General features: G+C 67.2%; 47 protein-coding genes (1 of these 47 running past the window's edge). 20 read left to right on the top strand and 27 right to left on the bottom strand.

Annotated elements, in window-relative coordinates; translation table 11 throughout:
* Positions 1-113: 113 nt before the first annotated feature.
* The 5 genes from xpsF to xerD all read right to left on the bottom strand — a co-directional run bounded on the left by xpsF (position 114) and on the right by xerD (position 9,301).
* Positions 114-1,331, bottom strand: a complete 1,218-nt coding sequence (gene xpsF / locus IE066_RS13710) for a type II secretion system protein XpsF (protein WP_189450873.1) — start codon at positions 1,329-1,331, stop codon at positions 114-116.
* A 7-nt stretch (positions 1,332-1,338) separates the two neighbouring features.
* Complete coding sequence (gspE, locus tag IE066_RS13705) at positions 1,339-3,042, bottom strand: type II secretion system ATPase GspE (RefSeq protein ID WP_484484273.1); 1,704 nt, start codon at positions 3,040-3,042, stop codon at positions 1,339-1,341.
* Positions 3,043-3,165: 123 nt separating this feature from the next.
* Entirely contained in the window at positions 3,166-7,083 is a 3,918-nt protein-coding gene (gene purL / locus IE066_RS13700) for a phosphoribosylformylglycinamidine synthase (RefSeq protein WP_189450869.1), read from the bottom strand.
* A 64-nt stretch (positions 7,084-7,147) separates the two neighbouring features.
* Positions 7,148-7,984 carry a DsbC family protein gene (locus IE066_RS13695; RefSeq protein ID WP_189450868.1) on the bottom strand — a complete coding sequence of 279 codons (837 nt, stop codon included), beginning with the start codon at positions 7,982-7,984 and terminating at the stop codon, positions 7,148-7,150.
* A 342-nt stretch (positions 7,985-8,326) separates the two neighbouring features.
* A complete protein-coding gene (gene xerD / locus IE066_RS13690; RefSeq protein ID WP_189450865.1) occupies positions 8,327-9,301 on the bottom strand; it encodes a site-specific tyrosine recombinase XerD in 975 nt (324 codons plus the stop codon).
* Positions 9,302-9,331: 30 nt separating this feature from the next.
* Here xerD and IE066_RS13685 point away from each other — a divergent pair, with 30 nt between their 5' ends.
* Positions 9,332-9,787, top strand: coding sequence for an RDD family protein (locus IE066_RS13685; protein WP_189450863.1), 456 nt, complete (start codon positions 9,332-9,334; stop codon positions 9,785-9,787).
* Between the two features lie 350 nt (positions 9,788-10,137).
* On the opposite strand, the gene lptG is transcribed toward IE066_RS13685, so the two are convergent.
* Both lptG and lptF read right to left on the bottom strand, forming a co-directional pair.
* The gene (gene lptG, locus IE066_RS13680) at positions 10,138-11,238 is read right to left on the bottom strand and encodes an LPS export ABC transporter permease LptG (RefSeq protein ID WP_189450861.1); all 1,101 of its coding nucleotides are present in this window, start codon (positions 11,236-11,238) and stop codon (positions 10,138-10,140) included.
* Positions 11,235-12,326: an LPS export ABC transporter permease LptF gene (lptF, locus tag IE066_RS13675; RefSeq protein ID WP_189450859.1), complete on the bottom strand. Its 1,092-nt coding sequence runs from the start codon at positions 12,324-12,326 to the stop codon at positions 11,235-11,237. The genes lptG and lptF overlap by 4 nt, the downstream gene beginning before the upstream one ends.
* Positions 12,327-12,478: 152 nt before the next feature.
* Between lptF and IE066_RS13670 the strand changes: the two genes are divergently transcribed.
* The 3 genes from IE066_RS13670 to IE066_RS13660 all read left to right on the top strand — a co-directional run bounded on the left by IE066_RS13670 (position 12,479) and on the right by IE066_RS13660 (position 17,434).
* Positions 12,479-13,963, top strand: a complete 1,485-nt coding sequence (locus IE066_RS13670; RefSeq protein ID WP_189450857.1) for a leucyl aminopeptidase — start codon at positions 12,479-12,481, stop codon at positions 13,961-13,963.
* A gap of 19 nt (positions 13,964-13,982) precedes the next feature.
* Positions 13,983-14,408 carry a DNA polymerase III subunit chi gene (locus IE066_RS13665; protein WP_189450855.1) on the top strand — a complete coding sequence of 142 codons (426 nt, stop codon included), beginning with the start codon at positions 13,983-13,985 and terminating at the stop codon, positions 14,406-14,408.
* Positions 14,409-14,581: 173 nt separating this feature from the next.
* Positions 14,582-17,434, top strand: a complete 2,853-nt coding sequence (locus tag IE066_RS13660) for a valine--tRNA ligase (RefSeq protein ID WP_189450853.1) — start codon at positions 14,582-14,584, stop codon at positions 17,432-17,434.
* A 4-nt stretch (positions 17,435-17,438) separates the two neighbouring features.
* On the opposite strand, the gene IE066_RS13655 is transcribed toward IE066_RS13660, so the two are convergent.
* The 4 genes from IE066_RS13655 to pssA are packed head-to-tail and all read right to left on the bottom strand — an operon-like array spanning position 17,439 to position 19,445.
* On the bottom strand, positions 17,439-17,885 hold the full coding sequence (locus IE066_RS13655) for a hypothetical protein (RefSeq protein ID WP_189450845.1): 447 nt from the start codon (positions 17,883-17,885) through the stop codon (positions 17,439-17,441).
* A gap of 32 nt (positions 17,886-17,917) precedes the next feature.
* Positions 17,918-18,397, bottom strand: a complete 480-nt coding sequence (gene rimI / locus IE066_RS13650) for a ribosomal protein S18-alanine N-acetyltransferase (RefSeq protein WP_189450844.1) — start codon at positions 18,395-18,397, stop codon at positions 17,918-17,920.
* Positions 18,394-18,672 (bottom strand): hypothetical protein, encoded by a 279-nt coding sequence (locus IE066_RS13645; protein WP_189450843.1) that lies wholly within the window; start codon positions 18,670-18,672, stop codon positions 18,394-18,396. The genes rimI and IE066_RS13645 overlap by 4 nt, the downstream gene beginning before the upstream one ends.
* Entirely contained in the window at positions 18,669-19,445 is a 777-nt protein-coding gene (pssA, locus tag IE066_RS13640; RefSeq protein ID WP_189450840.1) for a CDP-diacylglycerol--serine O-phosphatidyltransferase, read from the bottom strand. The genes IE066_RS13645 and pssA overlap by 4 nt, the downstream gene beginning before the upstream one ends.
* Positions 19,446-19,518: 73 nt before the next feature.
* Between pssA and IE066_RS13635 the strand changes: the two genes are divergently transcribed.
* The 3 genes from IE066_RS13635 to IE066_RS13625 all read left to right on the top strand — a co-directional run bounded on the left by IE066_RS13635 (position 19,519) and on the right by IE066_RS13625 (position 22,216).
* Entirely contained in the window at positions 19,519-19,926 is a 408-nt protein-coding gene (locus IE066_RS13635; protein ID WP_189450838.1) for a DUF4124 domain-containing protein, read from the top strand.
* A gap of 97 nt (positions 19,927-20,023) precedes the next feature.
* Positions 20,024-21,739, top strand: a complete 1,716-nt coding sequence (locus tag IE066_RS13630) for a proline--tRNA ligase (protein ID WP_189450836.1) — start codon at positions 20,024-20,026, stop codon at positions 21,737-21,739.
* 96 nt (positions 21,740-21,835) lie between these two features.
* Positions 21,836-22,216 carry an H-NS histone family protein gene (locus IE066_RS13625; protein WP_189450835.1) on the top strand — a complete coding sequence of 127 codons (381 nt, stop codon included), beginning with the start codon at positions 21,836-21,838 and terminating at the stop codon, positions 22,214-22,216.
* Positions 22,217-22,274: 58 nt separating this feature from the next.
* Here IE066_RS13625 and IE066_RS13620 read toward each other — a convergent pair whose 3' ends face one another.
* Positions 22,275-23,507, bottom strand: coding sequence for a threonine/serine exporter family protein (locus IE066_RS13620; RefSeq protein ID WP_229790822.1), 1,233 nt, complete (start codon positions 23,505-23,507; stop codon positions 22,275-22,277).
* A 68-nt stretch (positions 23,508-23,575) separates the two neighbouring features.
* Between IE066_RS13620 and IE066_RS13615 the strand changes: the two genes are divergently transcribed.
* The 4 genes from IE066_RS13615 to IE066_RS13600 are packed head-to-tail and all read left to right on the top strand — an operon-like array spanning position 23,576 to position 27,148.
* On the top strand, positions 23,576-24,688 hold the full coding sequence (locus IE066_RS13615) for an ABC transporter permease (protein WP_189450831.1): 1,113 nt from the start codon (positions 23,576-23,578) through the stop codon (positions 24,686-24,688).
* Positions 24,688-25,500: an ABC transporter ATP-binding protein gene (locus IE066_RS13610; RefSeq protein WP_189450829.1), complete on the top strand. Its 813-nt coding sequence runs from the start codon at positions 24,688-24,690 to the stop codon at positions 25,498-25,500. Before IE066_RS13615 ends, IE066_RS13610 begins: the two co-directional genes overlap by 1 nt.
* 32 nt (positions 25,501-25,532) lie before the next feature.
* Positions 25,533-26,459 carry an MlaD family protein gene (locus tag IE066_RS13605; RefSeq protein ID WP_189450827.1) on the top strand — a complete coding sequence of 309 codons (927 nt, stop codon included), beginning with the start codon at positions 25,533-25,535 and terminating at the stop codon, positions 26,457-26,459.
* Between the two features lie 8 nt (positions 26,460-26,467).
* Positions 26,468-27,148 (top strand): ABC-type transport auxiliary lipoprotein family protein, encoded by a 681-nt coding sequence (locus IE066_RS13600; protein ID WP_189450825.1) that lies wholly within the window; start codon positions 26,468-26,470, stop codon positions 27,146-27,148.
* Between the two features lie 35 nt (positions 27,149-27,183).
* On the opposite strand, the gene IE066_RS13595 is transcribed toward IE066_RS13600, so the two are convergent.
* Positions 27,184-27,768: an alpha-ketoglutarate-dependent dioxygenase AlkB family protein gene (locus IE066_RS13595; RefSeq protein ID WP_189450912.1), complete on the bottom strand. Its 585-nt coding sequence runs from the start codon at positions 27,766-27,768 to the stop codon at positions 27,184-27,186.
* Positions 27,769-27,854: 86 nt separating this feature from the next.
* Between IE066_RS13595 and IE066_RS13590 the strand changes: the two genes are divergently transcribed.
* Positions 27,855-29,471 (top strand): electron transfer flavoprotein-ubiquinone oxidoreductase, encoded by a 1,617-nt coding sequence (locus IE066_RS13590; RefSeq protein WP_189450823.1) that lies wholly within the window; start codon positions 27,855-27,857, stop codon positions 29,469-29,471.
* A gap of 56 nt (positions 29,472-29,527) precedes the next feature.
* Here the strand turns inward: IE066_RS13590 and IE066_RS13585 are convergent, their stop codons facing one another.
* The 3 genes from IE066_RS13585 to IE066_RS13575 all read right to left on the bottom strand — a co-directional run bounded on the left by IE066_RS13585 (position 29,528) and on the right by IE066_RS13575 (position 33,116).
* Complete coding sequence (locus IE066_RS13585) at positions 29,528-31,498, bottom strand: reprolysin-like metallopeptidase (RefSeq protein ID WP_189450821.1); 1,971 nt, start codon at positions 31,496-31,498, stop codon at positions 29,528-29,530.
* A gap of 272 nt (positions 31,499-31,770) precedes the next feature.
* Positions 31,771-32,400: a CoA transferase subunit B gene (locus IE066_RS13580; RefSeq protein ID WP_189450819.1), complete on the bottom strand. Its 630-nt coding sequence runs from the start codon at positions 32,398-32,400 to the stop codon at positions 31,771-31,773.
* A gap of 11 nt (positions 32,401-32,411) precedes the next feature.
* Positions 32,412-33,116, bottom strand: coding sequence for a CoA transferase subunit A (locus IE066_RS13575; protein WP_189450817.1), 705 nt, complete (start codon positions 33,114-33,116; stop codon positions 32,412-32,414).
* 134 nt (positions 33,117-33,250) lie between these two features.
* Between IE066_RS13575 and IE066_RS13570 the strand changes: the two genes are divergently transcribed.
* The 5 genes from IE066_RS13570 to rffA are packed head-to-tail and all read left to right on the top strand — an operon-like array spanning position 33,251 to position 37,004.
* On the top strand, positions 33,251-34,216 hold the full coding sequence (locus tag IE066_RS13570; RefSeq protein WP_189450815.1) for a glycosyltransferase family 2 protein: 966 nt from the start codon (positions 33,251-33,253) through the stop codon (positions 34,214-34,216).
* Positions 34,213-34,785, top strand: coding sequence for a PglD-related sugar-binding protein (locus IE066_RS13565; protein WP_189450813.1), 573 nt, complete (start codon positions 34,213-34,215; stop codon positions 34,783-34,785). Before IE066_RS13570 ends, IE066_RS13565 begins: the two co-directional genes overlap by 4 nt.
* Positions 34,782-35,486 (top strand): WbqC family protein, encoded by a 705-nt coding sequence (locus tag IE066_RS13560; protein ID WP_189450811.1) that lies wholly within the window; start codon positions 34,782-34,784, stop codon positions 35,484-35,486. The genes IE066_RS13565 and IE066_RS13560 overlap by 4 nt, the downstream gene beginning before the upstream one ends.
* Complete coding sequence (locus IE066_RS13555; RefSeq protein ID WP_484484272.1) at positions 35,446-35,859, top strand: EamA family transporter; 414 nt, start codon at positions 35,446-35,448, stop codon at positions 35,857-35,859. Before IE066_RS13560 ends, IE066_RS13555 begins: the two co-directional genes overlap by 41 nt.
* A complete protein-coding gene (gene rffA / locus IE066_RS13550; RefSeq protein ID WP_189450807.1) occupies positions 35,856-37,004 on the top strand; it encodes a dTDP-4-amino-4,6-dideoxygalactose transaminase in 1,149 nt (382 codons plus the stop codon). Before IE066_RS13555 ends, rffA begins: the two co-directional genes overlap by 4 nt.
* Here rffA and IE066_RS13545 read toward each other — a convergent pair.
* On the bottom strand, positions 36,999-38,411 hold the full coding sequence (locus IE066_RS13545) for a mannose-1-phosphate guanylyltransferase/mannose-6-phosphate isomerase (RefSeq protein ID WP_189450805.1): 1,413 nt from the start codon (positions 38,409-38,411) through the stop codon (positions 36,999-37,001). The genes rffA and IE066_RS13545 overlap by 6 nt on opposite strands.
* Before the next feature lie 137 nt (positions 38,412-38,548).
* On the opposite strand from IE066_RS13545, the gene IE066_RS13540 reads away from it, so the two are divergent.
* From IE066_RS13540 to IE066_RS13530, 3 genes are all read left to right on the top strand, one after another.
* Positions 38,549-39,301 (top strand): electron transfer flavoprotein subunit beta/FixA family protein, encoded by a 753-nt coding sequence (locus tag IE066_RS13540; protein ID WP_189450803.1) that lies wholly within the window; start codon positions 38,549-38,551, stop codon positions 39,299-39,301.
* Positions 39,302-39,385: 84 nt separating this feature from the next.
* Positions 39,386-40,324: an electron transfer flavoprotein subunit alpha/FixB family protein gene (locus IE066_RS13535; RefSeq protein ID WP_189450801.1), complete on the top strand. Its 939-nt coding sequence runs from the start codon at positions 39,386-39,388 to the stop codon at positions 40,322-40,324.
* 34 nt (positions 40,325-40,358) lie between these two features.
* Positions 40,359-40,802: a hypothetical protein gene (locus tag IE066_RS13530; protein ID WP_189450799.1), complete on the top strand. Its 444-nt coding sequence runs from the start codon at positions 40,359-40,361 to the stop codon at positions 40,800-40,802.
* Between the two features lie 526 nt (positions 40,803-41,328).
* On the opposite strand, the gene IE066_RS13525 is transcribed toward IE066_RS13530, so the two are convergent.
* From IE066_RS13525 to IE066_RS13480, 10 genes are all read right to left on the bottom strand, one after another.
* Positions 41,329-42,513, bottom strand: coding sequence for a hypothetical protein (locus IE066_RS13525; protein WP_189450797.1), 1,185 nt, complete (start codon positions 42,511-42,513; stop codon positions 41,329-41,331).
* On the bottom strand, positions 42,510-43,490 hold the full coding sequence (locus IE066_RS13520) for a class I SAM-dependent methyltransferase (protein WP_189450795.1): 981 nt from the start codon (positions 43,488-43,490) through the stop codon (positions 42,510-42,512). Before IE066_RS13520 ends, IE066_RS13525 begins: the two co-directional genes overlap by 4 nt.
* Before the next feature lie 24 nt (positions 43,491-43,514).
* Positions 43,515-43,997: an HAD family hydrolase gene (locus tag IE066_RS13515; protein WP_189450794.1), complete on the bottom strand. Its 483-nt coding sequence runs from the start codon at positions 43,995-43,997 to the stop codon at positions 43,515-43,517.
* A gap of 83 nt (positions 43,998-44,080) precedes the next feature.
* Entirely contained in the window at positions 44,081-44,776 is a 696-nt protein-coding gene (locus tag IE066_RS13510) for a nucleotidyltransferase family protein (RefSeq protein ID WP_189450792.1), read from the bottom strand.
* A complete protein-coding gene (locus IE066_RS13505; RefSeq protein ID WP_308427455.1) occupies positions 44,766-45,353 on the bottom strand; it encodes a D-sedoheptulose-7-phosphate isomerase in 588 nt (195 codons plus the stop codon). The genes IE066_RS13510 and IE066_RS13505 overlap by 11 nt, the downstream gene beginning before the upstream one ends.
* The gene (locus IE066_RS13500) at positions 45,350-46,381 is read right to left on the bottom strand and encodes a GHMP family kinase ATP-binding protein (RefSeq protein ID WP_189450789.1); all 1,032 of its coding nucleotides are present in this window, start codon (positions 46,379-46,381) and stop codon (positions 45,350-45,352) included. The genes IE066_RS13505 and IE066_RS13500 overlap by 4 nt, the downstream gene beginning before the upstream one ends.
* The gene (locus tag IE066_RS14850; RefSeq protein ID WP_229790820.1) at positions 46,378-49,758 is read right to left on the bottom strand and encodes a glycosyltransferase; all 3,381 of its coding nucleotides are present in this window, start codon (positions 49,756-49,758) and stop codon (positions 46,378-46,380) included. Before IE066_RS14850 ends, IE066_RS13500 begins: the two co-directional genes overlap by 4 nt.
* Positions 49,759-50,043: 285 nt before the next feature.
* A complete protein-coding gene (locus IE066_RS13490) occupies positions 50,044-52,230 on the bottom strand; it encodes a secretin N-terminal domain-containing protein (protein WP_189450787.1) in 2,187 nt (728 codons plus the stop codon).
* A 12-nt stretch (positions 52,231-52,242) separates the two neighbouring features.
* Positions 52,243-52,722 carry a hypothetical protein gene (locus IE066_RS13485; RefSeq protein ID WP_189450785.1) on the bottom strand — a complete coding sequence of 160 codons (480 nt, stop codon included), beginning with the start codon at positions 52,720-52,722 and terminating at the stop codon, positions 52,243-52,245.
* A protein-coding gene (locus tag IE066_RS13480) for a hypothetical protein (RefSeq protein ID WP_189450783.1) crosses the window boundary here: on the bottom strand, positions 52,706-53,081 show its 3' portion. It continues 215 nt past the right edge of the window; 376 of the gene's 591 nt are visible here — the last part of the coding sequence; its start codon lies off the right edge, out of view; it ends in the stop codon at positions 52,706-52,708. The genes IE066_RS13485 and IE066_RS13480 overlap by 17 nt, the downstream gene beginning before the upstream one ends.

Here is a 53,081-nt window from a genome sequence, read left to right as displayed (position 1 = left end):
ATGCGCGCCTGCGGATGTTGCTCCATCGCGAGCTGCGAGTTCGCTTCCGGCCCGGCGCAGCGCGCCGGGCGTTCGCGATGCCTACGCGGCGATGCCGCGTAAGCAGGCATCGCTCACCCAATCTGCCCCGTCAGGTCGTACATGGGAACGAGGATGCCGAGGATCACCGTGCCGATGACGAAGGCCAGCACCATCGTCACGATCGGCACCAGCGCGGCGAGCATGCGATCGAGCGCGAGGCCGGTTTCGTGCTCGAAGGTCTCGGCGGTGCGGATCAGCATCGCATCGAGCGCGCCCGATTCCTCGCCCACCTGGATCATCTGCAGCGCGAGGCGCGGGAAGCGCTTGCCGCGGCCGAGCGCGGTGGACAGCGCGACGCCGTTCTTCACTTCGTCCGCCGCCTTGTCGACGTCGTCCGCAAGCATGCGATTACCCAGCACGTTGCGGCCGATGCCGAGCGCGGTGATCAGCGGCACGCCGTTGCGTACCAGCGTGCCGAGCGTGCGCGCGAGACGCGCGACTTCGATGCGCGCGACCAGCAGGCCCGCGAACTTGCGCCGCAACAACCATGCGTCGAAGGCGAGGCGGAACGCGGGGTCGCGGCGCTTGCGCTCGATCCACCAGATCGCAAGCGCCGGCGCGGCGACGATCAGGATCCAGAAATCGCGCACGAACTCGCCGACGCCGAGGATGATCTTGGTGAACAGCGGCAGCTCGGCGCCGAGGCTCTCGTACATCTGCGCGAACTGCGGCACCACGTAGCCGAGCAGGAACAGCAGGCTCAGCGTGACCATCACCAGCAGGATCGCCGGGTAGATCAGCGCATTGATGACGCGACCCTGCAGCGCGCGTGCGCGCTCGAGGTAATCCGCCAGCCGCGCGAGCGTTTCGTGCAGCGTGCCGCCCGCCTCGCCCGCACGCACCATGTTGACGTACAGGCGCGAGAACGTGCCGTGCTGGCGGTCGAGTGCGGTCGAAAGCGCCGCGCCGCCACGCACGGCCTCGCGGATGTCGGCGATCGTGCGACGCGCGGCCTCGTCGTCCGGCAACTCCAACAGGATCGACAGCGCGCGGTCCAGCGGCTGCCCCGCGCCGAGCAGCGTCGCCAGCTGCTGGGTGAACTGCACGAGCCGCGCGCCTCCGAACGGCTTCTGCTTGAACAGGCCTTTCCAGATCGCCGGCCCGCCGCCTTCGCTCGCGGGTCGCGCCTCGACCGGCAGATGCCCCTGCCCCTGCAGCCGTTGCACGACCTCCTCGACGCTCGCGGCCTCCATCTGGCCGTCGAGCATCTCGCCGCGCGGATTCAATGCCTTGTAGCGATAGAGCGCCATGCGCGGCCTACGACTCTTCCGTCACGCGCAGCACTTCCTCGATGGTCGTAAGACCGGCGAGCGCCTTGGCGATGCCGTCCTCGTACATCGTGCGCATGCCGGCGGCACGCGCGATCTCCTCGATCTCGCCCATGCCGGCGTGGCGCATCACCGCGCGGCGCAGCTCGTCGTTCATGACGAGGAACTCCATGATCGTCGTACGCCCGTGGTAACCGGACGGCGCCAGCGGCGAGCCCTTCGGCCGGAACAGGAAGATGTCGCCTTCCGGCTGCAGGCGCCGCAGGCCGAACTTCTCGATCTCTTCGGGCGACGCGCGGTAGCGCTCGGCATGCGTGGGCTCGAGCCGGCGCACCAGGCGCTGCGCGAGGATGCCGTTGATCGTCGACGTGAGCAGGTAGTCCTCGACGCCCATGTCGAGCAGGCGCGTGATGCCGCCCGCGGCATTGTTGGTATGCAGCGTCGACAGCACCAGGTGGCCGGTGAGCGCGGACTGGATCGCGATGCGCGCGGTCTCCAGGTCGCGCATCTCGCCGATCATGATGACGTCCGGGTCCTGGCGCACGATCGAGCGCAGCGCATGCGCGAAATCCAGCCCGATCGCAGGCTTCGCCTGGATCTGGTTGATGCCCTCGATCTGGTACTCGATCGGGTCCTCGACGGTGATGATCTTGACGTCCGGCGTGTTGAGCTTGGAGAGCGCCGTGTACAGCGTCGTCGTCTTGCCCGAGCCGGTGGGACCGGTGACCAGCAGGATGCCGTGCGGCAGGTCCAGCACCTTCTGGAACTGCGGCAGGAACTCGTTGGTGAAGCCGAGCTTCTCGAAACTCAGCACCACCGACTCGCGATCGAGCAGTCGCATCACCACGCTTTCGCCGTGCGCGGTGGGCACCGTGCTCACGCGCAGGTCGAGCTCACGGCCCTGTACGCGCATCTGGATGCGGCCGTCCTGCGGTAGCCGGCGCTCGGCGATGTTGAGCCGCGCCATGATCTTGATGCGGCTGATCACCGCGGCGGTGAGATTGGTCGGCGGGCTCTCGCCCTCGTGCAGCACGCCGTCGACGCGATAGCGCACCTTCAGCGCCGTCTCGAACGGCTCGATGTGGATGTCCGACGCGCGCAACTCGACCGCGCGCTGGATGATCAGATTGACCAGCCGGATGACCGGCGCTTCGGAGGCGAGGTCGCGCAGGTGCTCGACATCGTCCATGTCGCCGCCCTCGCCGTCGGCGGTGTCGACGATCGCGCCCATCGCGCTGCGGCCTTGGCCGTGCCAGCGCTCGATCAGCGCATCGATCTCCGAACGCACGCCCACCAGCGGATTGAGCGGACGCGGCACCGCGAGGCGCAGCGCGTCGAGCTGGTAGGCGTCCTGCGGATCGGCCATCAGCACTTCGATGGCGGCGTCGGTTTCGCGGATCGGACAGAGATGGAACTGCCGCATGAACTTCGGCGACAGCGCGACGTTCTCAGGCGGCAGGTCGGGCAGGTCCTTGGTCGACACCAACGGCAGGTCCAGCACGGTCGCGACGGCCTCGGCATGGTCGCGCTCGGAAACCAGCCCCAGGCGCCCGACGAGCTCGAGCAGCGATCCGCCGGTCTCGGCTTCGAGGCGGCGGGCGCGTGCGAGATCGGCGTCCTTGAGGCGGCCGCGCTCGATCAGCAGCGCGAGGATGCGCGCCTGTACCGGGTCACCGCCGATGGGCTCTTCCATGTTGTTGACGACCGCGTTCATTTCGACCTCCGTGGCGACCGCCGGACTGTAGCAGGCCGCCACCGCGCGGGAGGCGCGCATACGGGCCGTCCATTGCCCGTCGATTCAACGCGATGAACGCGCTCAGCCCACCCACGCCCGCGCGTTGCGGAACATCCGCAGCCATGGCGAATCGGCCGGCCAGTCGGCCGGGGCCCAGCTGAGGTTGGCGGTGCGCAGCGTGCGCTCGGGGTGCGGCATCAGCAGGGTCACGCGGCCGTCGCGGCTGGTGAAGCCGGCGATGGCGTCGCTGGAGCCGTTCGGATTGAGCGGGTACTGCATGGCCGGCTCGCCGCGACCATCGACATAACGCGCCACGACGTCGATAGCCATGCGCGCGGCCGGGTCGTCGAAATGCACGCGGCCCTCGCCGTGCGCCACGGCAACGGGGATGCGCGAGCCTTCCATGCCCGCGAGCAGGATCGACGGCGACTCGGTGATCTGCAGCAGCCCCAGGCGCGCCTCGAACTGCTCGCTGCGGTTGCGCAGCAGGCGCGGGAAGTGCTCTGCACCCGGGATCGCCGGCGCCATCGCAGCCATCATCTGGCAGCCGTTGCAGACGCCCAGCGCGAACGTGTCGTCGCGACGGAAGAACGCCTCGAAGGCCTCGCGCACCGGCAGCCGCTCGAGCGCGCTCGTGGCCCAGCCGCGGCCTGCGCCCAGCACGTCGCCGTAGCTGAAGCCGCCGCAGGCGGCGAGGCCCGCGAACTCGCGCAGGTCGACGCGGCCGGCGATCAGGTCGCTCATGTGCACGTCGACGGCGGTGAAGCCCGACCGGTCGAAGCCCCAGGCCATCTCCACCTGCCCGTTGACGCCCTGCTCGCGCAGGATCGCCACCTTCGGGCGCGCCGTGTTCACGTACGGCGCCGCGATATCGTCGGCCGGATCGAACATGAGTTTCGGGACGATGCCCGGCGCGTTGAAGTCGCGCGCGACGTGGCGCTCCTCGTCCGCGCAGGCGGGGTTGTCGCGCAGGCGCTGCATGGCGTGGCTGACCGACCACCACGCATCGAACAGCTCCTGCCAGCTCCACTCGGCGAGCGTCTCGCCGTCCAGGCGCACGCGCACCTGCGGCGCGGACGTCGGCACCGCGATTCGCTGCGCGCAGTCGATCAGGCCGTGACGCGCGACGAGGTCGGCGAATTCGGCGCGGTCCTCGGTGGCGACCTGCACGATCGCGCCGAGTTCCTCGTTGAACAGGCAGCGGAACGGATCCTCGCCCCAGGCATCGAGCGAGATGTCGAGGCCGGTGCGCGAGCAGAACGCCATCTCGGTCAGCGCCGCGAAGGCGCCGCCGTCGGAGCGGTCGTGGTAGGCGCGCACCAGGCCCGCACTGCGCGCATCGCGCATCAGGTCGAAGAACTCGCACAGGCGCTGCGGATCGTCGACGTCCGGCACGCCGAAGCCGTCGCGCTCGCCCGCGGCGGCGAACGCCGGGAACGACGCGTCACCGCCCGCTTCCGGATGGCACTGCGCGAGCACAGAGCCGCCCAGGCGCTGCTTGCCCCCGCCGAGGCCGATCAGCCACAGCTCGCTGTCCACGCTGCGATCGAGCAGCGGGGTGAGCTGCGTGCGCACGTCCGGCACCGGCGCGAACGCGGTAATCACCAGCGACACCGGCGACACCGACTTCTGCTGCGTGCCGTCGGCCTGCCACTGCGCCTGCATCGACAGCGAGTCCTTGCCGACCGGGATCGCGAGCTGCAGCGATGGGCACAGCTCCATCGCGATCGCCTTGACCGCGTCGAACAGCAGCGCGTCCTCGCCCGGATGCCCGCAGGCGGCCATCCAGTTGGCGGAGAGCTTCACGCGATCCAGCGATTCCACCGGCGCGGCGCACAGGTTGGTGATCGCCTCGCCCACGGCCATGCGCGCGGCCGCGGCGGAATCGAGCAGCGCGAGCGGCGTGCGCTCGCCGATCGCCATGGCCTCGCCCGTGTACGTGTCGAAGCCGCTGAACGTGATCGCGCAGTCGGCGACCGGCAGCTGCCACGGGCCGATCATCTGGTCGCGCGCGGTCAGGCCGCCGACGCTGCGGTCGCCGATCGTGACGAGGAAGCTCTTGGACGCGACGGTCGGATGCGCGAGCACGCGCAGCGCCGCGTCATGCAGATCCAGCCCGTTCCACTTCAGCGCGGGCCACTTCGGCGCAGGCGGATGCGCGGTGTCGCGGTGCATCTTCGGCGGCTTGCCGAACAGCACGTCCATCGGGATGTCGATCGCCCAGCCCGTTTCGCCGGCGACGACGGCCTCGAGCGTGGCGCCATGGCCGACGACGAGTCGCTCCTCGGCGGTCGCATAGCCGACCACCGCGAACGGGCAGCGCTCGCGCTCGCAGATGGCGGCGAATTCCTCGACGCGCTCCGGCGGCAGGCCGAGCACGTAACGCTCCTGCGATTCGTTGCACCACAGCTGCATCGGCGACAGCGACGGATCGTCGGACGGCACGCGGTCGAGGTTGATCACGCCGCCGAGGTCGGAGTCGTGCAGCAGTTCGGGGATCGCGTTCGACAGGCCGCCCGCGCCGACGTCGTGGATGGTCGCGATTGGATTGCCTTCGGCAAGGCCGACGCAGCGGTCGATCACTTCCTGGCAGCGACGCTCCATCTCCGGGTTGTCGCGCTGCACGCTTGCGAAGTCGAGGGCTTCCTGGCTTTCGCCGGATGCGACCGAACTCGCCGCGCCGCCACCGAGGCCAATCAGCATCGCCGGGCCGCCGAGCACGACGATCGCGTCGCCGGGCCGCAGGCCGTGCTTCTGCACCTGGATGCGGTCGATCGCGCCGAGGCCGCCGGCGAGCATGATCGGCTTGTCGTAGGCGCGCGCGATATCGCCTTCGGGCAGCTCGAAGCTGCGGAAATAGCCGAGCAGGTTCGGACGGCCGAATTCGTTGTTGAACGCCGCGGCGCCGATCGGGCCGTCGAGCATGATTTCGAGCGCGGGCGCCATGCGCGGATTCAGCGCGCGCGGCGCTTCCCACGGCTGCGGCAGCGTCGGGATGCGCAGGTGCGAGACCGAGAAGCCGGCGAGGCCCGCCTTCGGCTTGCCGCCGCGGCCGGTCGCGCCCTCGTCGCGGATCTCGCCGCCGGCGCCCGTCGACGCACCCGGGAACGGCGCGATCGCGGTCGGATGGTTGTGCGTCTCGACCTTGATGCAGAACGCCGAGTCGACCTCGGGCTCGCTGCGATAGCTCGAATCCGCCCCGGTCGGGCGGAAACGGCTGGCCACGTAACCCTCGACCACTGCCGCGTTGTCGCTGTACGCGCTCAGCGTGTGCTGCGGCGTCGTCGCGTGCGTGTGGCGGATCATGCCGAACAGCGACTTCGGCGCCTCGACGCCGTCGATGGTCCAGCTGGCGTTGAAGATCTTGTGGCGGCAGTGCTCGGAGTTCGCCTGCGCGAACATCATCAGCTCGACGTCGGCCGGCGTGCGACCCAGCGCGGTGTAGCGCTCGCGCAGATAGGCGATCTCGTCGTCGGCGAGCGCGAGGCCGAGGCGCAGGTTCGCGTTCTCGAGGTCGGCGAGGTCGATGCGCTCGAGGTCGCCGCGCGCGGGCGCCTCGAACAGCGCGATCGCGTCCTCGCGTGCGTCCAGCAGCGACTGCGTCATCGGATCGTGCAGCAGCTTCGCCAGCCGGCCCTGCGTCATCGCATCGGCAGGCCAGTTCGCGAGGTCGATGCGCATGCCGCGCTCGACGCGATGCACCGGCTGGCCGGCGCCGCGCAGCAGCTCGGTGGCCTTGCTCGACCATGGCGAGCGCGTGCCCAGCCGCGGCGTCACGAAGCGCGACACGTCCGCGTCGCCGCGGGCGGCGACCTGTGGCGCGGCTTCGAGGATCTGACAGAGACGGTCGATGTCGGGCTGCGCGGCGGGCTCCGGCAGCACCCAGTAGGTGTGCCAGGCGCCGGCGATGCGGACATCGGGAGCGAGACTGCGGAGGCGGGCTTGGAGCCGCTCCAGGCGGAACGGCGACAGGGCGGAGGCGCCCTCGAGGACGATCATGTCCGACGGACCGTGCGACGGCAGGGCCCGCCATTGTACCCGCCCGCGGAGGGCGGCCGGTCCGTCAGCCCGCGGCGGGCGTCTTGGCCGGCTCCAGCTTGTCCAGAAGCTCGCGCAGGCGTGCCGGCGGTACGTAGCCGCCGAGCTGCGTGCCGTCGTCGGCCAGCACCATCGGCGTACCGGTCAGGCCGGCGCGCTGGCCGATGTCGTACTGCATGTCGACGGGGCTCTTGCAGCTGCGGGCCGGCACCGGGCGATCGCTCTTGGCGTCGGTGAGCGCCTTGCGGCGGTCGGGCGCGCACCAGACCGACACCATCTGCCTGTAGTCCTCGCTGCCGATGCCGGCGCGCGGGAAGGCGACGTACTCCACCGCGATGCCCTGCCGGTTGTACTCGGCGATCTCGCTGTGGAACTTGCGGCAGAAGCCGCAGCTGATGTCGGTGAACACGGTGACGCGGTGCTTCGGGTTCGCCGGCGCGTAGACGATGCGGTCGCTCGCCGGGATCTTCGCGACGAGCGCGCTGCGCAGCTTGCCCAGCGAGGCCTCGGTGAGATTGGTCTTCTGCGTGGCGTCGTAGAGCGCGCCGCCCGAGCCCGGGATGAACAGGTAGCGTCCGTCATCGCTGACGTAGGCCACCTGCCCGCCGACGACCACTTCGCGGAAGCCCGGGATCGGCGCGGCGCCGACGTGTTCCACCACTGCGCGCGGTTCCAGCGCGCGCACCGCGTCGACCGCGCGGGCATCCGGCGTGCCCGCGGCCGGCTTCGCCTCGGCGGTCGAGCCGGCGGTGCGGCTCAGCGTGCTCGCGCGCGGCGCGGCGTCGGACGGCACCTTCGCGCAGGCGGTGAGGCTGGCGACACCGAAGGCGACGAGAAGGACGGAAGTGCGGAGTGCTCGCATCGGATCGCTGCGCAAGGAATGGGAGGGCCGGATTGTGGCATGGGGGCGCGGACGGTCGCGGCGAACCGGGCCAGGCGTTCAGCAAACCCGGAACACGGCGAGCCACTTGTCCCGGAGCCTCGATTCCACGCGGCTCGGGCTGGATATCGAAATTCATGACACCGGGACCGGCGATCCATGAGGGTGGTTCGGGCAGCCCGTACGGTGGTTCCGAACGCAGATTTCCGATCTTTCGTCGTCGTCCACGGCGTGGCTGCACGGCAACGGATGCCCCGGCCCGGCTATCTATCCATGGCCGGGCGTTCGGCAGCCCGCGCGGCAGTGCCGCGCAGGCGGCCTGCCTCACCCTCGCGGATGGTGCATGCGGTGGAGCTGCTTGAGCTTTTCCTTCGCCACCAGCGTGTAGATCTGCGTGGTGGACAGCGAGCTGTGGCCGAGCAGCATCTGCAGCGCGCGCAGGTCGGCGCCGTGGTTCAACAGGTGGGTGGCGAAGCTGTGGCGCAGGCCGTGTGGCGAGATGCGCGTGGGCTCGATGCCGGCGACCGCCGCGAGACGCTTCACGATCGACCAGAACTGCTGGCGCGTGAGCGGCAGGCCCTTGGCGTCGAGAAACAGGTACGGCGAGCTGCGCCCCTTGCCGAGCAGTTCCGGCCGCGCCTGCGCGGCATAGCGCTCCAGCCAGTGCTGCGCTTCCTCGCCCATCGGCACGAGGCGCTCGCGGCTGCCCTTGCCGGTGACGCGCAACGCGCCCTGACGCAGGTTGACCGCCTGGGCGGGCAGCTCGACCAGTTCGCTGACGCGCAAGCCGGTCGCGTACATCAGCTCGATCATCGCCTTGTCGCGCAGGCCCGCCGGCGACTCGACGTCGGGCGCCGCGAGCAGCGCGGCGACCTGGCTTTCGGTCAGCGCCTTGGGCAGCAGGCGCGGCAGGGTCGGTGAGCCGAGCAGCGCGGTCGGGTCGTCGCTGCGCAGGCGCTGCCTCAGGCACCAGCCGAAGAAGCCGCGGAACGCGGAGAGAAGTCGCGCATTGCTGCGCGGCGAATAGCCTTCGCGCGCGCGCCAGGCGAGGTATTCGGAAAGGTCCGAGGCGCTGGCCGCCTGCAGCACGCCATCGCGGCCGCGCCATCGCGCCAGCCCGGCGAGGTCGCGTCGATAGCTGTCGCGCGACGCCGCGGAGAGGCCGGTTTCGGCCCAGATCGCATCGAGGTGGCGGTCGATCAGCTGTGCGTCCGCGGGCCCGAGTTCCGGCATCGCGCGTGCGACCTGTCGCCGCGCCGCCACCCCGCCCGTGCGCCGCGCGCCCGCGTTCGAATCCATGCGCCGCAGCTTAGCGACTATCCTGATCGCATGGCATCGACTCCTCCCGCGCGGCCGTACATCGGCTGGCGCCTGTTCGCGCTGTTCTACGACTTCTGGCCGGTCGCCGCGCTGTGGATGCTGGTGTCCGCCGCGTTCACCGTCGGCTATTACGTCGCGGGGCATGCCGCGCGCGAGAACATCCAGCCCTTCAGCCTGCTGGCATGGTTGCTGTGGCTCACGTGCTGGCTCGTCGCCGGGGCGTATGCGGTGGTGAGCTGGCGCCGCGGCGGGCAGACGCTGGGCATGCGGCCGTGGCGGCTTCGGGTGGTCGGCGGCGACAGCGCGCCGGGCTGGCGGTCGCTGGCGCTGCGTTACCTCGTCGGCACCGCATCACTGTTGCTCGGCGGGCTCGGCTTCTGGTGGGCCTGGATCGATCGCGACCGCCTGACCTGGCATGACCGCGTGAGCGGAACGCGCGTCGAGCGGTTGGCGAAGAAGGGCTGATCCGGCGCGGTCTGATCGGATCGCCGAACGAACAGATGCGTTCTCGGTCGGTGCGGGCGTTCCGTCCGGACGGCACCGCCGCGCGCGGAATGGGCCGGTCGCGATGGCGGATTACAGACGGGCCCACCGCGGCGGGCTGGCGTTTCAAACCGGCACGCGGCACCCCGCCCGGAAATCGCCGCATCACGATCGGCTACGGCGCCCCCCCCGGCGCTGCAGCGCGGCGGGCGTAAGAGCAGGCCACGCGGCAGCGCAAACGCCCGGGAAGCGGGCGATCTGCTGCGCCCGGCCCGCCGCCGCGCGGCGGGCGCTCGGGCGGCCGCGGCGCGGTGCGCCGCGAGCGGCCGCCATCACCCCGAACGCCGCCGGAACAGCATCATCGACAGCGTAAGCATCAATAGCGTCGGTGCGAGGTAGGCCACGCGGTAGTCGAGGTGGAAGGCGCGGGCGGCCCGGACGAACGTCTCCTGCGCCAGCCAGAAGCCCAGCGCGAAGATGATGCCGAGGAACAGGCGCCGGCCGAGGCCGCCGCTGCGCAGCGTGCCGAAGGCGAACGGCACCGCGGCGAGGCAGAGCGCGAGCGCATTGATCGGATAGAACCAGCGGCCCCAGTAGTACTGCTCGAACTCGTTGGCATCGAGCCCGTTGCGGGCGCGGTAGTCCATCGCCTGGCGCAGCTCGCGCGCGTCGAGGTAACGCGGGCGGTCGAGGTCGGCCGTGAGCGCGGCGCTGTCGAGCTTCGAGGCCCACTGCATCGTCGGCACCGTTTCGCGGCGCACCGAGCGCTCGTCGAAATAGGTGCGCGCGACGTCGCGCAGCAGCCAGCTGCCGGGGCGGTGCTCCGCGACCTTCGCGTGCGAGATCGACTTCAGCCGACCGTCTTCCTCGAACTCGTAGAGCCGCACGTCGCGCAGCTCCAGCCACGAGCGCCCGTTCTCGCTGCGCTCCTCGCCGCCCTGCGCGTTGAGGATGACCTCGCCCTCGCGCGCCCACAGCCCCGAGTAGCGCGCGACGACCGTGTCGCGCGTGGTCGCCGTCTTCTTGACCACGTTGGACATGCGGTCGCCCCACGGGCCCAGCGTCTCGCCGTTGACCACCATCAGCAGCGTGAGCAGCGCGATCGAGCCGCCGACGGCGATGGTCAGGCGACGACGCGACAGGCCGATCGCACGCAGCGCGGTGAGCTCGGAGGAGGCGGCGAGCTGGCCGAGACCCATGAGCGCGCCGATCACCGCGGAGGTCGGGAACAACTGGTAGGCGCGGCGCGGCACGGTGTAGGCCACGTGCGCGATCGCCTTGCCGAAGCTGTAGTCGCCCTTGCCCACGTCGCCGATCTCGCCGACCAGCGCGAGGGTGACGTCGAGGCCGAGCAGCACCATCCAGGTCAGCAGCACCGTACCGAGGACGGCGCGGGCGACGTAGAGGTCGTGGATCTTCGGAAACGGCTTCATCGGCGCGCTCCGCGCAGGCGCGGCCGGCGCACCCGGCCGTCGCTGAAGTACAGCCACGCGCCGAGCGCGAGCAGCGGCAGCACCAGCCACCACTGGCCGAGCGCGGCCGGGATCTTCTCCCGCGCGATCCAGTTCACGCTGGCGAGCGAGAGCATGGTGGCGACGAGGTAGATGAGAAAGCCGATCGCGATGCGCCCGAGGCGCCCCTCGCGCGGCGAGCTGCGCGCGAGCGGCACCGCCAGCAACGCGAAGGCGAGCGCGAGGAACGGCGGCGCGATGCGCGAATGCAGCTCGGCCTTGGCTTCGAGGCGGCTGTCGGGAATCAGCCGCGTGGTGGGCAGCATGCGCGGGTCGTTGCTGTCGTAGCGGCCCTGGCTCGCGGGCATCTGCGCCTCGTTGCGGCGATAGCGCATCAGCCGGTAATCGCGGCCGGCGCCCTCGCGCGGGCCTTCGACCTCGAAACCATCGTCGAGCACGAGGATTCGATGGCCCTCGTCGTCGACTTCGAGATGGCCGGCGTTCGCGGTGGTGACGTCGAGGCGATCGTCCTTCTGGCGGTAGATGAAGACGCGCTCGAAGCGCGTGCCATCGGTGGTCATGCGGCTCACGAACACCACGCCGCCGTTGCCGATCGGCGTGAAGCGTCCGGGCTCCAGCCCTGCCACCAGAAGGTTGCGCGTGGCGGCATTGACCATCTCGCGCGACACGCGCTCGGCCCAGGGCGCCAGCCACAACGAGCAGACCGCCACGACCACGATGATCGGCAGCACCGCCGCCAGAAGCGGCCGCAGTAGCCGGCGCGGACCGATGCCGACCGACGCCAGCACCGGCATCTCGGAATCGCGGTAGAGGCGCCCCACGGCCAGCATCAGGCCCAGCATCAGCGCCAGCGGCAGCATGACCGGCAGCCAGTTGAGGAACAGCAGCCCGAGCTGCGGCAGCAGCATGTCGGCGGGGAAGCGGCCCTCGGCAATGTCGCGCAGCACATCGGCGAAAACGGCGCCGAAGGCGACCATCAGCAGCACCAGCGTGGTGGCCAGCATCGCCTGTATGAATTCGGACAGCAGGTATCGGTCGAATTTCAGCATTCGCGGGGGCTGTTCTAGACTCGTCGTTCGTTCAACGGCCCGGCGCGGCGCTTTCCAGCGCGGTCGGGTGCCTGCTCCGGCTCATGCCGGCGCCTGCCCACAGGGTCGGCGATTGTACGTAAAACCCTTTTCACGACCTGCCCGGGACTCCGATGGCCCTCGAATTCGATCCGATCACCGACGCGCCGGCCTCCATCGCCGCCGATTGCGTGATCGTCGGCGTTTTCGCCGACAAGACCCTCACCGAACCCGCGGCCGCGATCGATCGCGCCGCCGGCGGCCGCCTGTCCGCGCTCATCGAGCGCGGCGACGTGTCCGGCAAGACCGGCAAGACCGCGCTGCTGCACGACCTTCCCGACGTCGCTTCGCCGCGCGTGCTGGTGGTCGGCCTGGGCGAGGCGGGCAAGTTCGGCGTGCCGCAGTACATCAAGGCCGTGGGCGACGCCGCACGCGCGCTGAAGGCCGGCCCGGTCGCGCATGCCGCGACCACGCTGCCGCAGGTGCCGGTCAAGGGCCGCGACACCGCCTGGGCCGTGCGCCAGGCCGTGATCGCCACCGACCACGCCGCCTACCGCTACACCGCGACGCTGGGCGAGAAGTCCAAGGCCAAGCTCGAGCCGGGCCTCAAGCGCCTGTCGATCGCCGGCGGCGACGCCCAGTCCGTCGCGCAGGGCCAGGCCGTGGCCGCGGGCGTGCAGTTCGCGCGCGAGCTGGGCAACCTGCCGCCGAACATCTGCAACCCCGCCTACCTCGCCCAGCAGGCGCAGGAATTCGCCGCGCGCTTCGACAGCTGCAGCTGCGAGGTGCTCGACGCTGCGCAGATGGAGCAGCTCGGCATGGGCTCGCTGCTGGCCGTCGCGCGCGGCTCGGCCAATCCGCCCAGGCTCATCGTGCTCAGGTACACCGGCGCGGGCGACGCGAAGCCTTATGTGCTGGTCGGCAAGGGCATCACCTTCGACACCGGCGGCATCAACCTCAAGGTGCAGGGCGGCGTCGAGGAGATGAAGTTCGACATGTGCGGCGCGGCCACCGTGATGGGCACCTTCGTGTCCGCGGTCGGCATGGGCCTGCCGGTGAACCTCGTGGTGGTGGTGCCGGCGGTCGAGAACATGCCCGACGCCAACGCCTATCGCCCGTCGGACGTGCTCACCTCGATGTCCGGCAAGACCATCGAGGTCGGCAACACCGACGCCGAGGGCCGCCTGATCCTCTGCGACGCGCTGACCTACGCGCAGCGCTTCGAGCCCGCCGCGCTGGTCGACGTCGCCACGCTGACCGGCGCCTGCGTCGTCGCGCTCGGCAAGTACGCCACCGGCCTGATGAGCAAGCACGAGGACCTCTCGGCCGAGCTGGTCGCCGCCGGCGAGAACGTGTTCGACCGCGCCTGGCCGCTGCCGCTCTGGGACGAGTACCAGACCCAGCTCGAGTCCAGCTTCGCCGACGTCTACAACATCGGCGGCCGCTGGGCCGGTGCGATCACTGCGGGCTGCTTCCTCGCGCGCTTCACCGAGGGCCAGCGCTGGGCGCACATGGACATCGCCGGCGTCGCCAACGACGAGGGCAAGCGCGGCATGGCGACCGGTCGGCCGGTCGGCCTGCTGTCGCAGTGGCTGATGGATCGCGCCGCGCAGGCCTGATCCGGAACGCCACGCCCCGATGGCCCGCGCCGACTTCTACCTGATCACCACGCCGCGGTTCCGCACGGAGCCGCTGCGCCTGGTCTGCGAGCTGGCCCGCAAGGCCTTCGACGCCGGCCTGCCCACGCTCGTGCTCGCGCGCTCGCAGGAGCAGGCCGAGGCGCTCGACGACCTGCTCTGGGACATGGGCGACGAGGTCTACATCCCGCACCAGATCGCCGGCGCCGAGGAAGACGAGGACGAGGCGGAGGTGCTGATCGCCGCACCCGACGTCGATGCCGCGCTGCGCCCGCTGGTGATCAACCTGCGCGACGCGGCGGTGGAAGGCGCCTTCGACCGCGTGCTGGAAGTCGTGCCGGCCGACGAGTCGGCCCGCGGCCCGCTGCGCGAGCGCTGGAAGCAGTACCAGGCCCGCGGCCTGGAGCTGAAGAAGCACGACATGTGAGGCGCCGGGCCCCGGCCCGGCCCCTGTTCCGCCGCGGCGCCGATGCCGCGAAGGCTGAAGCCCGGGCCGCCGGCCCGCTATGCTGCACGACCGGGCCGCGCCCGGCCGACCCTCGCCCGCCGCGACGCCGATGCGTCGCCGCCGGCCGTTCCCACGCCCCAGATCCGACCGCCATGTCCCTCGCCCCCGGCTACGACCCCACCCAGTTCGAGACGCGCCTGTACCAGCAGTGGGAGGCGAGCGGCGTATTCAAGCCGCGCGGCACGGGCGAGCCCTACTCGATCCTGCTGCCGCCGCCGAACGTCACCGGCACGCTGCACATGGGCCACGCGTTCCAGCACACCCTGCAGGACGCGCTGATCCGCTACCACCGCATGCGCGGCTTCGACGTGCTCTGGCAGATGGGCACCGACCACGCCGGCATCGCGACCGAGATGGTGGTCTCACGCAACCTCGCGCTCGAAGGCAAGGGCGAATCCCGCGACACGCTCGGCCGCGACGGTTTCATCGCGAAAGTGTGGGAGTGGAAGCAGAAGTCGGGCGACACCATCGAGCGCCAGATGCGCCGCCTCGGCACCTCGGGCGACTGGACGCGCAGCGTGTTCACGATGGACCCGATGGCCGCCGACGCCGTGCGCGAAGCCTTCGTGCGCCTGTTCGAGGACGGCCTGATCTACCGCGGCCAGCGCCTCGTCAACTGGGACCCGGTGCTGAAGACCGCGATCTCCGACCTCGAAGTCGTGAACGAGGAGGAGGACGGCTCGCTGTGGTCGATCCGCTACCCGCTCGCCGACGGCGCCACCTACGAGTACGTGGAGCGCGACGCCGACGGCAACGAGGTGCTGCGCGAGACACGTGACTACCTCGTCGTCGCGACGACGCGCCCGGAGACCATGCTGGGCGACACCGCGGCGATGGTGCATCCGGACGACGAACGCTACGCCTCGCTGCACGGCAAGTCCGTCGTGCTGCCGCTGACCGGTCGCCGCATCCCGGTGATCATCGACGACTACGTCGATCGCGAATTCGGCACCGGCGTGGTCAAGGTCACGCCCGCGCACGACTTCAACGACTACGCCGTCGGCCAGCGCCATGCGCTGCCGCTGATCAACATCTTCACCCCCGAAGCGAAGATCCTCGACGGCGTGCTGGCCGACGACGCCGGCGTGCCGCAGGCCTATCGCGGCCTCGATCGTTTCGACGCGCGCAAGGCCGTGCTCGCGGACCTCGACGCGCAGGGCCTGCTCGTCGAGACCAAGCCGCACAAGCTGCAGGTGCCGCGCGGCGATCGCACGGGCCAGGTGATCGAGCCGTATCTCACGGACCAGTGGTTCGTGAAGATGGACACGCTTGGCGCGAAGGGCCTCGCGTTGGCTGAATCCGGGGCCGTGAAGTTCGTCCCTTCGAATTGGATCAACACCTACCGCCACTGGATGGAGAACATCCAGGACTGGTGCATCTCGCGCCAGCTCTGGTGGGGCCATCGCATTCCCGCGTGGTACGACGTCGAAGGCCGCGTCTACGTCGGCCGCGACGAGGCCGAGGTGCGCGCCAAGCACGCCATCGGCGACACGATGCCGCTCACGCAGGACACCGATGTACTGGAGACGTGGTTCTCCTCCGCGTTGTGGCCGTTCAGCACGCAGGGCTGGCCGAACGAACAGCTCATGGCCGAACGCGGCTTCGACCGCTACGTGCCGTCGAGCGTGCTCGTCACCGGCTTCGACATCATTTTCTTCTGGGTCGCCCGGATGATCATGATGACCGACCACTTCACCGGCGAAGTGCCGTTCAAGGACGTCTACATCACCGGCCTCGTGCGCGATGCGCAGGGCCAGAAGATGTCGAAGTCGAAGGGCAACATCCTCGACCCGCTCGATCTCATCGACGGCATCTCGCTCGACGACCTCGTCGCCAAGCGCACGTCGGGCCTGATGCAGCCGAAGATGGCCGAGAAGATCGAGAAGGCCACCCGCAAGGAATTCCCGAACGGCATCCCCGCGTTCGGCGCGGACGCGCTGCGCTTCACGATTTCCGCGCTCGCCACGCACGGCCGCGACATCAAGTTCGACCTCGGCCGCGCGGAGGGCTACAAGAACTTCTGCAACAAGCTGTGGAACGCGACGCGCTTCGTGCTGATGAACACGGAGGGCTTCAGCGCCTCGGGCGTGCCGCAGCCGAAGACCGACGCCGAGCGCTGGATCCTCGCGCAGCTGTCGCGCGTCGCCGCGGAAGCCGAGCAGCATTTCGCCGATTACCGCTTCGACCTGCTCACACAGGCGCTGTACGAATTCGCCTGGAACCAGTTCTGCGACTGGTTCGTCGAACTCGCCAAGCCCGCCCTCAACGGCGACGATGCCGAGGCCGCCAACAGCACGCGCCACACGCTGCTGTTCGTGCTCGAGCGCCTGCTCTCGCTGCTGCACCCGCTGATCCCGTTCGTGACCGAAGAGCTGTGGCAGGCGGTCGCGCCGAAGCTCGGCATCGACGAAACGACGATCATGCTGCGCCCCTACCCGCGCGCCGCCGAGCTGCCGCAGGGCGATGCGAACGCCGAAGCCGCGGTCGAATGGCTGAAGTCGGTGATCTCCACGGTTCGCCGCATCCGCAGCGAACTCAACGTCGCCCCATCGAAGCAGGTGCCGCTGCTGATGGCCGACGGCGATGCGGCCGACCGCGAGCGCGCGTCGCGCTTCGGGTCGCAGCTGCGCTTTTTGTGCAAGCTCGACGCAGTCGACTTCATCGACGACGCGAATGCCGCCCCGGCTTCGGCCGCGGGCGTGGTCGGCGCGCTGAAGCTGCTGGTGCCGCTGGAAGGCCTGGTCGACCTCGGCGCCGAGCGCGCGCGCCTGGACAAGGAGCTCAAGCGCGTCGACGGCGAGATCGCCAAGTCGCAGGGCAAGCTCGCCAGCGACACGTTCGTGGCGAACGCGCCGGCAGCAGTGGTCGAGCAGGAGCGCAAGCGCTTGGCCGACTGGGCCTCGCAGCGCGAAGCGCTCGCCGCGCAGCGCGCCAAGCTGGGCTGATCCGCTAGAGCACGGGCGGTGGTGGCGTCTTGATCACGACGTCCGCCGCCTTGCCCTGCAGTGCACGCGCCTGCAGGGCCTCGGCATCGAGCACGTCGAACCGCCAACGCGCGGCGTCCGCGACCCGGATCGCCGCGCCGCTGACCGCCACGTAGACCGGGCGTTTCGTCCGGTTGCCGTTCTTCGTGTAGAAGTCGGCCTCGTGCAGGTTGACCACGATGGCCTTCGCGCCCCGCGCCTCGCCCTGCGCCGACAGACGATCGAATACGCGGCTGTGGCTCGCCAGACGCAGCCGGGTATCGTCCAGGCTGCCGTCGGGGCGACGCCCGTCGTCGGCCCGCACGTTGCCGAGCCGCTCGTAATCGCAGCCGGGATAGCCCGACAGCACCGGCAGGCCGGCGGCATACGCGGCGGGGGCGGAAAACAGCAGGATCAGGACGAGACGACGCACGGCATTTCTTGGCAGCGGACGTGCGCCCGAGGCTATATCTCGGCCGGCAGCAGTTCCATCGCCATCACGATCGCGTCCTCGCGGCCGTCGCGGGCCGGGTAGTAACGCGGCCGGCGGCCGATCTCGTTGAAGCCTTCCATGTCGTACAGCGCTATCGCGCGCCGGTTCGACGGCCGCACCTCGAGGAAAATCCGCTGCGCGCCGCGCGTTCGAGCGAGCTGGATCAGCGCGCGCAGCAGGCGGCGGCCGTGGCCGTGGCCCTGCTGCTCGGGCGCCACGCAGATGTTCAGCACGTGCGCCTCGCCGGCAGCCAGGCTCATCAGGAAATAGCCGGCGATCGCGCCCTCGACGTCGAGCACCCAGGCCATGTAGTCGGCGCGCAGGCAGTCGCGGAAGATACCGGCGGTCCAGGGGAATTCGTAGGCCCGGCATTCGACGTCGAAGACGGCGTCGACGTCGGCCTCGCGCATGGGCCGAAGCGCCGCGACGGGGCTCGACGGCAGTGCGCTCACGGCGTTCGCGCCGCCTTGCGCAGTGGACGCAGCGCGCGCCAGAACACGCGGCGCGAGGCGGCGTCGCGCGGGATGCCGTGCGACGCCAGCAGCATCGACAGGTCCGCACCGCGCGCGACGCGTGCCAGCGCAGCCGGAACGGTTTCCGGGGACGACCGCGCGGTTGCAGGCTGGATGGCCGGCGCAGCCACGGCCGGCGGCGCGTCGCGGCGCAGCACGTCCAGGCCCATCGCCTGCAGCCATTCGATCTGCTGCGGGCTCCACGGCAGGGTCATGTGGCCGCCTCGACCGGCCGGCGCACGCGGCGCCAGGCCCAGTAGAGCAGCCCCGACAGCGCGTACAGCGCGAACACCGCCAGCAGCACCGTCGGCGGATCGATCGCCACCGCGACCAGCACCGCGACCACCACCACGATCGCGAGGAACGGCACGCGGTCGCTGCGCGGGCCGGCGCCCTTGAAGCTGAAGTAGCGCAGGCGGCTGACCATGAGCAGCGCCGCGACGACGGTGACGCCGAGCGCGACGTAGCGCAGGTCGGGACCGGACAGGCCGAACGAGGCGCAGGTCCAGACGAAGCTCACCACCAGCCCGGCCGCGGCGGGGCTGGCCAGGCCGATGAACCAGCGCTTGTCGACCTGCCCCACCTGCGCGTTGAAGCGCGCCAGCCGAAGCGCGGCGCAGGCGGCGTAGAGGAAGGCGACGATCCAGCCGATCTTGCCTGGCGTGGCGCCGTCCAGCCGCAGCGAGGCGAGCGCCCAGTGGTACATCACCATCGACGGCGCCAGCCCGAAGCTGATCAGGTCCGCCAGCGAGTCGTACTGCACGCCGAACTCGCTCTGGGTATTGGTCAGCCGTGCGACCCGGCCGTCCAGGCCGTCCAGGATCGCCGCCACGAACACGGCCACGCAGGCGTCCGGGAACTGGCCCTGGGCAGCGGCGATGATGGCGTAGAAGCCGGCGAACATGCCGCCGGTGGTGAAGAGGTTCGGCAGCAGGTAGATGCCGCGGGCGCGCGGCCGTGCCGGCGCGGGCGGAGGCGTGGATTCCATTTCCGCAGTGTATCGCTTGCCCCGGCGCCGGGGCGGTGATGCAATCGGCCCGCCCTCGTCCCCGGAGCCCGCCATGCGCCGGCTGTCCACCCTCGCTTCCGCCGTCCTGCCCTTCGCCCTCGCCATCGCGCTGCCCGTCGCCGCCGGCCAGGTCTACACGTGGAAGGACGCCAAGGGCGTCACCCACTACGCCGACGCACCGCCCGCGGGCCAGAAGGCCGATGCGCGCACCTTCGGCGAGCGCCCGGCGCCCCCCGCCGCGCCGAAGGCCGTCGCAAATGCCGACTGCAGCAACGCGCGCGGCAACCTCAAGCTGCTGCAGGGCGACGGCAAGGTCGGCGTCGACGACGACAAGGACGGCAAGGCCGACCGCGAGCTCACCGCCGCCGAACGCGCGGCGCGGCTGAAGGTCGCCCAGGGCGAGGTCGAGCTGTACTGCGACCAGCCCGCCGCCAACGCGGTGACGAAGAAGCAGGCCTGAGCCCGCGCGCCGCGACGGCGGCGCATCCAAAGCGATTCCGGCCGACAGCCGCGCGCCGCATGGCAGAATGCGGCCTTTCCGCGTGCGAAAAACGTCGATGCGCCTGTCGCAGTTCCACCTCCATACCACCAAGGAAACGCCCGCCGACGCCGAAGTCGTCAGCCACCAGCTGATGCTGCGCGCGGGCATGATCCGCAAGCTCGCCGCCGGCGTGTACACGTGGAGCCCGCTGGGCCTGCGCGTGCTGCGCAAGGTCGAGCGCGTCGTCCGCGAGGAGATGACGAACGCGGGCGCGATCGAGGTGCTGATGCCCTCCATCCAGCCGCGCGAGCTGTGGGAGGAAACCGGCCGCTGGGAGAAGTTCGGCGGCCAGCTGCTGAAGATCAAGGACCGCAAGGACAGCTGGTACGCGTACGGCCCGACGCACGAGGAAGTCGTCACCGACTTCGCGCGCCAGGAGCTGTCGAGCTACAAGCAGCTGCCGGTCAACTTCTTCCAGATCCAGACCAAGTTCCGCGACGAGATCCGCCCGCGCTTCGGCGTGATGCGCGCGCGCGAGTTCCTGATGAAGGACGCCTACTCGTTCCACGCGAACGAGGACGACCTCGGCCGCGAATACCGCAACATGTACGACACCTACGGGCGCATCTTCACGCGCCTGGGGCTGAAGTTCCGCGCGGTGGTCGCCGACACCGGCGCGATCGGCGGCGCGATGAGCCACGAGTTCCACGTGCTCGCCGATTCCGGCGAGGACGCGCTGGCGTTCTCGACGGGCTCGGACTACGCGGCGAACGTCGAGCGTGCCGAAGCCGCCGCGCCCGGCCCGCGCGGCGCCGCGACCGAAGCGATGCGCAAGGTCGACACGCCGACGCAGAAGACCTGCGAGGACGTCGCCGCGCTGCTGGGCATTCCGCTGTCGCGCACGGTGAAATCGGTCGCGGTGATCGGTGTCGATCCCGAAAACAACCCGCGCTTCGTGCTCGCGCTCGTGCGCGGCGACCACGCCGTCAACGAGATCAAGCTCGCGAAGCTGCCGGGTCTGACCGAATACCGCCTCGCCACCGAAGACGAGATCCGCGAGCACCTCGATGCATCGCCCGGCTTCCTCGGGCCGATCGCGCCGGCGAAGTCGATCTTGATCGTCGCCGACCGCGATGTCGCGGCGATGGCCGATTTCGTCGTCGGCGCGAACGAGGACGGCTTCCACATCGCCGGCGTGAACTGGGGCCGCGACCTGCCGGAACCGGATCTGGTCGCCGACATCCGCAACGTCGTCGAGGGCGATGCCTCGCCGGATGGTCAGGGCACGCTGGGCATCGCGCGCGGCATCGAGGTCGGCCACGTGTTCCAGCTCGGCGGCAAGTACGCCCAGGCCATGGGCATGACGGTGCTCGACGAGAACGGCCGCGCGGCCACGCCGGTGATGGGCTGCTACGGCATCGGCGTGTCGCGGATCGTCGCCGCGGCGATCGAGCAGAACCACGACGCCAACGGGATCATCTGGCCGGACGCGATCGCGCCGTGGCAGGTGGCCGTGTGCGTGATCAACCCGAAGGGCGTCGAGGCGGTGAACGAGGCGGCGCAGGCGCTGCTGCGCGACCTGATCGCCGCCGGCGTGGACGCGGTGCTCGACGACCGCGGCCTGCGCCCGGGCGCGATGTTCGCGGACATCGAACTGATCGGCATCCCGCACCGCATCGTGGTTTCCGAGCGTGGCCTGCAGGCGGGTACGTTCGAATACCGCCATCGCCGCGCCAGCGAGGCCGAGCAGCTCGATCGCGACACGGCGATTTCCCGAGTGACCGCGGGCTGATTATCTTTCGCGGATTTACTCGATTACTGTCGCTGGTTAGGATGGGCCGCCGCTGCATAGCGCGGCCCATTTTCTTTTGCAGTTTTCGGAGGTGTCATGGCGTTCGATCTCAACAGCATGTCGGCCAAGGAGCTCGAGGCCCTGATCAACCAGGCCAAGAAGCGCCGCACCGTGCTCAGCAAGCGCAAGCCGGTGGCCGCGGTGCGCAAGCGCCTGGAGCAGATCGCGCGCGCCGAGGGTTATTCGATCGCCGAGCTGTTCGGCGTGCGTGGCGCGGCGCCGTCGGCGGCGGGTGCAGGCACCACGGCGCGCAAGTCCACGCGCAAGCCGTCGAAGATGGCCGGCTCGAAGGTCGCACCGAAGTACCGCAACCCCGACAACGCCAACGAGACCTGGAGCGGACGCGGCAAGCAGCCGCGCTGGCTGCAGGCCTATACCAGCCAGGGCCGCGTGCTCGACGAGTTCCTGATCCGCTGATCGCGCTCCATCCGTCCGCCTCGACGCCGGCCTCGCGCCGGCGTCGTCGTTTCGGGCGTCAGAGATTGCGGCGCGGCGGCAGCAGCAGGTTGCCGAACAGCAGGCCCGCCACCAGTGCGGCGAGCGCGTTGATGACCGCGAGCATCGCCGCCTGCCCCGCGCCCACGTCCTGCGTCTGCATCAGGCTGAGCAGGCCGCGCAGGCTGGTGCTCCCCGGCACCAGCATGATGATGCCGGGCACGCGGATGATCGCGCCCGGGCGATGCCACCAGCGCGCGTAGGCATTGCCGATGGCGGTCATCGCAAGCGCGGCGACGAACACGCCGGCCGGGCTGCCCGCGGCCTCGCCGACGAAGCGCGAGATCAGGTAGCCGCAGGCCGCGGCCGCGATCACCCGCAGGTAATCGCGAACGCTGGCGCGAAACAGCACGGCGAAGGCGAACGAGGCGGTCGCCAGTGCGATCCACTCCAGCCAGGCCGGCTGCGGGCGCGCGGCGCGCACCACCGGCGACAGCCCCGCGAGATCCAGCGCGTAACGCGCCACCAGCACACCCACGCCGAGCTTGAGCACGGTGGTGAGCGCGCCGGCAAAACGGGCGGTGCCCGACACGAGTTGCTGGCTGGTGAGTTCGCTCACCGCGTTGGTGAGCGCGAGACCGGGCAGCAGCACGATCAGCGCGGCGATGATCACCGTGTTCTGGTTGAGCGGGCCGACCGTGCTCGCGACCAGGATCGCGATCGTGCCGGCGACCATGCCGGCCAGCGCCTCGAAGCCCAGCCGCACGCGCGGACGGGTTTCCGACAGCTGCGCCAGCAGGCCGATCAATAGCCCGGTGGCGCCGGCGACGCCGATGTCGAGCCACGGCAGGCGCAGCAGGCCCGCCACCGACGCCGCGGCCAGGCCGAAGGCGACGACTTCCGCGCGGCGCGTCGTCGGCGTCGCCGGTGCGTCGAGCGCGAGCATCTGCGCCTTGGCCTCGATCGGCTCCAGCGAGCCGTCGAGCACCTGCTCGGCGATGCGGTCGGTCTCGGCGAGCCGGTGCAGGTCGACCTCGCCCGGCGAAAGCCGGATCACGCGCGTGGTATCGCGCAGGCCGGTGGCGCGACCGGGATCGCTGAAAGTGAGAATCAGGCCCGTCGGGTTCGACCACGGCTCGCAGCCGATGCCCAGCCGCGTGGCCACCGCGCTGAGCGCGCCTTCGAGGCGGTCGGCGGTGGTGCCGTAGCGGTGCAGGCGCAGCGCGAGCTCGACCATGAAGTCGATGCGTGCCGAGTAACTGGCTTCGCTCATGGGGGCGGTCATCGCCACAGCATCGCATGCATCTGCGCGCACGGCCGAGCCGGTATGCTCGCGCGACCATGACCGCCGCGCCCTCCTCGCCACCCGCCCTCGTTGCCGATACCGGCGCGGGCACCGTGCGCCTGTCGGGGCGGTGGACGATCGAACACGCCGCGCGCATCGGCGAGTTGCTGGGCGAGACGCCCGAAGCGCGTGAGGTCGATGCGCGCGGCATCGAGCGCCTGGATTCGCTCGGGGTGCTGCAACTGCTGCGCTGGTCGCGCCGCGCCGGCATCGACTTCACCACCGTCGCCTTCCGCGACGAGCACCGCGCGCTGGTCGCGGCGATCGAGGACGTGGCCGACGAGCGTCCGCGCAGGAAGCGCGAGTACGGCGTGGCCGCGGCGATCGGGCGGCTCGGTTATTCGGTGCAGGACAACCTCAAGGAGGTGCTGGCGCTGATCGCCTTCCTCGGCGAGGTGCTGGTCAAGCTGCTGCGCACGGTGAAGGAGCCCACGCGCTTCCGCCCGATCGCGCTCGTCGCGCACATGGAGCAGGTCGGCCTCGACGCGACGCCGCTCGTGGCGATCCTGTCGTTCCTGGTCGGCGCGGTGATCGCCTTCCTCGGCGCCGACGTGCTGCGCGACTTCGGCGCCGAGCTCTACGTCGTCGACCTGGTCAACGTGGCCTTCCTGCGCGAGTTCGCGGTGCTGCTGACCTCGATCATCCTCGCCGGGCGCACCGCGAGCGCGTTCACCGCGCAGATCGGCGCCATGAAGAGCCGCGAGGAGGTCGACGCGATCCGCACGCTGGGCATGGACCCGATCGACCTGCTGGTCATTCCGCGCCTGCTCGCGCTGCTGGCGATGCTGCCCCTACTCACGTTCGTCGCGATGGTCGCCGGTCTGCTCGGCGGCCTGACCGTCGGCGCGTACGGGCTCGACATCCCGCCGCAGCAATACCTCTCGCGCATGCACGAGACCATCGACGTACGCCACATGTGGGTCGGCCTGTCGAAGGCGCCGTTCTTCGCCACGGTGATCGCGCTGGTGGGCTGCCTGGAGGGCCTGCAGGTGCAGGGCACCGCGCAGTCGGTCGGCGAGCGCACCACGTCCGCCGTCGTGCAGGCCATCTCGCTGGTGATCGTGCTCGATGCGATGGCCGCGCTCTGGTTCATGGTGATGGACATCTGATGGCGACTGCAGGCAACGAATCGCCATCGCCCATCATCCGCGTGCGCGGCCTCGTCAACCGTTTCGGCGAGCAGGTGGTGCACGACGGGCTGGACCTCGACGTGATGCCGGGCGAGATCCTCGGCGTGGTCGGCGGCTCGGGCACCGGCAAGTCGGTGCTGATGCGCTCCATTCTCGGTCTGCGGACGCCCGACGAGGGCGAGATCGAGGTGCTCGGCGTGGACGCGCGCCGCAGCGACGCCGAATCGCGCCGCCACATCGAGCGCAATACCGGCGTGCTGTTCCAGGACGGCGCGCTGTTCTCCTCGCTCACCGTCGGCGAGAACGTCGAGGTGCCGCTGAAGGAGTACCACCGCGACTTGGCCGACGTGCTGCGCTACGAGATCGCGCTGCTGAAGGTGAAGCTCGCCGGCCTGCCGGCCGACGCCATCGACAAGCTGCCCTCGCAGCTATCGGGCGGCATGCGCAAGCGCGCCGGGCTGGCGCGTGCGCTCGCCCTCGACCCGCCCCTGCTCTTCCTCGACGAGCCCACCGCGGGCCTCGACCCGATCGGCGCCGCCGCGTTCGACCACCTGATCCGCACGCTGCAGCAGGCCCTCGGCCTCACCGTCTTCCTCATCACACACGATCTGGACACGCTTTACGCTATCTGCGACCGGGTGGCGGTGATCGCCGACCGGAAAGTGGTGGCCGCCGCGCCGATCGCCGAGATCGAGCAGCTCGACCATCCGTGGGTACGCGAGTACTTCCACGGCCCGCGCGCCCGCGCGGCGCAGGCCGGCCGCGATCGCGCCACCGCTTCTAACGACTGACCTCCACGCACGCCCGACCGGACCCGCGCCCCATGGAAACCAAGGCCAACTACGTCCTCATCGGCGCCTTCACGATCCTCGTGACGGTGGTGCTGCTGCTGTTCGCGCTGTGGGCCGCGAAGTACTCCTCCGACAAGGAATGGCAGAACTACGCGGTCGTGTTCAACGAGCCCGTCACGGGTCTGTCCGAAGGCAGCTCGGTGCAATACAACGGCATCTCGGTCGGCACCGTCGAGAGCCTGCGCCTGTCCCCGGCCGACCCGCGCCGGGTGCTGGCCACGCTGCGCATCCAGGCCGACGCGCCGATCAAGGTCGACACGCGCGCCAAGATGTCGCAGAGCGGCATCACCGGCTCGCCCTTCATCCAGCTCACCGGCGGCAGCCCGAGCGCGGCGCTGCTGGTCACCGTCGACCGCCGCGAGATGCCGGTGATCCGCACCGAGGCCTCGGCGCTGCAGAACATCGCCGACACCGCGAACCGCCTCGTCGCGCGGCTCGACCAGGTGCTGAGCGAGGAGAACATCGCGCACGTCTCCAACACGCTGGAAAACATCGACAACCTCACCGGCTCGATCGCCGCCGAGCGCGAGGACCTGCGCGAGATCATCGCCAACGCGCGCGCCTCGAGCGTCGAGCTCAACGCGACGCTGGCCAAGGCGCACAACGTGGTCGACGACGTCGATCGCGAGCTCGCCAACAAGCTGCCCTCGCTGGTCGGCAAGCTCGACCGCACGCTGGACAAGCTGGAATCGGCGTCCGACGGCGCCAACGGCATCGTCAACGAGAACCGCGCGGCGATCCGCAGCTTCACCAGCGACGGCCTCGGCCAGGTCGGCCCGACGCTGATCGAGCTCCGCGCGCTGGTGCGCGACCTGCGCCAGGTCACCGACCGCCTCGACAGCGGTCCGGCGAGCTACCTGCTCGGCCGCGACCGTCCCAAGGAATTCGAACCGAAGTGAGCCCGCGCATGAGCCTTCGCGACCCGTCCACCGCCCTGCTCCGTGTCGTCGCGGTCGCCGCCGTGCTGGCGCTGCCGGCCTGCTCGCTGCTGGGCGGCAAGAAGGAATCGCCGCTGCAGTTCTCGCCGCGCGTGCAGGTCGCCACCGACCCGGCGTGGCCGAAGGTCGATGCGCAACTGACGCTCGCGCCGGTGCAGATCGGCCGTCCCTACGACAGCCTCCGCATCGCCGTGCGTCCAACGCCGCAGGAGCTGCAGGTATACAAGGGCGCGCTGTGGTCGCAGCGCCCGTCGGAGATGCTGACCAACTCGCTGCTGCGCACCTTCGAGGACTCCGGCCGTCTGCGCGCCGTGGCGCGCTCGGGTGCGGGCGTCAACGGCGATTACCGTCTGCTCATCGACGTACGCCGCTTCGAGGCCGACTACGCCGGCGGCAGCGTGCCGCAGGCCACGATCGAGCTGAGCGTGAAGCTGATGCGCCCGGAAGCCGCCGACGTGCTGGCCTCGCGCACGTTCCTCGAGGCCGAGCCGGCCGCGGGCACCGCCCTGCCGCAGGTTGTCGACGCGTTCGACCGCGCGATGGCGCGCATCGATGGGCAGATCGTCGGCTGGACGCTCGCAACGATGGTTTCGCCACCGCCGGCGCCGGTGCCGGCGCCCATGTCCGAGGCCGGCACGCCGCGGCGCTGAGCGTTCGGGTCGGGTATCGCGTCGGCGATCGGCGATCAGGAGCCCACGATCCGCCGGAACGTCAGGTTGATCCGCGGACCGACGGGCCTGGCGGTGCGCGGCAGCGCATGCCGATAGTTCGCCTGCGTCGCGCCCTGCATCAGCAACAGGCTTCCTGCAGGCAGGTCGAGCGCCAGACGCGGCGCGCCGTCGCGATGGCGCAGCACGAAGCGTCGCGTCGCGCCGAGGCTGACCGAAGCGATCACCGGCGCCGGGCCGAGTTCGCGCTCGTCGTCGGCATGCCAGCCCATGGCGTCGCGGCCGTCGCGGTAGAGGTTGGCGAGTACGCTGTCGAAATCGACGCCCAGCGATTCCCTCAGGCGACCACGCAGCGCGATCAGCTGAGCCGTCCACGGGCGCGGCTCGCGCGACACGCCGGAATAGCGGTAGCGGGCGCCCGCATCGCCGATCCAGCAACTCAGGCGCGGCGAGGCGTGCTCGCGGCCGAACAGGCGGACCACGTGGTTCTCCCAGGGAAGCGCGTCGATTAGGGCGTCGAACAGGCCCGACGCCTCGCCCGGCGCGAGCCAGGCGGGGTCGAGCCGGACGTCGGCATCGGGCAGCGGCAGGCGCTCGAGCATCGCGCGCACGCTAGCACGCGGGCCCGTCGTGATTGGCGCGCTACGGACAAACCGCGACAATGGCGGGTCAGCACGCGGAGAACACCATGAGCGAGACCCCCGAGATCGAGCGCGACGTGATGGAGTACGACGTCGTCACCGTCGGCGCGGGGCCCGCGGGGCTCTCGTTCGCGATCCGCCTGAAGCAGCTGAACCCCGACATCTCGGTCTGCGTGATCGAGAAGGCCTCGACCATCGGCGCGCACATCCTGTCCGGCGCCGTCATCGAGACCGGCCCGCTCGATGCGCTGCTGCCGAACTGGCGCGACAACCCGCCGCCGGTGTGCGTGCCGGCGAAGGAAGACGAGTTCTGGCTGCTGTCGAAGACCGGCGCGCGCAAGCTCCCGGTTCCGCCGGGCATGAACAACCACGGCAACGTCATCGTCAGCCTGAGTGCGATGTGCGCCTGGCTCGCGCCGCAGGCCGAGGCGCTGGGCGTGGAGATCTATCCGGGCTTCGCCGCCAGCGAAACGTTGCATGACGAGAGCGGCGCCGTCATCGGCGTGCGCATCGGCGACATGGGCGTGGCGAAGGACGGCTCGCACAAGCCGGGCTACACGCCGGGCATCGACATCCGCGCCAAGGTCACCGTGCTCGCCGAAGGTGCGCGCGGCCATCTGACCAAGCGCCTGGTCAAGCAGTTCCGGCTCGACGAAGGCCACGACCCGCAGACGTACTCGATCGGAATCAAGGAACTCTGGCAGGTGCCGGAAGAGCGCGTCACGCCCGGCAAGATCGTGCACACGCTCGGCTGGCCCGCGGACAACGCGACCTACGGCGGCAGCTTCCTGTACCACCTCGACAAGGGCCGCATCGCGCTCGGCTTCGTCAGCGGGCTCGACTACAAGGACCCGAACTACAGGCCGTGGGAAGCGTTCCAGCAGTGGAAGAACCATCCCTCGGTAAAGCCGCTGCTCGAGGGCGGCAACATCGTGTCGGCCGGCGCGCGCGCGATCGTCACCGGCGGCTGGCAGTCGCTGCCGACCTGCGAGATGCCCGGCGCGATCCTGATCGGCGACACCGCGGGTCTGCTGAACGTGCCGAAGATCAAGGGCACGCACCAAGCGTTCCGCTCCGGCATGCTCGCCGCCGAGCACCTCGCCGCGAACGCGCTGTCGCCCGCGGGGTGGGACGCGAAGCTGCGCGGCTCGGAGGCGATGGCGGAGCTGCGCGAGGTGCGCAACGTCAAGCCGGCCTTCAAGCGCGGCCTGTGGTTCGGCCTGCTCAACGCGGCGTGGGAGACGGTGACGCGCGGCAAGTCGCCGTGGACGCTGAAGAACAAGCCCGACTGGTGCCAGATGGAAAAGCTGGCCGAGTACGAGTCACCCGACCGCGGCTGGGGCGAGCGCACCCTCGCGCCGCGCGACCGCCTCGCCGGCGTGTATTTCGCCGCGACCGAGCACGACGAGGACCAGCCCGTGCACCTCAAGGTGCTCGACACCTCGATCTGCGTCGAGCGCTGCACCGTCGAATACGGCAACCCCTGCACCCGCTTCTGCCCTGCGGGCGTCTACGAGATGGTCGAAGACAGCGAAGGCCGCCGCCTGCAGATCAACGCCGCCAACTGCGTGCACTGCAAGACCTGCGACATCAAGGACCCGTACGAAATCATCAACTGGGTCACGCCGGAGGGTGGGTCGGGGCCGAACTACCAGATGCTTTGACAGAACCGGGCGCAAAGAAAAGGCCGCCATATGGCGGCCTTTTTTCTGCCGATCGATCAGCGGGATACCATCTCCCAACCGGCCGGGTAGCTGTTGACGAAGTTGACGGCGAACGCACCGTTACCCTGACCGAGCCACATGTACAGCTGGGTCTTCGCCTGGTCGCGCCACAGCACGTCGGCAAGCCCGTCGCCGTTGAAGTCGCCCAGACCGAGCACCTGATACTGGCTCTGCACGTAGCGCGCCCCACCCGTGTAGGACGGCACCGCACCGTTCATCGTCCAGTAGTCCAGACCCACGCTTGGGTTGTGCCAGAAGATGTCCGATCGACCGTCGCCGTTGGCGTCACCAATTCCCGCCATCTCCCAACCGGCCGGGTAGCTGTTGACGAAGTTGACGGCGAACGCACCGTTACCCTGACCGAGCCACATGTACAGCTGGGTCTTCGCCTGGTCGCGCCACAGCACGTCGGCAAGCCCGTCGCCGTTGAAGTCGCCCAGACCGAGCACCTGATACTGGCTCTGCACGTAGCGCGCCCCACCCGTGTAGGACGGCACCGCACCGTTCATCGTCCAGTAGTCCAGACCCACGCTTGGGTTGTGCCAGAAGATGTCCGATCGACCGTCGCCGTTGGCGTCGTATCTGGCCTTCCGATTTGCCGGCGGCACCGGGGTCGGGCTCGTTGCGGCCCGAAAGGTCGCTACAGTGGGAATCGTCTGATTCAGACTCCGGGCATTATCCGCCTGATTCACGACACCGCAGGTGTAACCGCCACAGGTATTGACCCGGGGGTTCGAGAACACGCGATAGCGCGTTTGCCCCGAATCGCCGTACGCCATAATCGTATAGAAGTTGCCGGTCGCGGCCGTCGTCTTGTATCCGAACGAGTAGTCGTAGACACCGTATTCGTTGCTCTGCAGAACATTGTCGTCGCCGTCAGACGTATCCCGGTCGTGGGCCGAGCCCATGTTGTGGCCGAGCTCGTGGGCGAAGGTCTCGTCGCGGCAGAAATAGGTCTTGCCGTCGGTGCCGGCGTCGCGTCCGTCGCTGACGACGGAATAGCCGAAGAACTGGTCGCTCTGATCGATGCCGGACCGGGCGCCGCCGATCAGCCATGCGATGCCGCAACCGTCGTTCTCGGGGTCGTTGAACTTACGGACCAGCGAGACGAGGTCGGCCCCGTACTGGTCGCGCGCGGCGCGCAGTGCGGAGAACGCGGCGTTCGGCGTGGTCTGCGTCGACGGCGCCTTGAAGCCGGTCAATTCCTCGAGAGCCGAGCTGTTCGAGGTCGCGTCCGGATAGTTCACCAGGACCGTCTTGACCAGACGGACATTCGCATTGACCTGGCTGTTGACGTAGGCCTCGTTGGTGACGTCGACGAGGAAGTTCAGTCGCGTCTGCGCCTGCGATTCACCGCCGAGGCCGGAGACGAAGCCGTTGGTATAGCCAATCACGACGTCGACAGTGGTGCCCGACGCACTAGTCGCGGCGGCCGGCGGCGCGCCAGCGACCTCCATCGAAGCGCCGCTTGCCGCCTTGCCTCGCACGACCGCATCGGCCACTTCAGGGGCGACGAAGAAATCGGGATTCGTCGGCCGCGTCGCGGCATTGACGATGCCTGCGACTTGGCGCAGATCAGTCTCCACGAGCCAGGACGCGCCGTTCGCTATTGTCAGCCGCAGGGGTTCCTTGCCAGGCTGCCCGATGCTGCCGAATGCCGCCTTGTCGCCGAAGGTGATGATGGCTTCGCGGTTCGGATCCTCGACCGACGAACCGATCCAGGTCCAGTCGCCGTTCGGATGCTCGACATGGCGGCTGTAGCGGAACCGCAGCGGTTCGCCCGAGGGTGAGGTCATGGCGAGCATGCCGCCGACCGCGGCACGGGCATGCGACTCGCTGAGGTCGGCCCGATGCCAGGTGTAGGCCCCATCGTGGCGAACGACCGGCTGCGCCGGATAACCCACGAGGACACCGCGATCAGGCAACCTGGCGAACCGGTGTGCAGGCGACGGCTGCGCCATTGCCATTCGAGGCATGTCGGCAGCCGGCTCTCGAGCGGCTGCCGACGCCTCCGCGGGCGTACCCGAGTCTGTACGCGTCGAACAGGCAGACACGGCCAGTGACAGCGTAATAAGTAGAGGAACCCGCAGATCCATGATCATCCTACCCCTAAGAGTCAGGTGATCGTCCCGTGAATTCCCTTCTGTTTCAATGGCTAAACCAGCCGCCGGTGTGACCCTATCCGTATATCTAGCGTCTTAGTGGAGCCGCATTCATGAATGGCTGCACAGAGGTTCAGTCAGCTCCGCAGGACGACACCGGTGCGCTCGCGCAGCTCTGCGGTATCCACCCCCGGCGCCACCTCCACCAGCCGCAGCCCGTCCGGCGTGACGTCCATCACCGCCAGATCCGTGATGATCCGGTTGACCACGCCGACGCCCGTCAGCGGCAGCGTGCATTCGGGCACGATCTTGTGCTCGCCGTTCTTGGCGGTGTGCTCCATCAGCACGACCACGCGCTTGACGCCCGCGACGAGGTCCATCGCGCCGCCCATGCCCTTGACCATCTTGCCGGGCACCATCCAGTTCGCGAGGTCGCCCTTGTCGGTGACCTGCATCGCGCCGAGGATCGCCAGGTCGATGTGCCCGCCACGGATCATCGCGAAGCTGTCGTGGCTGCCGAAGTAGCTCGCACCCGCGCGCGCGGTGACGGTCTGCTTGCCGGCGTTGATGAGGTCGGCATCGATCTCGGCTTCCGTCGGGAACGGGCCGATGCCGAGCAGGCCGTTCTCGCTCTGCAGCCAGACGTCCATGCCGTCGGGAATGTCGTTGGCCACCAGCGTCGGCAGGCCGATGCCGAGGTTGACGTAGGCGCCGTCGGTGAGTTCGCGGGCGGCGCGCTGCGCCATCTCGTCGCGGGTCCAGGGCATCTCTTCTCTCCTCAGGCGGCGCGCACGGTGCGCTGTTCGATGCGCTTCTCGGGCGAAGCGTTCACGACGATGCGGTCGACGTAGATGCCCGGCAGGTGCACGTGGTCGGGATCGATCTCGCCGATCTCGACGAGCTCTTCGACCTCCGCAATGCAGACCTTGCCCGCCATCGCGCAGGCCGGGTTGAAGTTGCGCGCGGTCTTGCGGAACACGAGGTTGCCGGCCTTGTCGGCCTTCCACGCCTTGACCAGCGAGACATCGGCGCGCAGCGCGGTTTCCATCACGTACATGTGGCCGTCGAACTCGCGCGTTTCCTTGCCCTCGGCCACCACGGTGCCGTAGCCGGTGCGGGTGAAGAAGGCCGGGATGCCCGCGCCGCCCGCGCGCAGGCGCTCGGCCAGCGTGCCCTGCGGGTTGAACTCGAGCTCGAGCTCGCCCGACAGGAACTGGCGCTCGAATTCCTTGTTCTCGCCGACGTACGACGAAATCATCTTGCGGATCTGCCGCGTCTCCAGCAGCAGGCCGAGGCCGAAGCCGTCGACGCCCGCATTGTTCGAGATCGCGGTCAGCCCCTTGACGCCCGAATCGCGCAGCGCGGCGATCAGCGCCTCGGGGATGCCGCACAGGCCGAAACCGCCGACGGCGAGCGTCTGGTTGTCGGCGACGAGATCCTCGAGCGCCGCCGCCGCGCTCGGGTATTCTTTATTGACAGGCATTGGGCACCTCGGTCGGGTCCGATCATTGGATTCTAAGTTTTTTCTCCGGTGCATTGGCCATTGGTGCAGGTGACGTCGACTTCGCTCGGCCAGCGCCCAGCGCCGATCACGCATAGCTGTACCAGGAACCTCATATGAACCACGGCCCCGCCCAACGGATTGACCACTATCGGGATCCGGACATAGACGTCTCGGTTGTGATCCCCGTGTACCGCGGCGCCCGCAGCATCGATGCACTACGCGACCGGCTCCATGTCGCCCTCGAAAGCGCGGCGTTACGCCACGAGTTGATCTTCGTGGAGGACTGCGGCGGGGACGATTCGTGGCAGGTTCTGGAAGTGATGTGCGCAACACATGGGTACGTCCGCGCGATCAAGCTCAGCCGCAATTTCGGGCAACACGCCGCGACACTCTGCGGCATCGCGCGCGCGCGCGGCCGCTGGGTTGCGACGATCGACGACGATCTTGAGCAACCTCCCGAGGCGCTACCGGAACTGGTGAGAAAGGCCGAGGAAGGCTTCACCGTCGTCTACGGGGTAAATCAGTCCCGCAGCCATGCGGTGTGGCGGAACCTGACTTCGGAACTCGGTCGCGCACTTTTCAAGTTTGCGATTCCCACGCTCAATCGGGAGTACTCGTCGATGCGTGTCGTCGATGGGACGATCGCGCGCCAGCTCGAACGGTTCCAGTCACCTTTCACGTTCGTCGACGGTTATCTTTCATGGCTGACGCACAACTATGCGACGGTCGTTGTTCCTCACCATGACCGCGCCCATGGTCGCAGCAACTACAGCGTGCGAAAGCTCCTCGCGCATATGATGAACATCTTTCTCACTTTTTCCGACCTGCCACTGCGAGCGGCAACCTGGCTCGGGCTGGCCACTGCGGCGGGGGGAGCGCTTTGGGGCTTGGCCATCCTTATCGGTCGCCTGACCGGCGCGGTCACGGCCAGCGGCTATGCCTCGATGATGGCGGGCATTACATTTCTCGGGGGGGTGCAGCTGCTTATACTCGGGATATTCGGCCAGTACCTCGGCCGCATTAATTTCAAGACTGCATCGATGCCGGTATTCCTTGCAGAGAAGGAACTCGGTTCATGAAACCGCTGCTCGTCATCGGCGCCTCTTCGTTCGGCCAGCTTATACGCGCGCTGGCCGAAGACGCGGGCCTACACGTGGCAGGCTTCATCGATGACATCCATGACGGGCCCGATATTCTGGGAGATCGTGCGGCGCTAGGGACCCGCTTGGCACCGGGCGATTATGACCTTGCCATGGCGATTGGCTACTCGCATCTTCCTGCACGCTTGGCCCTCTACCATGAGTGCACGTCCAAAGGATTCGATTTTCCGCCCATCGTCCATCCACGCGCACACATCAACCCGCGTGCCCGCCTCGGCGCCGGTTGCATCGTGATGGCCAGCGCAAATATCGACGCCTTCAGTAAGGTCGAGCCGCTTTGCGTCCTTTGGCCTGCGGCTGTGGTTAGCCATGACTGCAATGTGCGCACCAACACGTTCATCAGCCCCAACGCGACGCTCTGCGGCTTCGCGGAGATCGGACATTCTTCTTTTATCGGTGCAGGCAGCGTGGTGGTAAATGGAAGCCGCGTCCCCGAGAACGGCTTCGTCAAGGCCGGGTCCCGCTACGTAGGGAAGTCAGGCGAATGACGGATCTCAGAGTCGCCGTTCTGCAATCGAGCTACATTCCGTGGAAGGGCTACTTCGACCTCATCCATGATGTCGATCTCTTCATCTTCTATGACGACGTCCAGTTCACGCGACAAGACTGGCGTACCCGCAACAGGATCAAGACAGCGCAGGGAACTCAGTGGCTGTCCATTCCTGCGGGCACCCGCATCGATCGACTGATCTGCGAGGTCGAGCTCGCCGATCCGAGCTGGCAGAAAAAGCATTGGGCGTCAATCCAACAGGCGTATTCAAAGTCACCGCAGTTCTCGCGCTACGCCGGCTTCTTCGAGGACATCTATTTGAGCCGGCCGTGGACTTCGCTGTCCGAATTCAACCAGCACGTCACCCGGCGCATCGCGCGTGATCTGCTTGGTATCGACACGGAGTTTCGCGATTCACGTGAATTCCGCGCCTCCGGGCAGCGGCTCGATCGGCTGCTCGACCTGTTGCAGCGTGCCGGCGCTACGCATTACCTGTCGGGACCGGCGGCACGAAGCTATATTGATCCGACGCGTTTCGAGGCGGCGGATATCGCGCTCGAATACAAGGATTACGCCGGATACCCGGAGTACTCACAGCGTTATCCCCCATTCGAACACGCGGTCAGCATCGTCGACCTGCTCTTCTGCGTAGGCGAAGATGCCCCCCACTATATTTGGGGCTGGCGCGATGACCGCTAGGATATTTCCGTGGCTGATGGTCGCAGCGACGATCTTCCTGACCTCGTATGGGCAGCTCGTCCTGAAGTGGCAGGCCAACGTGCCGCATGCGCCACTGCCGGGTTGGCTCGGCCGACTTCCCGTTGTGGTGCAGATGCTTGCCCGCCCTTGGGTTCTATCGGCCTTCGTAGCGGCGTTCGGCGCGTCGCTGTGCTGGATGATGGCATTGTCCCGACTCGAGCTCAGTCGAGCCTATCCCTTCATGGCGCTGAATTTCCTGCTCGTAACGCTCATTGCGATCCCTCTATTCGGGGAGTCGCTGTCCCCCGCCAAGATTGGCGGCCTCATATTGATCGTGGCCGGCCTGATCGTGATTAGCCAAGGTGCACCGTGATTCCCTTCAATCGTCCCTACATGACCGGCCGCGAGCTGGAGAATATCCAGCGTGCGCATGCAAATGGCCACCTTTCAGGAGATGGCCCCTTTACCCTCGAATGCCATGCTTGGCTGGAGCGTGGGACGGGCGCCAGGCGAGCGCTGCTGACGCATAGCTGCACCGCTGCACTTGAGATGGCTGCACTGCTGCTGGACCTGGAACCCGGCGATGAAGTCATCATGCCTTCTTTCACGTTCGTTTCAACCGCCAATGCATTTGTGTTGCGTGGCGCTGTACCCGTATTCGTCGACATCCGGGAAGACACGCTGAACCTCGATGAGCGACTGATCGAGGCCGCGGTCACGCCGCGCACCCGGGCGATCTGTGTCGTTCACTATGCGGGCGTGGCTTGCGAAATGGACGCCATCCTCTCAATCGCGGCGAAGCATGGACTGCGTGTCGTGGAAGATGCAGCACAGGGCATCATGTCGACCTACCGCGGCCGGCCGCTGGGCGCACTGGGAGATCTTGGCGCCCTTAGCTTCCATGAGACGAAGAACATTATTTCTGGGGAGGGTGGCGCCCTCCTGTGCCGCGATGCGGAGATGGCCGAGCGCGCCGAGATCATCCGCGAGAAGGGCACGAACCGCAGCAAATTCTTTCGCGGCCAGGTCGACAAGTACACGTGGGTGGATATCGGATCGTCTTTCCTCCCCGGCGAGATCACCGCCGCATTCCTGGCCGCGCAGATGGACGCGGCGGAGAACATCACAGCGCGGCGCCTGGCCATTTGGGCGCGCTATCACGCATGGGCAGAACGATACGAAGCGCACGGCTTGGCAAGACGGCCTATCGTGCCGGCGCATTGCCAGCACAATGCGCACATGTATTACCTCTTGCTGCCCACACTCGCAGCGCGCACGGAGTTCATCGCGACTTTGCGAGCGCGTGGCGTAGCAGCGGTGTTTCATTACATCCCCCTGCATTCCGCACCGGCTGGACGGAAATACGGTCGAACGCACGGCACGCTCGAAATAACGGATTCGATCAGTGACCGCCTCGTGCGCATGCCCCTCTGGGTCGGCCTTGAGGACCAACTCGATACCGTCTTCGAAGCCGCAGACGAAGCGATGGAAACCACCGCGGCGATTGCGACATCATGAGCGCCCGTACACGTCCTCAAGCCGCTCGATATCGTCTTCCCCGAGATACCCGCCCGACTGCACCTCGATCAGCTCGACGGGCGTCTTCCCGCAGTTCCGCAGGCGATGCACGCTGCCGCGCGGAATGAAGGTGCTCTCGTTCTCGGCCACCTCGTAGACGCGATCGCCACAGGTGACCTCGGCCACGCCCGACACCACCACCCAGTGCTCGGCGCGGTGCGCGTGCCGCTGCAGGCTCAGCGCCGCGCCGGGATTCACCACGATGCGCTTGACCTGGAATCGCGGCCCGACCGCGAGCGAGTCGTAGCTGCCCCACGGGCGGTAGACCTTGCGGTGGACGAGATGCTCGGTGCGGCCGTCGGCCTTCATGCGGTCGACCAGCGTCTTGACGTCCTGCACGCGGTCCTTGCGTGCGACCAGCGTGGCGTCGGGCGTGTCGACGATGACCAGGTCCTCGACGCCGAGCGTGGCGATCATTCGGCGCTCGGCGGCACGCACGAGGTTGCCGCGGCTGTCGACCGAAATCACGTCGCCGTCGTGGCGGTTGTCGTCGCCGTCGCGCTCGGCCACCGACCACAGCGCCGACCAGGAACCGATGTCGCTCCAGCCGCAGCTCACGGGCACGACGGCGGCGCGATCGGTCTTCTCCATCACCGCGTAGTCGATCGAATCGCTCGGACTTGCCGCGAATGCGTCGCGATCGATGCGGGTGAAGTCGAGGTCGGAGCGCGCGTTCGCATGGGCCTCGCGCGCGGCCCGCGCGATCGCCGGCGCGTGGCGTTCGAGCTCCTCGAGGTAGCGCGCGGCACGGAACAGGAACATGCCCGAGTTCCACCAGTAGCCGCCGTCTTCGAGATACGCCTCCGCGGTCTCGCGGTCGGGCTTCTCGACGAAGCGCTCGACCTCGAAGCCCGCGTCCCCGAGCGGCGTGCCGCGGCGGATGTAGCCGTAGCCGGTTTCGGCATAGTCGGGACGGATGCCGAAGGTGACTAGGAAATTTTCCGACGCCAGCGTCATCGCGCCGGCCACTGCATCGCGGAACGCGGCCTCGTCCTCGATCAGGTGGTCGGCCGGCAGCACCAGCATCAATGCCTCGGGATCGCGCGCCAGCAGGTGCAGCGCGGCCAGCGCAATGGCCGGCGCGGTATTGCGCGCGGCCGGCTCCAGCAGGATGCCGCCGCTCGAGAGGCCGACCGCGGCGAGCTGCTCGCCGACCATGAAGCGGTGGTCGTCGGCACAGACCGTCACCGGGGCCGCGGCGCCCGGCAGGCGGCTCGCCCGCAGCACCGTCTCCTGATAAAGCGAGCGCTCGCCGATCAGCGCGAGGAACTGCTTGGGCTGGTTCTGGCGCGACAGCGGCCACAGGCGGGTGCCGCTGCCGCCACTGAGCACTACGGGATGCAGCATCGGTCGGTCCGGAGGGGGATCGGCGACAGGATAGCGCCCGCCGGCATCACTCCCGCCTAACGGCGGCGGCGGCCGTAGTCGGCTAAAATCCGCGGTTCTCGGCGCGCGCGGCGCGCCCGTCCACGAGATTCCCAACGATGAAGATCCTCGTCGCCTACAAGCGCGTGGTGGACTACAACGTCCGCATCCAGGTCAAGCCCGACGGCACCGGCGTCGTCACCGACGGCGTGAAGCTGTCGCCGAATCCCTTCGACGAGATCGCGCTCGAAGAGGCGCTCCGCCTGCGCGACAAGGGCATCGCCACCGAGGTCGTGGTCGCCACGATCGCGCCGGCCGATGCCCAGGCGCACCTGCGCAACGGCCTGGCGATGGGCGCCAACCGCGCGATCCACGTGGTGGTCGACGCCGGCCAGGACGTGCAGCCGCTCACCGCCGCGCGCACGCTGCTCAAGCTCGTCGAGCGCGAGCAGCCCGATCTCGTGATCCTCGGCAAGCAGGCCATCGACGACGACGCCAACCAGACCGGCCAGATGCTGGCCACTCTCTGGGGCCGCCCGCAGGCCACGTTCGCCTCGAAGGTCGAGGTGGCGGACGGCAAGGCGACGGTGACGCGCGAAGTCGATGCCGGCCTGGAGACGCTCGAAGTCGACCTGCCCGCCGTCGTCACGACCGACCTGCGCCTCAACGAGCCGCGTTTCATCAAGCTGCCGGACATCATGAAGGCCAAGAGCAAGCCGCTGGAGACGCTCGCGTTCGCCGATCTCGGCGTCGATGCCGGCGCGGGCCTCAAGACCACGTCCTATGCTGCGCCCGCGAAGCGCAGCAAGGGCATCATGGTCAATGACGCCGCCGAGCTCGTCGCCACGCTCAAGCAGCGCGGCCTGCTGTAACGAAACGCCGGGCGGACCGCGCATGGCGCGACCGCCCGGATGCGAAGGTTCCCTGAGGGAACGTCGTCACCCGAGGAAATCCCGATGTCCAAGGTCCTGATCGTCGCCGAACACCTGGGCGGCCAGCTCAACGCCTCCACCGCCAAGTGCGTGACCGCCGCGCAGGCGCTGTCGCCCGACTCGATCGACGTGCTGGTGCTCGCCGACGACGCGTCGGCCGTCGCCGCCGAGGCCGCGAAGCTCTCGGGCGTCGCCCGCGTGCTCGGCGTCTCCAATGCCGCCAACGCCAACGGGATCGCGCAGGTGTTCGCGCCGCAGGTCGCGCAGCTGGCCACCCACTACACGCACGTGTTCGGCCCCAGCACCACGTTCGGCAAGGACCTGATGCCCTGCGTCGCCGCGCTGCTGAACGCGCCGCAGGTGTCGGACGCGATGGCGGTCGAAGGCCCGCGCACGTTCAAGCGCCCGATCTATGCGGGCAACGCGATCGTGACCGTCGAGGTGCCGGAAGGCGTCGTGGTCGTCGCCACCATCCGCACCGCCTCGTTCGCCGAATGCGCGCGCGACGGCAACGCCGCGGTGGAAACGGTTTCAGTCCACGCCCCGCTGCCGACGCACACCCGCTTCGTCGGCCTCGCCGCCGGCTCCAGCGACCGCCCGGACCTGCAGAGCGCGAAGCGCGTCGTCTCCGGCGGCCGCGGCGTCGGATCGGCCGAGAACTTCAAGATCGTCTACGACTTCGCCGACAAGATCGGCGCCGCCGTCGGCGCGTCGCGCGCGGCGGTCGACGCCGGCTACGTGCCGAACGAGATGCAGGTCGGCCAGACCGGCAAGATCATCGCGCCGGAGCTCTACATCGCCGTCGGTATCTCCGGCGCGATCCAGCACCTGACGGGCATCAAGGACGCCGGTACGATCGTGGCGATCAACAAGGATCCGGACTCGGCGATCTTCGAGATCGCGGACATCGGACTGGTGGGGGATCTGTTCCAGATCCTGCCGGAACTCGAATCGCAGCTCTGACTACAACTCAGCAAGGAAACCCATGCACCGGTCCATGACTCGATCCGTAGCCGCTATCGCCGCGGCACTTGCCCTCACCGCATGCAATCCGTCGGCGCAGGAGCCTGCCGCAGTACCGAGTGATACCGCCCAGCCCGCCGGTGCGGCATCCGGGCCAGCCCACGCCGTGCCGGCGGCAGCGGCGCAAGGGGCGAACGCACTCATTTCCGCTCAGCCCGGCATCGCGAGTTGCGATGCCGGCAGCGATATCAAGATCAGCTGGAACGTCACCAGCCGACCTGACGTGGCGAACGTCGAAATCTGGCTCGACGGCGCCGATGCGAAACTATTTGCATCGGGCGGCGCGTCGGGAGAGCAGCAGTCCGGCCCATGGGTCAAGCCTGGTACGACTTTCATCCTTCGAAACCAAGCTGACAAGTCGGAACTGGACCGCGTGGCCATCACCGGAGACGAGTGCGATTCGGCTCCTACGTCCTAATCCAGGTCGGCGCGACGAGCTCAACTACGTCTCGACTACGCGGGGCAGGCCCGGATTCGACTGACTGCGACGCCCAACCACCGCCTGTCCGCGCCGGACGGCGGCTTGGGCCCGTCGGCCGTAAAAGTCAAAAGAAGTGGTTGCGCCGATGAACGCGGTGGAAGCCGCAGACGTACCTGTCCGGGGCGCAACACATAACGCTCTCCCCTATCAATGCGAACCGTCGCTCTGTGGGCCGCGACTGCGGCGATGTCCAGGTCAAGCCATCCAGCGCCGTTCAAATCGGGCACCGGAACACCAAGATAGGCGGTAGCCCGGTCTGTCCACGCGTGCGATTCGTCGATACTGAAGCCGAGGTTCGCGGCTCGCGACTCGCTGATCTTCAGCCACTCGCACACCGCGATAGTCGGCTTCGCGGCGGCAGCCGCTGTTACATACGAGGCTTTGGTTCGCGCGTGGGCGATGAGCCAGGCGCCCCATGCTGCCGTGAGCGCCAGAACGACGACCGACATTACTATTCGTCGTGTCACGAGACCCATTCCCCCCTGTAATAGCGCATCACAGCGTAGCTGTTTACAAGGATTGCGAACGCCAGGAATGGGACAAGGCCGATGAGCTTTCGCGCTTCTGATGCGCACACTTTCGCGATTGCGACGCCAAGGATCAGCGCCCAAGGAAACATGAAGAATGTATGCCGGGCTACATTCGTCGCGTCAAACGACGCCGTCGCGAAGAGGAATGTCAGGATCGCCACATAGAAGGCCACGACACGCGTCGGACCCGCAGCTGCCACCATTAATACGGCGGCAATGACGACAAGTGACAGTGTTGCCAGCAGAGTCGTCCAGTGGCTCAGGGTTTGCGCCTCGCCGGAGACGGCTTGGAATAGATGCAGAAGGGCCGGACCCGCAGTCAGGTTCGCGTCCATGAAGCTGCCGCGCCGCCAAGCTTCCAGCGAATTGATATAAGTAAGCGAATCACCGAACTGAATCGCCTGCCACGTGGCAAACGTCATCAACGGGGCGACCATCAGACACAATTGGACGACGCCCGGGCCGTCGAACAATGATCTGGGCCGCCAACGAGCGTGACTGAGAATTGCCAACGCCACGAATACCGCAAGAACAAACGCCTGCGGCCTACCAACGAGTGCAATCGCCGCCAGCAGTGTCGCATCCCATAGCCGTTTGCTGTCGATAGCTATGAATATCCACACGGATAACAGGGCGAAAAGCGGCTCCGAATATCCGACAAAGTTGTATAGCGCCAACGGACTCCCCGCCCACAGGAGCGTCGCAAGGCGGCCGGCCTGTGATCCGGCATAACGCGACGCCAGCACATGGAGACCGACCAGCGTCCCGAAGAGGACGGCCGCCCCGAGCACAGCCACCTCTACGAGGTCGTGTGCCCCGGGAATGACGCGCGTCGCGAGGCCGATCACTCCTGCCGTCAACGGCATGAACGCCGTATTCTGCTTGTTTTCTATGTCACCGTCGAAGCTGTATCCGCGCTCGAAAATGTCCATGTAGTACTGGCCATCGAACGTCAGCGGCCCCTCAAGCAATGGAAGGACACGTGTCTTCGCGGAGAAAAAAATGACGAGCGCGAAAAAAGTGAGGCAAAAGCACCAGGCGACATCGCGCGCTTGAAGGGCATAACTCGACGGTGGCAGCCGAGCGTCAACCTGCCGCGAGGCGATCGACCTCTTCACGCAGTCCTCCTCACCGCATCCGCTGGGCCGAGCCCCGGCACGTGAATGCAAGCGTTGGACTCGCTCTGGAAACGCCCGAGCAGGTGCGTTGGCTTGATGTGGCCAGCGGCGATAGCTGCGCTATCGAGTTCGTGGACCCGGTCGATGAAATGCAAGTCCCACGCTGTACGACCGTGGAAGCTATGCCCGAAGCCACGATCGATAAAGACATCGATGATGTTTCCCCAGGCAATGAAAACCGAGGGCTGAAACCTCTCAAGCATCAAAGGCAGCACATCCTGGGCACGGATACCCTCGAAACCCTCCGCGGAGCAGTCCCAGTCCAGAAACTCGTCCTCCTGCCTCTGGAGTTGCCGATTGAAACGGTAGCTCGGCGGCAACCAAGGCCAAATCTCGTCGACCAAAGCCTTGGCCTCCGGCCAGCGCTGATGACCATTCCTCCCGATCATATCGGAGACGAGCAAACATCCCCCGTTGGCGATTCGCGAACGGATCGAGTCAAACAGGACTTCCAGCTCCACGACATGGTGCAGCGACTGGTTCGCCACCACGACGTCGAACTCCCCGGGCGGCAGTCCCGCGTTGAAATCGTGCACGACAGGCGAAAGTCGCGACTCGAGGTCACTCTCCCGGATCTGCTGCAGGCCGCGCTCGAGGGCGCCCGGACTGATGTCGATGCAGCTGATATGGAAGTCGTTAACGCCCTTGTCGACCAGACGCTTTGCTATCTGGATCTCTGGCGAACAATCTCCACATCCAACGCTGGCGATCCGGATTTTCCTGCCGACCGTGCCCGACATCGCGGCGATCTCCGTCGCGAAGAAGTCTTCGATATTGTCGTACCCGAAGCTGTTGATCAGGGGACGCAGGTACTTGTTCGACCAGTAATGGAAGATCTCGGGCAGATCGTGGACGCAAACTTCCGCGTCGAATCGTTCCCGCTCTTGGGCCAAACGCTCCTGATAGTCCATCTTCATCGGCTTGAATTGGGTCAGCCCATTCTAGCCGTGCAATAGCCTCTCGAAACTCGGCAGGCCCTCTTTTTGTACCAACCACAGGTGACGGATTCCCGCAGCACGACCCGCCTGCATATCGGACTCCTTATCACCGACGAGCAAGGACGCGTCCAGATCGATCGACCAGTCCTTCGCCGCCTTCTCGATCATCCCCGGCTCGGGCTTCCGGCAGCCGCATGGCCCTGTCAGCGCGCCGTCCCCGACCGTAGGGTGATGGGGACAGTAGTAGGTGGCCAGAAGGGGAGCGCCTTGAGCGCGGAACGATTCGTGGATCCAGCCGGTGTACTGAAGGAAATCGTCGACGGTGTACATGCCTCGGGCAATACCCGCCTGGTTGGTTACAACGAGCACCACGTAACTCGCGTCGCGGGCCGCTGCAACCAGCTCGAAGACACCCGGCACCCAATCCGTCGCCGCCCGTGTGTGGACGTGCCCGCGATCGCGGTTGATGACACCGTCCCGATCCAAGAATAAGGCTCGCCTCGGCGTGCCGCTCCCCACCAATATCGCGTCTGCCTGGCGATCTACAAACGGGGCTTGGACGCCTCGAGTCATGGCCGAAACAGGGATTGAGCCCGCCTGAAGTCCTCCGGCACGCCGATGTCGATGAAACCATCGGTGGCCCCGAACCCACAGACTGCCCCCCTCGACGCCATCGGCGTGAGAACCGCAGTCTCAAAGGAATAGGGAGCTTCTCTCGGCAGCGCTGCAATTGCTTCGGGCGTCAGAAAGTATGCGCCGGCGTTGATGAAGCCGGGTCCACTACCTGTCTTCTCCTGCAGCGCGGTTACACGGGCCCCCTCCCGAGCGATTCCTCCATAGCGCGAAGTGTCGTCCACGCGAGCCAGTGCGATGCCCAAGAGACAGCCGGCATCGCGGGTTGCGCGCTCGAGGGCGAAAGGATCGTATTGAAGAAAAGTATCGCCGTTGAGAACGTGCGCACTGCCCTGATGAAGCAGCGACGACGCTTGCATCATCGCGCCGCCGGTACCGAGCGGAGAAGTCTCGACGGAATAGTCAACTGTCATGCGTAGCCACCGCCTGCCAATAGCTTCCTCGACCTTCTCGGAGAGGTGGCCCGTGGCAAGGATTACACGCCTAATCCCTGAAGCCTCGATCGCGTCGAGCACCCACGCCAGAAACGGACGGCCCCCTACCGGCGCCAGAGGCTTCGGGACGTCGCTTACCAACGGACGAAGGCGCGTCCCCAGACCGCCAACCAAGATGATCGCTTCATCACACCGCATGGCGCGGATGCATCTCGGCTTCGATCAGTGCACACAGCATGTGGCCGAGGAACTCGTGGCCTTCCTGGATGCGCGGTGTCTCGTCAGAAGGAATCCGGAAACAGATCTCGCAATCCGCCACCAGCTTGCCGCCGCTATTTCCCGTGAAGCCGATGACGTGCACACCCGTGGTGCGAGCAGCCTCGGCGGCTCGCAGGATGTTCGGAGAATTACCGGACGTCGAGATTGCAACGAGTACGTCGCCGGGCCGGCCAAGCGCTTCGACTTGGCGCGCGAAGGTGTAATCGTACCCGTAATCATTGCCGATGGCGGTAAGAATGCTCGAGTCCGTAGTCAACGCCACAGCGGCCAGTCCTGGTCTGTCGTAGTAGAACCGACTCACCAGCTCGCCTGCCCAGTGCTGCGCATCCGCAGCACTGCCGCCGTTCCCCGCGAACATGATCTTGCCGCCGTTACGCAGGGCGGCCGTACAAAGATTCACAGCTCCGATGAGGTCGGTCGCTAATTCCGCATCGGCGGCCATTAGCTGAAAGTTTGCCAGCGCCTTGGAAAACTCGCTCTCGATATAACTCTTCACCGGCCTGCCCTCCAGGCGACAGCGCCTTGCGGGTTGAAGTGGAAGTCCATGACCTGACCACCTTGGTGCTGCAATGCACGTGACAGCCGCACGCGATCGGTCGGGTCACAGACGAACATCATGAAGCCCCCACCGCCAGCGCCCGACACCTTGGTTGCACGGGCGCCATGAGTGACCGCAACGGCCTCGACCGCGTCGATCACTGGATTGCTCACGCTACTGGCCATGCGCTTCTTAGCCTCCCAACCCTTCTGCAGTGTGCGCGCGAAGGCGTCGAGGTCACCTTTAAGCAAGGCTTCCTTCATTTGCACCGCCTCGAACTTGAGCTGGTGCATCGCGCTCACCGAGTCGTGTGCACCACTAGCTGCATTGCGTACCTGCTCGTCGATGATCCGCGCAGACTCCCTCGATACCCCCGTGAAATATAGGACAAGCGAAGCCTCGAGTTCCGCCAATACCCAATCCTTGATCCGGAGCGGATTGACGATTACCCGGTCACCTGCGTGGAATTCCATGAAGTTGACGCCGCCGAAAGCAGCCGCGTACTGGTCCTGCTTCCCTCCGGCAAGAGCTAGGTCCTCTCGCTCGATGGAATAGGCCAGATGCGCAATCTCGTACTCGCCAAGCGGCAGCGCAAAAAACTCGCAGAGTGCTGCGACGAGGGCAACGACAAGAGTCGACGAGGAGCCGAGACCTGAGCCCGGAGGGGCATCCGAATAGGTGCGAATGCGTATTGGCGGATGACGGCCGTCCAAGAATTGCATGCAGATGCGGGCGTAAACGCCCACAAGCAAGCGCAGTGATGGAGGGGCCTTGTCCAAGCCCTCGGGTGACCAGCAGCAGCGCACGTCGTTGTCCAACGACACGAACTCGGCAGCGCCGCCAGGGGCCTCGTCGACGGTGGCATATGCGAAGCGGTCGATCGCCGCGTTCATCACGAAGCCGCCGTACTGGTCGCAGTACGGCGACACGTCAGTGCCACCTCCGGCCAATCCCAGTCGCAAGGGCGCGCGCGCGCGGACGATCACATGCCCTCCTTGGGCCTAAGGCCGCAAGCGTCTAGCAACCGCTGCGCCATTGCATCGTAGCCGAAGCGCTCCCTGACGAACTCAGCGCCCGCGGACGAAGCGGTACGCCATGCCTTGTCATCGTCGAGCAGGGAAATCACTGAAGCAGCCAGGTCGTCCGGATTGTCTTCGACACGGCAAACAGCGTCGACACCCGGAAGCCCTTGCGCTCCCACCGTCGTCGTAACCAGTGGAAGACCCTGCTGCAATGCCTCGACCACCTTACTCTTGACGCCGGCGCCAAAGCGCAGTGGCACAACTGCCACCCGCGCAGCCTGATAGCGGCGGTGCAGGTCCTCGTCGGTAACGAAACCGGTGACTTCGACTTGATCACCTGCGAGCGACAGGACCCGCGGGGTCGGGTTGGACCCTACAAGTGATAGTCGTACATTGGGATGCCTGAGCCAAATGCGGGGCATGATCTCCGAAACGAGCCACTCGGCAGCGTCGACATTCGGCGGATGACCGAAGCCTGCAATGAACAGCACGCCGCTTCGCCCCTCAGGGCCTGCGTCAGTTCCGAAGTCGTTATACGCGTAGGGCGAGATCGCCTTTGCATCGACACGCTCGATTTCTCTTACAGCCTCTGCTTCCTCTGAACTTGGGTAAAGCACCTCGTCGACACGGCGCCACAGGGAACGCTCAAGCGCCTCCATCTCCGCAGCCATCGGCAGCAGCTCGGGGCGCTTTGCGACATGCGCTTCCTGCCGCATTCTTTGGAAATGTAGGTCGTGCCCGTAATAGACGATGCGCGCCCTGCTGTGACGACGGACCTCCTCCAAGGCGCGATCAGCGACATCGGGGCGTGATAGCAATACCGCATCGAATTGGGCACCGTGCTCGCGCATGAGATCGCCGAAGCGCCCAACCCAGCGCGCACCGTAATAGACCTCGATCCCCATCGCCTTCAGGGCCGGTGCATAGGATGGATCGTCGTGGAGGTTCTCCGGCCAGAACTTGACGATGCAGCCGGCATCAACCAGACAACGAAGCATCGCCAGCATCGTCCGCGAACCCGCATCGCGATCCGGCTGCGGCACGTAGTGATCGACCACAAGCACTATCGGACGCCCCCACGCCCGGTCCCGAGCTCGGAGAACGCACTCGCCATTGGGATAATGCTTAGCGAGTACATGCTGCCAACGCGCATAGAACTTGCGCTGGTTCGCCATTTGATAGGCCTTTATGCCGGCCGCGGTATCGGTGCCGTGCGATACGCCTTCGTGGTGTACAACGACTGAAAAAGGCGTGTAGTAGACCTCGCGGCCGTGCGCGCGGACCTGAAAGGCCAGGTCCGAGTCTTCGCAGTATGCCGGGGCATAACGGTCGTCGAACCCGCCGAGTTCACTAAAGAGCGCGGTCTCGATCAGTATCGATGCGCCCGAGCAGTAATCAACGCGCCGCACATAATTGAACTCCGGCGCGTCGGGGTCGCCTAGCCGCCCATAATTCCAAGCCGAGCCATCCGCCCAGACAATGCCGCCGGCTTCCTGCAGCCGTCCGTCCGGATACACGAGCTTCGAGCCGACGAGGCCGGCGTCCGGGCGCAAGTCGAAGACCTCTACAAGGCGATCGAGCCACCCGGGTTGAACTTCGGTGTCGTTGTTTAGGAAGCAGAGGTAGCGGCCGCGTGCGAGATTAGGGGCCTGATTGCAGGAGCGGAGGAAACCCAGATTCTCCGCATTCTCGTGATACCGCAGGCCCGGCACGCCACGCAGTTGCTCCATGGCCGAGTCGCCCGAGCAGTCTTCAAGGACGAGCACCTCAAAACTGGCTTGGTCAGGAAGCCTTTGTATGGAGCGTAGACAGTTCGCCGTGTAGCCCAGCTTGCCGTAGGTAGGGATGACGATGGTCACCATCGGCGAAGTCACGTTCGAGAATCGAATGTCTTCGACTGTGTCGACGTTCCCATGGCGGATATCGACAGGAACCGGGCCGTCGGATCCAACGTGCTGGGCCTCCAGCTGCGACGACGTAACGCTGGGCAACAGCGACGGCAAGACGACGCCGGCCGAGCGCCCGCGCACTCGCGCGATCAATCGACGCAAAGGAGATGTCAGCCGCCACGACGTGGATGCCAGGATCTGGCGGATTGCCCGTTCAAAGGCTTTTGCATGCTCCTGAGAAGCCTTCAACTGAGCGTTCGCGTCGCGACAGGCCATCTCCAGCTGAGCCGCTTCGTCACGCGCCCTCTTCAGCTCGCCCTCCAGCTCTTCAAGGCGCCGGGCGCTTTCCGCCGCTTCACGCGCGACACCGCGCATTAGCTGAGCCGCTTCGTCACGCGCCCTCTTCAGCTCGCCCTCCAGCTCTTCAAGGCGCCGGGCGCTTTCCGCCGCTTCACTCGCGACACCGCGCATTTCGGCGCTCAACGCAGCGATGACCTCTTCGCGAATCTCGCGCCCCAGCTTTTCCATTAGTCGCTCGCTTTCCAGACGCTCTTGAAGAACTACGTTGAGACGCTGAACCTCCGTATCCAGCGAGCGTGCCCATGCAACAGCCGACTCGTGGTCCGCCGCGGTCTTGCGGTAGATCTCGCGAAGGCGATCAATCTCGCTGTTTAGCGATCGCGCCCAGCCGATCGCCTCATGATGGTCCTCGACTGTCTTGGCATGGGACGCGCGCAGCGCGACCAACTGTTGGTCCAGCGAAAGAGCCCACTCGGTATGGTCTTTCAGCTCGCCGCGGATCTTGGCCACCTCGGCCGCACGCTCATCAGCCTCGCGACGGCTGCGCGCCCGCATCGCCATCAGTCCATCGATGACATCGGCGCTGGGTTGGAGCATGGACTCGAATGCCGCCAGTGCATCGCGCGTGACCGAGCCGGGCGCATCGAGCAAAGGATGGACGAAGGGCTGGACGCGCGACCGATCCGGGGTAGCGCGGTGATGCCGCAGTTGCGGACGCAGGAACTGGGAGATTGCTTCGTGGTTGGCTTCAAGCTGGTCGAGGGCTATCGACGCTTCCGCTGCCGCGCGCTTGAGCTCGTCTACCCCGTTATCGAGCAGACGCGCATAGTCGATTCGTGCGCGCGGCAGGTCGCGGCTGGCAAGGTCCGCCTCGATAAGATGTCGTGCCCACAGCAGTTGCCCGACGGGCTCGGGCAGGTCATCGCGCCTGGCAAGCGATGCAGCAACCTCGACCGGGTCGCGCCCGACCAGTAATACGTGGGGCTGTATCCCAAGTCCATGCAGGACATCGATCCACAACGGAGCCAGCCTGCAAAGGCGCGGATCCTTCAACGCCCAAAGCCGCTCGCTCGCGAACTCATCCTGTACGAATGCCTCGATGTCGCGCCGCGCCTTGGAAGCTGCAGCCGACGAAAGCCAGCCGTCGGGCATGGCGCGGGGATCGTCCCAAGCCATGCCCAAGCCGGCAAGCAGCGCGTCATTAATGCGAACCGCCTCGACGTGCTCCCAGAACCCGAGTGGGTTGTCCGCACCCGGCGCCATTAGGCTACTACCGAGCGCGGCACCTGCCAGATTCAGTACGCGCGCGAGGGCGGACGTGCCGCTCCGATGCATCCCGAGGACGAGAACAGAGTGTGCATTTTCCATAGGAGGGATACGCAAACAGTCTCGTAGGATGCCGCCACCGCGGCATCCCGGTAGCTTCGGAGTTCCATTTTAACGGAGCGGCACCGCCGGTGTTGGAGATGGCGTAGGCGCGATAGGCGCGACCGCCGGGAGCTCGACGAGCTCGAGACGATCTCCAAGCGAGCTGGTCAGCGCCCGAGCCTGATCATCGGACTCGACCACATACGGGACGATCATAAGGACGAGTTCTGTCTTCGTGTTCTCTCGGCTCCGGGTCTTGAAGGCGTTACCAAGGATGGGAATGTCCTTCAGATACGGCACACCGCCGTCCGAATTGCTGGAACGAGTGGACATCAGGCCGCCAATGAGGATGGAACTGCCATCCCGCAGGCTCAGGCTGCTCGAGAACGACCGGTTGAAGATCGAAGGCGACGCTACGCCGCCGGCCTCCAGCGGTAGAGCCTCACTGACCTCCTGCCGGATTTCAAGATCGATTCGGTCATCCGAATAGACGATCGGCTTGATGTTCAGGATGATGCCCGTCTTACGGTACTGGACCGTCTGCAGCAGGTTGGACGTACCATCCGTCTGCTGTGGCGACGTGGACTGGGAGGTGATGGTCGGGATCTCCGTACCGACGTCGATGCTCGCCTCGGCCCCGCTCTTAACCATAAGGCGCGGGGTCGACAGGATGTTCAGTCGGCTGTCCTGTGCTGCAGCCGTCAACTGAACGCGCGCTTGGCCAGCCACGTCGAGAAGGTAGGTCAGGCCGCTCAGCCCACTGCCTTCACCCCCGCCGTTGCCCGATCCACCACCGATACGGCCGGATGTGATCGTGCCATTGAACCGACCGGGATTGCTGCGCGCGAGCCAGCTGACGCCGAAGTTCTCGTCCTTTCCCAAGGTGACTTCGGCAATCGTCACTTCGATCATGACCTGCCGGGGTGCACGGTCCATTTGCTTGATCAGAGGCTGGACGCGACTCCAGTCCGTCGCCGAGCCCTGGAAAATCAGCGCATTGCGAGGCGCATCCACGACGAGCCTGGATGCTCCCCCAACAGATACGGAAACCGGGGGGGCTGCCGGAGCAGCGGCCGTACCAGCCACGCTCGGCGTAGCGCTCGCGACAGCGTTTGAGCCAGAGCCTGCGTCACCGCGCATGGCATTGATCGTGGCAGCGATTTCCTCGGCGCGAGTGTTCTGAACCATGTAGTAGAAAAGGCTGTCAGAGCCGGCTGCCGGATTCGGCTTATCGATCGTTCTAGCCCAATCCACGGCATGTTCAAGCACGTCCCTGTCACTGGCGAATATCAGAACCGTGTTGGCGGCAGCCACCGGTAGCACGACGATGGCGGCCGACTGGGGCATGGCCTGCCCCGTATGCAGCATTGCACCGAAACCTTCCGCCGCGAGTACGTCGACCAATCGCCGGCCCAATTCATCGGCGGACACAAAAGCAGGTTCAAGCCGCGTGCTGACCCGCCCCCTCATGAACGGCCGATCGAGCACGCGGATCGCAGCGACCGCCTGCCGGACAATCTCCGGCTTCCCGTACAGGACGATCGCATTGCGACTTGGATCGTCCTTGATATTAAGCGCATCAGTCTTGAATGCGGTGCTCAACCACTGGGTGACATCGCCCGTGCGTACAGCCTGCAGCTCGACAAGCTGGAATATCGGACGATGAGAGATCGGCACTTCCGGCAGCGCCCGCCCACTTAGAACCAACGGCGGCTCGAAATCATCGCCCTTGCCTGCGCGCCGAAAATAAACTCGACCGTTCTCGTATACGGTGCTGACACCGTAGGCTTTGAGGACCTGCGTCGCGAGACGGTAGAAGTCTTCCGGCTTCTGTGGCCCGGAGGTGCGCAGGGTCACCAAGTCGTTCAACTTGGCCACCGCAGGATCCATCTGAAACGTCACTCCGAGAACCGTTCCGAAGAATTCATTAATGAAAGCCGGTACGGGCATTGCCTCGATATTGACGTTGATGGGCCCGCCTTTGACAGGCGGCATTGCAGCACCAGCGTTCACCCCGGACACAGCCGCGCCTACACCCGGCACATCGGGCGTATCGCTTCGCACGATAGTGGTCGGTCGCTCGGATCGGCTAGGAGTAACGACAGTTCTATCTTCAACGGATAGCGGGGGCGTCACATCCTCGACAGGCGGCGGAATCCGCACCTTGACCGGCGCAGAACAAGCTGCAATCAGCAACGTCGTGGCCAGCCCGATGCAAGCCCCCTGCAGCGGCGCCGACGAAAAGTGAGTCTTCAATTTTAGTTCCCGCTACTTCTTGGCAGACGCGCACGCCTGACTCTGTTCGGACTCCGCGGCATAAAGCAATCGCTCCTGCCGACAGCCGTCCTTCTCGAAAATGATGCCCGCGGCCGTGATTCCGGCCAACCTGGCGCCGTCAGGAAGCGTTTCACCGACTCTCACACGTGTGTTTCGCCCCCCCTCGACAGCGACCAGCCCCACCGCTTCGGGTCGGGCAATAATACCTACCAGTCGCCAACCACTCTCCTTGGCTCCCGTTTCGTTGTCGTTCGCTCCTCCCCAAGCTGGAGCGTCGCGAACGATGCTGAATTCCTTTTCCGGCGGCCGGAGGGATGACAGCTCAGGCGGAAGGCTCCACCCGGCGGATGCGTGTTCCGGGGGCGGCGGGACGGACACCGGCCAAGCGACACCCGCTACGCTCCCCAGCACCAGCCCGATTGCCGCTCCGGCAGCCAGCGAATGCGACTGGAGCTTATCGACCAGATTCATCGCCGGCTCCAGGAATACGGACGAACGAGACGACCGTCAGTTCGAACGTCTTGTTCTCTCGGTTCAGCACCATCGACCGCTCGATCACCGACAGGGCGGGGCGCTTTTCAATCTGCTGAACCAGGTTCAACACCGCCTTCGGCGGCAGCGACCCACTGATTGATACGGGTACACGCCACAGGTCCGCACTTCCATCGACCGGCTGGGCCGCTTGGGACTGAACCTGCACGGCTGGCCCATGGACTGCAGCCATCTGCCTCACCCATGTAAGCGCGGCGGCCTGGGCCAGTCCTTGGCTACCCGCTACCGGGAGTTGGGCTTCCAGGGCCTTCCGGGCCCGAGCCGCCTCCCGGGCGTGC

This window comes from Cognatilysobacter xinjiangensis (genome assembly GCF_014651995.1).
In the GTDB taxonomy this organism is placed as follows: domain Bacteria; phylum Pseudomonadota; class Gammaproteobacteria; order Xanthomonadales; family Xanthomonadaceae; genus Cognatilysobacter; species Cognatilysobacter xinjiangensis.
This window is presented reverse-complemented; position numbering and strand designations above follow the sequence as displayed.

Bases quoted from the DNA above. Each gene is read 5' to 3' on its own strand.
- IE066_RS13645 (WP_189450843.1), bottom strand. From the start codon at position 18,672: ATGACCCTGCCGTGGAGCCCGCAGCAGATCGAATGGCTGCAGGCGATG.
- IE066_RS13555 (WP_484484272.1), top strand. From the start codon at position 35,446: ATGCCCCCCACTATATTTGGGGCTGGCGCGATGACCGCTAGGATATTT.
- IE066_RS13615 (WP_189450831.1), top strand. From the start codon at position 23,576: ATGACCGCCGCGCCCTCCTCGCCACCCGCCCTCGTTGCCGATACCGGC.
- IE066_RS13625 (WP_189450835.1), top strand. From the start codon at position 21,836: ATGGCGTTCGATCTCAACAGCATGTCGGCCAAGGAGCTCGAGGCCCTG.
- IE066_RS14850 (WP_229790820.1), bottom strand. From the start codon at position 49,758: ATGCCCGACGGCTGGCTTTCGTCGGCTGCAGCTTCCAAGGCGCGGCGC.
- IE066_RS13535 (WP_189450801.1), top strand. From the start codon at position 39,386: ATGTCCAAGGTCCTGATCGTCGCCGAACACCTGGGCGGCCAGCTCAAC.
- IE066_RS13600 (WP_189450825.1), top strand. From the start codon at position 26,468: ATGAGCCTTCGCGACCCGTCCACCGCCCTGCTCCGTGTCGTCGCGGTC.
- xerD (WP_189450865.1), bottom strand. From the start codon at position 9,301: ATGGATTCGAACGCGGGCGCGCGGCGCACGGGCGGGGTGGCGGCGCGG.
- gspE (WP_484484273.1), bottom strand. From the start codon at position 3,042: ATGGAAGAGCCCATCGGCGGTGACCCGGTACAGGCGCGCATCCTCGCG.
- IE066_RS13610 (WP_189450829.1), top strand. From the start codon at position 24,688: ATGGCGACTGCAGGCAACGAATCGCCATCGCCCATCATCCGCGTGCGC.
- lptF (WP_189450859.1), bottom strand. From the start codon at position 12,326: ATGCTGAAATTCGACCGATACCTGCTGTCCGAATTCATACAGGCGATG.
- pssA (WP_189450840.1), bottom strand. From the start codon at position 19,445: ATGGAATCCACGCCTCCGCCCGCGCCGGCACGGCCGCGCGCCCGCGGC.
- IE066_RS13540 (WP_189450803.1), top strand. From the start codon at position 38,549: ATGAAGATCCTCGTCGCCTACAAGCGCGTGGTGGACTACAACGTCCGC.
- IE066_RS13575 (WP_189450817.1), bottom strand. From the start codon at position 33,116: ATGCCTGTCAATAAAGAATACCCGAGCGCGGCGGCGGCGCTCGAGGAT.
- IE066_RS13595 (WP_189450912.1), bottom strand. From the start codon at position 27,768: ATGCTCGAGCGCCTGCCGCTGCCCGATGCCGACGTCCGGCTCGACCCC.
- IE066_RS13665 (WP_189450855.1), top strand. From the start codon at position 13,983: ATGGCCCGCGCCGACTTCTACCTGATCACCACGCCGCGGTTCCGCACG.
- IE066_RS13620 (WP_229790822.1), bottom strand. From the start codon at position 23,507: ATGAGCGAAGCCAGTTACTCGGCACGCATCGACTTCATGGTCGAGCTC.
- IE066_RS13570 (WP_189450815.1), top strand. From the start codon at position 33,251: ATGAACCACGGCCCCGCCCAACGGATTGACCACTATCGGGATCCGGAC.
- IE066_RS13660 (WP_189450853.1), top strand. From the start codon at position 14,582: ATGTCCCTCGCCCCCGGCTACGACCCCACCCAGTTCGAGACGCGCCTG.
- IE066_RS13605 (WP_189450827.1), top strand. From the start codon at position 25,533: ATGGAAACCAAGGCCAACTACGTCCTCATCGGCGCCTTCACGATCCTC.
- IE066_RS13520 (WP_189450795.1), bottom strand. From the start codon at position 43,490: ATGAAGATGGACTATCAGGAGCGTTTGGCCCAAGAGCGGGAACGATTC.
- purL (WP_189450869.1), bottom strand. From the start codon at position 7,083: ATGATCGTCCTCGAGGGCGCCTCCGCCCTGTCGCCGTTCCGCCTGGAG.
- IE066_RS13545 (WP_189450805.1), bottom strand. From the start codon at position 38,411: ATGCTGCATCCCGTAGTGCTCAGTGGCGGCAGCGGCACCCGCCTGTGG.
- IE066_RS13485 (WP_189450785.1), bottom strand. From the start codon at position 52,722: ATGAATCTGGTCGATAAGCTCCAGTCGCATTCGCTGGCTGCCGGAGCG.
- IE066_RS13635 (WP_189450838.1), top strand. From the start codon at position 19,519: ATGCGCCGGCTGTCCACCCTCGCTTCCGCCGTCCTGCCCTTCGCCCTC.
- IE066_RS13630 (WP_189450836.1), top strand. From the start codon at position 20,024: ATGCGCCTGTCGCAGTTCCACCTCCATACCACCAAGGAAACGCCCGCC.
- IE066_RS13670 (WP_189450857.1), top strand. From the start codon at position 12,479: ATGGCCCTCGAATTCGATCCGATCACCGACGCGCCGGCCTCCATCGCC.
- IE066_RS13685 (WP_189450863.1), top strand. From the start codon at position 9,332: ATGGCATCGACTCCTCCCGCGCGGCCGTACATCGGCTGGCGCCTGTTC.
- IE066_RS13510 (WP_189450792.1), bottom strand. From the start codon at position 44,776: ATGCGGTGTGATGAAGCGATCATCTTGGTTGGCGGTCTGGGGACGCGC.
- IE066_RS13590 (WP_189450823.1), top strand. From the start codon at position 27,855: ATGAGCGAGACCCCCGAGATCGAGCGCGACGTGATGGAGTACGACGTC.
- IE066_RS13695 (WP_189450868.1), bottom strand. From the start codon at position 7,984: ATGCGAGCACTCCGCACTTCCGTCCTTCTCGTCGCCTTCGGTGTCGCC.
- IE066_RS13530 (WP_189450799.1), top strand. From the start codon at position 40,359: ATGACTCGATCCGTAGCCGCTATCGCCGCGGCACTTGCCCTCACCGCA.
- xpsF (WP_189450873.1), bottom strand. From the start codon at position 1,331: ATGGCGCTCTATCGCTACAAGGCATTGAATCCGCGCGGCGAGATGCTC.
- IE066_RS13560 (WP_189450811.1), top strand. From the start codon at position 34,782: ATGACGGATCTCAGAGTCGCCGTTCTGCAATCGAGCTACATTCCGTGG.
- IE066_RS13585 (WP_189450821.1), bottom strand. From the start codon at position 31,498: ATGGCAATGGCGCAGCCGTCGCCTGCACACCGGTTCGCCAGGTTGCCT.
- IE066_RS13565 (WP_189450813.1), top strand. From the start codon at position 34,213: ATGAAACCGCTGCTCGTCATCGGCGCCTCTTCGTTCGGCCAGCTTATA.
- IE066_RS13580 (WP_189450819.1), bottom strand. From the start codon at position 32,400: ATGCCCTGGACCCGCGACGAGATGGCGCAGCGCGCCGCCCGCGAACTC.
- lptG (WP_189450861.1), bottom strand. From the start codon at position 11,238: ATGAAGCCGTTTCCGAAGATCCACGACCTCTACGTCGCCCGCGCCGTC.